Genomic DNA, 57,671 nt, shown 5'->3' on the forward strand with positions numbered 1-57,671 from the left:
ATCAGCTCTTGGGGAATCGAGGGCAACTCCCTCGCTGTTGCATTGGCGGACTTCTTTTTGGTCGGCATACATGCACCTCTAGCTACATGTTATGACCGAACACAAAATTTCTGACAGTCTCGAACAACAACCCGGATCGCGTTGCCGAGGAATGGGCTTACACAGCCGAAGTCCTGCATCTGACTCCACCGCCGCCGGTGAACAAGACAGGTAATGCTCCAACACCTGCACCTGCTGCACAGCCAGCGAAAAGCAATCCAGCCAGTGACATGGCGCTCTAAGGCTTTCACAGCTTGAAGCAAAGCCCCGCCAGACAATGTCTGGCGGGGCTTTTTTGTAATTGGCGCCTTCTGGCCGAAAAAACAGTTAAAGCCACGCGTCCTCTTGGCACCTGTTATGGTGGCACACCTCCTTCACTCTCTGGCTTGCATCAGCAGAGCTGTATTATCCAGGTCTCCACGCCGCACCTTCGCGGCAACCTCGCATTTTCTTGCGCTGTCCATCCGGGCTGTTGGTCGCTCAAAGTTTTGTCGCGGCTGACAAAAACTATCCGAATCGCTCTTTGTGCTTAACGACTGCATGTCGTACCAAGGCAGCGGCAGGCTGTTTCCGGTTGAAATACCCTATGGAGTTCACGCAAATGATCGAGCCCATGCTCGCTGCAGGCCCAGATGCAGCGCTTGAAGCCGCGCTTGCCGAGTGTGCCCGTGAACCGATTCGGGTGCCCGACGCAATCCAGCCTCATGGCGTGTTGCTCAGCGTTGCAGGCAACCCGCTGTGTATCGAACAAGTCAGCGCCAATTGCGCAAATGAGCTTGGGCTGGACAGCGACGCGTTGCTGGGCAGGCCCCTGTCATTGCTGTTATCGCCCGAGCAGGCGACGATTATCGAAAATGCGTACCACCACCCTGCTGCTCCACACATTGATCCGATACGACTGACGCTGGGAAGCGCTCACTACAGTGCTTCGCTGCACCGTACCGATGACGTGCTGATTATCGAACTGGAACCCTTCGTCGAAGCCGACCACGAACAGTCCAGAATCATTACCCGTGTGTTGCGCAACCTGCAGGCAGCGACCACGCTGGAAACGCTGTTCGATATCAGTGTTCACGAGATTCAGGCACTTACCGGCTACGACCGGGTGATGATTTACCGGTTCGAGCCCGAGGGGCATGGCAAAGCCGTTGCCCAGGCGTTGACCGGGCTATTACCCAGTTACAGTGGTTTGAACTTCCCAGGCTCGGATATTCCTGCCCAGGCGCGAGAGCTGTATCGTTTGAACTGGATTCGGGTGATTCCGGACGCAACCTACGTTCCCGTCCCCCTGATACCGACACTGCGACCTGCAACAGGCCAGCCACTCGATCTGGGCTTCTCGACGCTGCGTAGCGTGTCCCCTGTTCACTGCGAATACCTCAAGAACATGGGCGTGCGCTCATCGATGAGCATCTCGCTGCTGGACGGCGGCGAACTTTGGGGTCTTATCGCCTGTGGGCATCCTGAACCGCTGCTGGTGTCCAGAGAGCTGCGCGATGCCTGTGCAATGATCGGGCAACTGTTGTCGGTGAAAATTTCCGCAATTGTTGCAACTGATATCCAGCGCGAACGGGAAGAGAAAGTTGTCCTGCTCGGGCAACTGGCAGACGCAATGAGTCGTGCCGACCATGAAATCCTCGACGGCCTGGTGAGCCGACCCGAACTGCTTCAGTCCTTGACACTGGCGGACGGCGTCGCGGTTCTGATTGACGACCGGGTTCACCTGTTCGGCGTATGCCCTACGACCGAGCAGGTGCAAGCGCTGTACCTCTGGATTCGGGACACAGGGCTGGCACGCCAGCGGTCGACGCAGCGAACGACAGGCTTGCAGGGTCTGGGTGTTTTTCATACCCACTCCATGCACAAGGAGTATCCCGAAAGCGCGGCCTACAGAGATGTCGCGAGCGGCGTGATTGCCTTTACATTGCCCAAGCCTATTGATAACGCGGTCATGTGGTTTCGTGCTCAGCTCACCTCGACAATGAACTGGAGCGGAAACCCGGCCCACCATGTGAGTACCAGCCCGGAAGGCTCCGCACGCCACCGCTTGCGCCCGAGACAGTCTTTCGACGCGTGGGAACAGCAGGTCACAGGCATCGCCAGCCCCTGGTCGCGGGGCGATCTTTATGGTGCTGAAGACATACGCCGCTCAGCGCTGGAGAACGACCTGGAGCGCCAGGTTCAGCGCGAGCAGGAGGCGGTGCGTTTGCGCGATGAGCTGGTCGCGGTGGTGTCCCATGACCTGCGCAACCCGATGTCGATCATCATCATGCAGTGCGGCATGATGCAGCGATGGGCAATCGGCGATACACACTCTGAAAACCGCAACATCCGGCGCGCACTGGGCACCATCGAGAAAGCGACAACCCGCATGAACAGTCTTCTTGAAGACTTGCTCGATACCGCACAGATTGAAGCAGGCCGTTATCAGCTCTCACGCTTGCCGCTGGGTGTCACCAGTCTGCTTGAAGAGGCATGCAGCCTTCTGGTCATGCTGACTACTGAAAAGAATATCGAACTCAATTGCACCGCCGCGCAGGGTCTGGTCATCAATGCGGATCCGGAGCGAATCTTTCAGGTGCTTTCCAACCTGGTGGGTAACGCCATCAAGTTCACCCCCAAAGGTGGCCGAATCAACATCGATGCGGTCGCCAGTGAAAATGAAGTCCTGTTCAAGGTCAGTGATGACGGGATAGGTATCCCGGCGGAACACTTGCCCTATATTTTCCAGCGTTATTGGTCTGTCAAGGAAGGCAACCCACGAGGCAACGGCCTGGGTCTTTATATATGCCAGGGTATTATCACCGCCCACGGTGGACGCTTGTGGGCCGAAAGCTCACTCGATTCGGGAAGTGTATTTTCCTTCACGCTGCCTATGCATGAGGGGCAGGATGTCATTGGCGAGGCGACGTTTTTAAAACAGAGCGACACGACTCATCGACTGGCGCAATCGATCTCCAGCAAACTGGAGCGCCAGCAACTGGAAGATCGCCTGACCCGCGCGGGGCTGCTGAACGAACTGAACCATCGGGTCAAAAACACCCTGGCAACCGTTCAGGCCATCGCCTCTCTCACGGTCAACAGCTCTGCCTCACTGGAGTCCTTTCGCAAAAGCTTCGATGCACGTCTGTTTGCACTGAGCCAGGCGCATGATGCGCTGGCCCGGGCAGAGTGGATATCCACTGAACTGGTCGACCTGATCGAGCAGCTTCAAGCGGTAAACGCGGGGGCGCACAAGATCAGCTTCACAGGCAATCCGGTAACTCTGGAGCCGCGCGTGTCATTGACGCTCTCAATGGTTCTGCACGAACTGATGGCTAACGCGGTGCAGCATGGTGCACTTTCATCAGCAGCAGGCCAGGTGACGGTGATCTCCACCCTGGATGCCGGACACAATCCTCCCACGCTGAAGATCGAATGGAGTGAAACAGGCGGCCCGCCGATTGCCGCAAGCACGGTAAAAGGCTTTGGCTTTCGCTTGATACGCCGCAGTATCGAACGAGAACTCAAAGGCAAGGTCGACATTCAGTTCGCCAGCACAGGCATTATCTGGTCGATGCTGATCCCTTGGCCAGACAAACCGGAAGGCAGCTTATGAGTTCAGAATCAGACGACCATACCTCGCTCCCCAAAGTGCTGCTGGTCGAGGACGAGACAATGCTCGCAATGCTGATGGAAATGATGCTTGAGGACCTGGGGTTCGCTACCGCCTACCACGCCAGTTCGCTTGGCGAAGGCATTGAATACGCGCGCAACGGCGACTATGACCTGGCCATTCTGGATATCAATATCATCGGCGGTAACTCGTTCCCGATAGCAGCGGCCATTGCCCATCGCGGCATACCCTTCATGTTTTGCTCCGGGTATGGGCGACTGGGCATCCCCGAGGTATGGGTTGACCGGCGCTGCGTCGCCAAACCGTTCAGTGCAGAGCAGTTGAATGAGGCCTTGAGCGAACTGCTTCAGGCCTGACCGGGTCAGCTCTCAATCAGCCTGTTATCGGCTGGCGAAGGTTTACGCTCACGGTAAGTCGCCACCACCACCAGCACCAGCAACACCGCGAGCAACACGGCGGACGACCCTATCGTGCCGAAATCCAGCCCGCCCTTCTCGTAGGGCTTGGTCAGCACATCGCCCAACGTCGCCCCGAATGGCCTCGTCAGCACAAAGGCGATCCAGAAAAGCATGATCGAGGACAGTCTGGTGGTGAAATGCAGGACAACGACCAACGCTATCGCAGAACCGATCAGCACCGCACCTCCGGCAAAGCCGAGCCCCGAGTCGTCGGCCAGGTAATCGCCGAGCGCTGTGCCCAGCGTGTTGGAGATGAGAATCGCGAACCAGTAAAAAAGCTCACCTTTCAGCGTCGATACTCTGTCTACCGACAACGATTTCTCGCTGACATACCACGCGCAAAAAATGGCCATCAGCAGGGTAATCAGGATTGCAGAACCCGTTGCGTATCCAAGCCCGAGTGTTCGGTCCATGAAGTCCGACATCGTGGTGCCTGCGGTACTGGTGGAAAGAATGACCAACCAGTAAAGCATCGGGTGATAACGTTTTGCGGCAAGCTGTGTCACGAGCGCGGCTACAAACAGGCTTATCAGTATCAGAGAGCTGATCGCATACCCGACATCAAGCGTCATCGACAATAAGTCGCCCGCTGTTTCGCCAAGTGTGGTCGCGCAGATCTTCATGATCCAGAACGCCAGGGTTATCTGGGGCAGTTTGTTCATTGTGTCTACCTGGATGATCAATGGAGGCGTGTTTCGCAGAGCGCGAATGTCGCCATGATCAGGCTCCAGATGTTTGAAATGTGTGAGGCCGAAATGAAAAACTGATTGAAGCAGGCAGGGACTCGCATAAAAAACAGGCCGGGTTGCCCCAGCCTGTTCACATCACGAAGCGATCGTGGTTTCCTCTGGGCCCGGCCACTCGCTGTCCGGCACATCATAGATGTCGCCGTTCTCGACGCCGTCGATCTCGTACTGGGTCAGGTAGTCCCTGAGGTGATCGGAGAAGCGGTCAACGCGCGTTTCCTGCTTGCCTTCCTCGATCAGACCGGGAATCAGCAACGCCAGAGCTCCCACGCCGGCTGCGGCAATACCAAGGCTGCCAGCGAGCAGCGGCAAGGCACGGACCACGCTGCCCGTCAGTTGCAGAACGCCCGCAGCGCCTTCAGCTGCAGATGCCAGACCTGCCATAGCGCCGAGAGATCCGGCAGTGATGCTCATGCCACCGGCAACCAGCTCGCCTCTTCTGATCGACTTCACTCCATCAAAGATGCCGTAAGCACCCGCAGCCACACCGGCAAGTCCACCGAGCCCCTTCGCGGCGTTTTCCAGTTTCGACAGGTTAGTCGTGATTCCTTGTAAACGTCCGGCTCCAGTACGTCCTTGATATCCTTGAACATGGTCGTGACGTTCTTGATGCCGCCCTCGACCAGCAACGTTGCGCTTTGTACCGAACCGGTAGTGATGTCGACGATTTGCCGATCAGTCAGGGCCCCCGCGCCATTTGCGCCTTTGGCGATGGTGATACCGGCCATGAACAGGCCGCTGACGCCATGCATGACTCCGGCACCGGAAGCGGCCTTTATCGACGAGTTATCGCTGAACAGGCCCAGCTCGGAAATGGACTTGGTGCCCTGACGCAGCAAATCCCAATTGCCCCTGAAAACGCCAAGAATCTGGTCAGACGTAGCGGGTTTGCCATCGGCATTCATCAGCAGTTCGGGATTGCTCTTACTGATCTCGTCGATCAGTGCCTTGAACTTCTCCTCATCCAGCGCTTCACTGCCTTCCTTGCCGAACGCTTTTTTCAGGTCCTCGAAGCTGGCATCGTTAAAGACGTTCTCCTGAGCAATCGCGGTGTAGTTCTCTGTCAGCTTGTCGTCGTATTTACCCGTGAACTCTGGGTTCAGCGCGGCGTTGTACATCGCCACTTCCATGCTGAACTGGCTGGTCGCCACTTCAAAGCTTTCAGTTTTCAACAGCTCTTTGAGGCGCTCACCGGACACCAGAGATTTTTCATAGAAGGCCTCGAAATCCTTGTTATGCGAGGATTTCTGCACTGCTTCCTGAATTTCGCCCGGTTTGCTGAAACCCAGCGCGCCCTGAACGCTTTGCGCCGAGCTGTAGAACTGAGCAAGCGCTGTCTGCTGGTCGGTCTTGCCATCCTTGGTATTGGCGTCCCACAGCTTGTCCAGCGCAGCACCGGTCTTGATATCGTTGTCGTAAGTACTTTGCAGCGCGCGCTTGAGCCCGTCGCTGCCCTCCAGCACCTTGCTTGCCTCGCTGGTGGCATTCTCGTTATAGAACTTGACTACTGCGGCATCCTTTTCAAGCATCGCTACATGTTTGTTGACATCATCGAGCAGCTTCTGCGCATCGGGATGACTGCGTACATTGTTGGCGATCTGGACCTTGGATTTGTCGTCCTTCCACATCCCGGCACCGCTGCCCTGCACGATCAGACTCTGTGCAGCCTTGAGTTCCTGAAGTACCGCAGCCTTCTGCTCTGCGCTGTAATTTTGCGGGTTATCGAACACATCCTTGTTGAGCGGGTCGGTGTTGACCTTGTCCAGCAGATTGCCCTCGGCAACGGCTTCCAGCAATGTACCTACCGCCCCGACGTCCTTCGGCGAAGCCGTCTTGATAAAGGCCTGAATGTCACCGCGGCTGGCCTTGCCATCTGTGCCCTGCTCCAGGGGACTCTTCGCATTGTCGAGCAACGCAAAGGCACCGGGTTGCGACCAGAAGTCCAACGCTTCCTTGACCTCATCACTCAACTGAGGGTTTTTCTCTTTGTAGGCTGTCAGTGCTTCAGCGTTAAAATCCGAAGAGCCGGTCTTGCCTTTGATCGCGTCGTAATTTTCGTCGATGATCGCCGCATATCTGGCGATCTGCTTTGAAGCCTCATCGGCGTCAGGGTTGGCCTTGAGAAAATCCTTGTAACTACCGATCTCCTCGCTCTTTTTCAGCTCGGGCAGCGCGGCGAAGCCCAGCTTGCCAAAATCCTGTAACCGTCCGGCCTCGGTGCCATGCTTTGCCTCGGCGCCCTTGGTGAAGCCATCAATGCTGCTGTTGAACACCTGGCCACCTGACTGAGCCTCGCCCTTCTCGTTGTACAGGGTCACCCGGTCAAGCACCTGGGCCGCACGAAACGCGGCATTGGCATCTTTTTCGAAATCGCCGACCCGCTCCTTGAGCATGTCCTTGACGCCGCTCTGGTTGCCCAGATTCTTCAACAACGGATTAGCGTCGATGATCTCTTCGGCCGAACGCTTGTCATCCTTGGGCAACTCCCACAAAAAACCGAGTTTCTCGGCCTGTTCACGTGCTTCCTTGTTGTCACCCACTGACGACACATTGGTCATCTCGCCCTTGAGGCTTGCAAACCCGTCCTTGCCAAAGTCCTGCAGGCGACCGGCTTCAGTACCGTTCTTCGCCTCGCCACTCTTGGTGAAACCGTTAATGCCACCGTTCGCTACATCGCTACCGACAATCCGCACGCCGTTGCCATCGAACTGTTCGATGTGAGCCAGCACCTGGGTCGCGCGATAGGCTGCGTCGGCATCGCGCTCGAAATCGCCGACCTGCTCCTTGAGCATGTCCTTGACGTCACTCTGGTTACCCAGATTTTTCAACAACGGGTCACTGTCGATTATGGCCTGCGCGTCGCGCTCGTCACCTTTCGGTCGCTCCCACTGAATGCCCAGTTTCTCGGCCTGCTCACGGATGGCAGGGTCGTCAGCCGGGGATCGCACCTCATGCAGTTTGCCTTTCAGACTGGAAAAACCGAACTTGCCGAAATCCTTCAAACGACCCGCTTCGCTGCCATGCTTCGCGTCGCTGCTGCTGGTATACCCGTCGATGCGATTATTGCCGATGTCGTTACTGGCCAGACGGTTACCATTGGCGTCAAAGGTCTCAATGTGTTCAAGCAATTGCACAGCCCGGAATGCGGCGCTCGAATCCTTGGTGTAATCGCCCACCTGAGCGATCAGGTTCTGTTTGGCTTCGCCACGGTCGCCTCGTCCGCCCAGACTTTTGAGCAACGGGTTGTCATCAATGATTTCCTGTGCAGAGCGCTTGTCATCTGAAGGTAACTCCCACTGGATACCGGCATCCCTGGACTGCTGCACGGCCTGCTCCCAGGCCTTGGCGTCTACCGGGTCTTTTGGTTTTTCAGTGGTGATTTTGCTGACGGAGGTCATTGTCTTTATCCTTCCATTGGTCACCAGAAAAATCACAGCGACAACTGCTGCCCGCGCAAAAGAACGAGCTGCGCCATGAGTCAGACTGGTGCGAGCTGGGCCTGACTAAAAGGCAGAGGCACGGGACCTGATCAAAGACCAGGCATCCGCTATCACACGCGATTAAATCGGACTTGCGTTAAGAAGGGATGACACAGACCGGAAAGTTACCTCGAACAGTTATCTCAGCGCCCTCATTAAGCAACGCGTTACGGGTAACAAGACGATTTACTTCTGATGACACCCTGACAAGTCATACAGCCTTGAAGGCACGGTCAATACAGCACATTTCCGGTTTTTCACATGAATATCTCAACAGTCCAGGGCCCGAAGTCGTCGAACTCACCGAGACGCTTTATGAGGGTTGTAGAAAATTATCGCTCAGTCGACAGACGGTACTCGGGTTGACCGGCAAATGGTGTCCATTACTACGGGCGTGGTTTATGCATGGCTAACTAAACGGTCACATCAGCTAATTAAGATTCAGCGTCCCACCCGAGCAGACGCGTCAAGCTCATCGAGCTGACGTTACGGGATGTAAGCAGATCAAAAAAACCGTTTACAGATCAATACCTCATGCTCCTGCAAGGTGCGGTAGCACAGCTGTTACTTCTGATACAGGTCTAAGCATGGATTTTGAAACAGGCGGCCCGGGTAAAACGGTCGATATCAGAACACGTGACGCTCTCAAGGGGCAGGAAGCTATCCGCTTCGGCTCTTTTGTGCTGCACCCGCAGCAGCAGCTGTTGTTCAGGCACTCGCAGCCGGTACCGCTGGGCAGTCGCGCCATGTCTCTGCTGGTGGCATTCGCAACACGCCCCGGCGAACTGCTGGAAAAGGCCGAATTGCTGACACTGGCCTGGCCAAAGGCAGTGGTGGAAGAATGCAACCTGCGCGCGCAGATCGTGACGTTACGCAGAACGCTGGAAGAGCAGGACGATTTCACCTATATCGTCACCGTGCCAGGCAGGGGTTATCGATTCAGCGCCCCGGTGAGCGTTCAACCAGCAACCGCTCCTGCGCTACCTGCACCTGCACCTGCAAAAGACACATTTGCTGCGGCACCGGCGATAAAGCGCCAGGTGCTGGGCCGTGATGCGCTGATCCGTCAGTTGCATGAACTGACGCTGGAGCGTCGCTTGCTGACCTTGACCGGACCTGGCGGCGTGGGCAAGACCACCGTGGCGCTGGCGCTGGCGCTGGCAGATAGCCTGGCTGCACATGCCTCGTTGAGCACCGCATTCGTCGACCTGACGCCGGTCAGCTGCGCTCAGCCTGTCGTGGGCAGGATTGCCTTCGCCCTGGGTTTAAGCACTGAAAACGAACAGCCGCTGCGTGACATCCCGCCCTCACTGGCAAAGCGGCAGCAATTGCTGGTACTGGACAACTGCGAGCATGTACTTGATGAAACCGCCTCTGCCGTAGAAGCATTATTGGCCAATGCCCCACTGTGCTGCGTAGTGGTCACCAGCCGTGAGCCCTTACGCGTACAAGGCGAATGGGTGCATGAACTCAGCCCCCTGCAAGTACCGGACGAAAACCAGACTATCAGCGCCGAGACTGCCATTGCCTACTCGGGTGTGGAACTGTTTGTCACACGTGCCCGAGAGCAGGACCCCGCATTTGTGTTGACTGACAGCGATACCGAAGCGGTCGCAGCCATCTGCCGCAAACTGGACGGCAATCCGTTGGCAATCGAGCTGGCCGCTGCACGCGTCAGGACATTCGGCATTGCCGATCTGGTCGGGCTGCTGGACGGCAGTTTTCGCTTGCAGATGACCGGACTGCGCACCGCGTTACCGCGTCAGCGTTCGCTAAGCGCTACGCTGGACTGGACCTACGGCATGCTCACCGAACACGAGCAGGCACTCCTGCGCCAACTGTCCATTTTCAATGGCTCATTCACGCTTGATGGCGTCATGGCAATCGTCAATATCGGTTTGCCGGATGTACGCATGACGCTACCGATGCTGGAAAGCCTGCTCGAAAAATCCCTGCTCGGAACCTTTGACCACAGCCAGGGCAAGCGCTTTCGACTGTTGGAAACCACGCGCCTATATGCTCATGACAAGCTCGTTCAGCTCGATGATGTGCCGCGTTTGTGCCGCGCCCACGCCCAGTGGGCACTGCGCCTGCTCAACCAGGCCAGACTCGATCTCGATCAGCTGACACAAGACGTCTGGACTCAGCGCTACGCCGCAGAGATCGACACCATTCGCGCAGCACTGACCTGGGCCTTTTCAGCCGCGGGTGATCGACAACTTGGTGTAGAACTGACCCTGAGCAGCTCACCCCTGTGGCTCAGGCTGTCGCTGGTGCGCGAGTACCAGGACTGGGTCAGCCTCGGTACACCGCGTCACGTCGAAGAAAAGGCGCAGATGGATCGTCGTCAGCGTATGCGCTTGTTGACCATGTCTGGCAGTATTTTGATGCTTACCTACGGTGCCGGGCAGGAAATGCGCGAGGTCTGGCAACAGGTCAGTGAGGATGCCGAAGTGCTCAACGACTCCGAGTATCGCCTGCGCGCTTTGTGGGGCCAATGGAACGACCACACCTGTAGCAACAGGCACCGCGAGGCTCAAGAGGTAGCCTTGCGATTCCTCGCGCTGGGCAAGGATTACAGAATCGCCGACTGCCAGTTGCTGGGCAGGCGAATGCGCGCCACCAGCGCGTTTTACATGGGCGATATGAAAACCGCCGGGCAGGCGATCGAAGAAGCTCTGGGCGCTTCAAGGTCTGCTTCGTCACATATCATCGACATGCATTTCGACCAGCGAATTGCCGCACAATCATTGCGTGCCCAGGTACAGTTGCTGGTTGGCAATACCGGCCAGGCGATGGTTGCCCTGGACACCAACGTGAAGCAGGCCATTGCCCTAAGTCACCCCGCGACGCTCTGGTATACCCTGGCCATCAGTGCGATACCCGCAACGCTGATTGCAGGTACGTTGCACAAGACACGTCACTTTCTGGATGTGCTTAAAAAAAGCAGCGAACGGCAACCGCTGCATATCTGGCGTCAGTTGACCAGTTGCTACGAGAGTATCCTGCTGATCCGTGAGGGCAACCCGGCAGCAGGCGTGCCATTGCTGGGAGAAGCCCTTCAACAGCTGCGCAACCATGTGGAAACGCCGCTGTGTTCGATGCTGCACACCGAGTACGTATCAGGTCTGGCCGCGCTGCGGCTTGAACCCCTTGCGCTGGAAACGCTGGATGAAATTCACATCAACGCTGTTGAACACCATGATCGTTGGTATTTGCCGGAGATCATGAGAGTCAAGGCACAGCTGATGCTCAGTCAGCCACACACTCATGCGCTGGAAGAGGTACGCAAGATGCTGACCCAGGCGTTGGACATCGCTCGGCAGGACGGTACACATTTCTGGGCCTGGCGCATCAACGCCGACCTCAACCGCCTGAAAATCGCGCCCGGTACACCAGCCCCTCGTCATTGCCCGGCGGTACATTGAAACACGGCGTCAGGCGTCAGATCAGCCGCTGCGCCACCAGCGCATCGGCCACTGCCTGAAACGTATTTTCCGGCACCGGATCACCAGCTACGCTGCGCCGGGCGATCATTTCGGCGAGACTTGCGTCGGGCCAGCGGGCAATGCCCAGCGACAAGGCCTCTGCCAGCAAGGTGCTCGAATCCTGTGACGAGGCACGACAGACCACTATCGGCACCGGTGTCTCACCGCGCACATAGCGTACGCCCACCACCCAACCTCCGCTGTCGCCAATAATCAAGGAGGCGCGCCCCAACCCAAGCTTTGTGGCCAGTGCCTGCATTTCGCGACGCTGACGCTGGCGTTCGCGCTTGATCATGGGGTCGCCATCAATGTCCTTGCGTTCGCGTTTCTGCTCGCTATGGCTCATTTTCATTTCACGGCCGAACAGCCAGCGTTGCATCAGCACATCTACCGCGCCGACCAGCAGAAACGCTGCAAGCACGGTGAATACCAGTGGTTTGAGGACCAGATAGAACGTCGACTCGATGCAGCCTTCGCCGCATCGCGATGACTCCATCAGGGCCTGCAGCGCCTGGCGGCCGACGACATAGAATGCCAGCGCCAGTAACACAACCTTGACCAGCCCCTTCAGAAATTCGATCAGGTTGCGCATCGCGAAAATGCGCTTGAATCCCTCGGTAGGGTTGATACGTTTGATATCCGGCTGAATCGGCTCGATCGAAAACACCACGCCGCGCATGGTCACGATGTTGGTCAGGATCACCGCGCTGACAGTCACGGCTACCACTGGCACTGTAATGCCGATGACAATCTGCTCGGCGTGATCGAGCAGCCGTGGCCAGACCTCTGCAAACGGCTCGATATAGATCAGTGCGGTCAGATCTATCAGTGCCTCGACCTGCGCACGTGCCTTGGGCAGCAGCACCGATATGCACAAGGTACACAGCAGGATGACCATGCCCGACACGAGGTCCTGGCTCTTGGCAACCTGCCCCTTCTTGCGTGCATCGCGCAGCTTCTTGTCCGAGGCCGGCTGGCTTTTTTCCTCGCTCGACTCACTCATCCCGGGCCCTCGCTGGCCAGCGTTTTCAGAACCTCGACCGTTCCTCGAAATTGCGCCAGTTGGTCAATCATGACCGGAATCAGAAACCCGATATAAACCACCATCAACACCGCAAAAAACAGGTTCTTGACCGGCAGTGAAAGGTCAAAAATATGCAGGCTGGGTGCCATGCGCGACAGGTACGCGAGCATCAGATCAGTGATCAGCATCGCAATCAGCAAGGGCGCGACCATCAGCACACCAATGCGCATCACCTGGTCGAGAATGGCCAGAATGGAGGTCAGGGCAGCGCTGCTGAACAACGGCGTGAACTCGGTGACTGGCCAGAGCTGATAGCTATGGTAGTAACCGTCGACCATCAGAATAAAGCCGCCCGACATGAAAAACAGTGTAATGAGCATGACGGTCAGCAGCGTGGCCATCACGCTCGCTTCCCCCTGCCCCAAAGGGTCGACCAGCTGCTCCATGGTCGAACCCCGTTGCAGGTCGATCAGTTCGCCAGCCACCTCGGCAGCCCAGAACGGTATGCCGAACAACAGGCCGATCAGCAGCCCGATCAGCAACTCCTTGATCATCAGCCCCGCGAGGAAAAAACCGCTGTGCTCGGGCATAGAAGTGAACGCCGAGAACACCGGCAAGATCATCGGCACCGAGATCGCCACTGCCACGCAGCCACGGATCATACCGGTCAGGCCCAGACGATTGAATGCCGGGGTAATGATCACCACACCCATCGCCCGCGAAGCTGCCAGCGATGCGGAACTGATCACCGGATAAGCGATTTCGATGAACGCATTGGTCAGATCAGCGCCCATGACGACTCATCGGGTCCACAAGGGAAAGTTGTCCAGCACCTGATTGCCCAGCTCTGCCACCTGCCCGGCCAGCAACGGCCCGACAAACACGATCACCAGCAATACCGCTACCAGCTTGACCACTTGCGGCAGTGTCTGGTCCTGGATCTGGGTCAGTGCCTGTAACAGGCCCACACTGAGGCCGACGACAATGGCCACGATCAACGCCGGAGCGGAGAGCAGCAAGACAGTCATCAGCGCCTTGTTCATGAGCGAGAGAAAAACATCCTGGCCCACAGCGTCAGCCTCCGTAGCTCAGGATCAGACCGTGCATCAGTCTTGACCAGCCACTGAGCGCCACAAACAGAAAAATCTTCAACGGGATTGAAATCAAGGTGGGCGAGACCATCGACATGCCCATCGCCATGAGCACATTGGAGACCAACAGATCGACGACCAGAAACGGGATATAGAGCAGAAAACCGATCTCGAAGGCACGGGTCAGTTCAGAGCTGACGAACGCCGGAATCAGCACGACAAGATCGTCATCGCGCAGATCGGCTCGCGCTTCGGGCGACCATATGGTTTCAGTGGCCTGGACGAAAAAACCGCGTTCGCTTTCATTGGCGAACTTCGAAAGGTGCGCCTGTAATGGCGGGCGCAAGGCGCTGCCGAGTTCCTCCAGTTGCTGGACATTCTGCAGGCTCAGATCGCGGCCTTGCACCTCCCGGTACATGTCACCGATCAGCGGCGTAGTCACGTATACCGACAGAATCAGCGCAATGCCGTAAAGCACCAGATTGGGCGGCGTCTGCTGCACGCCCAGCGCATTGCGGATCAGAAACAGCACCACGGATATCTTCATGAATCCCGTCAGCGTCACGACGGCCAGTGGAATCAAACCGATAGTAGCGACGACCAGAATGATTTCGATCAGGTTCGGCTGGTAACCGTTCATGAGGCAGTGAAACCCAGCAGTCGCACACCCAGACCGTCGCCGATACTCACCAACTCGCCACGGCCTATACGGCGGCCATTGACCATCAGGTCCACCTCATCGTGCCTCGAACCGGCCAGCGGCAACAGGCTGCCCGGCGCCATCTCGCGAAGTTGCGCCAGCGTCAGTTCAACGCTGCCCAGTTGGCAGACCAGCGTAAGCGGCAGCTCATCCAGCGAAGTATCCAGATCGGAACCGTCGGTCATTTCACTCATCGAATCGTTCCTGTTGAAAGTGTGGGAGACATAATGGGGACTGACGGTGCGCAGAGGCCCCAGCCATTCGAGGGTTTCACCCTGGTGCCTGGCAACCGTCCGGTAGCGCTTGCCCAGTCGCAGCAGCACCTGCGTGTCGGCCAGGGTGTCGAGCATGACCACATCACCCGGCACCAGACTGTGCAGCTCTGCGGTGGTTAATGGTGCCTGCCCGGCCTCGACACTCAACGTGAGCACCAATGCATCAAGCGGCTGCGGTCTTGTAACGGCGTTACGGTCGAGCAGCGCGATGACGTGCCGGGCGCTGTCAGCATTCAAATGTATTTCCAGCGCCTGTGCCTGCACCTCATCCGGCCGCACTTCCAACGCGAGCCTGAGTGGATTTTCAAGCGGATGTGCAGGCCACGGGAGCACCTGAACAGGCTCGCCCGATAATGTTTCCAGAGGCTCGATCCAGCTCAGCCAGGCCTGCTCCAGTAACAAGGTATCGGTCTGGGTATCGACTGACGCACCTGGTAGCCAGCCCAGCCCTGACAGCTCGAAAAGACGCGACGGAACGACAAGTTCGAGGTAGGCCTGCCCGAACCTGATGGCCACCCTCACCGGTCGGCGACACTCGCCACCTGCGCTGGCCAAGCTCACGTGCATGGGGCGCTGCCCAAGAACGATCCGCCACGGTGCTGTCTGGCGATGCAACAGGTTATGCAAACTCAACAGATCAGCATCGAACCGGGCAAGCCGGCTTCGGACTGAACCAATGCCTGGAGGCGAAGGCATTGGCTGTACGCACACCGTCATCGCTCGTCTCCAGGTGGGGATCCTTTGACGGGCAGGTCTGCCTGATCGGCCTCATCGCGCTGCTCACTGGCCCGCGCATCGTTGCGCATGCGCTGTTCGACGAGGTCCTGCCAGGCTCGGGACTTTTTCAGCTGTTCAAGGTGCGCCTGCCTGAGCCGCTTGCGTGCCTGCTCTTCAGTCTCAAGGTTCAACACCGCATTATCGGCATCGGCCTGCAATGCCTTGCGTTCGTCATGCAGTTGCTTCAAGCGCTCCTGAACGACCTTCCACTCGCTGACCGACAGGCCCTCGCTGAGCTGGCCGACCGCCTGCTCGGCCTCCTGAGCCAGTTGTTCCCGATGCAGGCGTAACTTTTCCCGTGCCTGATCCAGCTCGGTGTGGCTATCACGGCAGCGCTCCCGTTGAGCGCCAAGATGAGCGGCAGCGCGCTGCTCACGCAACAGACGCAAGGCTTGCAGGCTGTACAGGTCGGCCTTCTTCATCGTTTTTTTCCATAGCAAAGACCAATCGGCGTCGAGTCGTAGAGTGAATCAGGAGCCGAATCGAAAAACGGGCTCATGCCAGCACCTTGCGCAGGCGGGCCAGAGTTTGCGCAAGGCTGTCATGTTCGGAGGGCGGCTGACGCAGAAATGCCTCGATCGGCGAATGGCGGGCAATTGCCTCGTCGGCTATCGGGTCACTGCCAACCGCGTACTCACCCACCTGAATCAACAGTTCGATTTCCTGACGGCGGGCAATCAACTCACGCAGCCGTGATGCCAGTTGCCTGTGTTCGGCAGTCGCAATGTGGTCCATCAAGCGGCTGCGACTGCGTAAAACATCGATTGCCGGAAAGTGATCGCGCTGCGCCAGTTCGGCGCTCAGCACGATATGGCCATCAAGGATTGAGCGAGTCTCCTCGGCCACCGGGTCCATGGCCGCATCACCTTCGGTCAATACGGTGTAAAGCGCCGTGATGCTGCCCTGCGGGCCAGGGCCGGCGCGCTCCAGCAGGCGCGGCAATGCCGAGAAAAAAGAAGGCGGATAACCACGCCGGGTCGGCGGCTCCCCCACTGCCAGACCAATTTCGCGCTGGGCACGGGCAAAACGGGTCAGGCTGTCCATCAACAAGAGCACATTGCGCCCCTGATCACGATGATACTCAGCCAGAGTGGTCGCTACGTAAGCCGCCCTGACCCGCTCGGCGGCGGGGCGGTCAGAGGTGGCAACCACCGCCACGGTACGTACCCGGGCCGTGGCGTCGAGTTGCCCTTCAAGCAGTTCGCGTACTTCACGGCCACGCTCGCCGATAAGCCCGATGACGATCACGTCGGCATCGCTATTGCGAACGATACTCGCCAACAAGGAAGACTTACCCACACCCGGCTCGCCGAAAATACCCATGCGTTGCCCCTGGCCGAGGGTCAACAGGCTGTCGATAGCTCGTATGCCCAATGACAGTGGCTTGACGATTCGCTGGCGGCTGAAGGGCGCCGGAGGTTCTGCATGCAATGGATAATGCTGCATCCCGAGCGTGGCAGTCGGCGCAGGTCCGTCGAGAAACTCGCCCATAGGGCTGATCACACGACCCAGCAAGGCATCGCCAACCTGCACGCCGAGCGCCTGGCCTGTGGCGATGATCTGGGTACGCGTCGAAAGGCCCTCCATCGAGCCGATAGGCGACAGGATCGCGTCATCTTCATCGAAGCCGATAACTTCCGCCGACAGCTCTCGGCCGTTACCCGGATCGCGCAGCACACATAACTCTCCGATGCCTACGCCGGCGACGCTGGCGCGCAGCAACACGCCACGAATACTGCGCAGCGTCCCACGCATGGGCCTGGGCTGGGCGAATTGCAAGCGCAAACCGAGGTTGGGCAGCAGCGTCGTCAGGGCCTCAGTCATCGCGAATCACCTTCTGCCAGCGGTAACAACGCACGGCGCAGATTATCCAGCTGGGCCTCCAGCCCGAGTTCCACGGACCCCGCCGGGCCACCCAACCGCGCCTGCCCTGCTTCGAGCTGGTCATCGCCTTCGATACTCAGCGAATGCAAGGGCAGCGGCGCGTGGGCCAGGTGCTGGCGCAGACCTTCAACTTCAGTGCCGGGTACATGCAGAGTCAACGCCTGATCCTGACGAAACGCTGCCAACGCCTGCGCAGTACAGCGCAACAACCGCTCGCGCTCGTCAATCTCTCCCAGTACCTGTCGGGCGATGCCCAGTGCCAGTTCAGCCAGCGAAGTTTCCAGCCCGGCCAGGTAGCGGTCGACCTCGGCGCTGGTCTGTGCCAGCAATGCAGCGGCCCGTTCGGCGCCCTCCTGTCTGGCATGCTCGAAGCCTTCGGCGCGAGCCTGTTCAAGCCATTGCGCGCTGTTTTCACGCACGCAACGTGCCTCTTCATGCGCGGCTTTGATGAAGGCAAATCCGTCGATCCAGCGAGCGGCGTCGGCAGCACGCAACACCCGGGAGCCTGATCGTGTTGGCAGATCACTCATGGCTGCTGATCTCCGTCAGGTGTCGAGCAACGGTTTGCACCACAGTCATCTGTTTCGCATCATCCGGTGCAGCGTGCACAGGTTCAGCCAGACGCAGCCGCAGCCAGGCCTGCAGCTGTGCAGGACAGGACTGTAGCCAGGCGGCCACACAGGCAGCACCATCGCGATCGATGGCCTGGAGCAACTCGGCAGGTGTACGCAATAGATCGGCCGCACCGGCCAGATGCCGATGAGTGAGGGCCAGCGAGAATGTGTCGTTACCCAGCAGGCGACGGTACTCACTGACCACTTCGCCACGAATTTCCCGACTCAGCGTTGCCGCGTGCCAGACCGCACCACACAGGCGTGTCAAATGCGAAAAATCGCTTTCGCTCAGCAGCAGTACAGCCAGATCCTGTTCCGCAGGCAGGTCCAGCTGCGCCAGCGGCTGTAGCTTGAAATGTCCGGTCAGCAGTTGTTCAAGGCGTGCGGTAAAGCGCGGTGAATCGCGTAACGCTGCAAGTCGGGCCGCATCAACGTCACGTTCAAGGCATTCGGCCAGACAGCGCTCGCGGACAAAGGCCAAGGGACGTTCGGCCAGTGCATGCCACTGGCTGGTCAGCGCCGTATTCATGACGCTTCACTCAACACGTATGAGCCCTCGCCCCGGCGTCGCTTCCAGAACTGTCGGCCCAGCAGTCCGGCAAGCACCAGCGCAACCAGCAGCAGAGTGCCAAACAGCCAGCGTGCCGCTGGCAGGTCATCTTCAAGCATCCACAGGCCCAGGAAACTGCCCAACTGCGGCTGGGCACTGGCCTTGTCGGGAATGACTGCCTTGATCGCCGTGACTGAAACACCGTCGTAGCCCAGCCCGGAGATGCCGTTGGCAACCAGCGTCTTGATCTGCGGGATCAGCACATTGATGTCGGTTCGCGGGTCAAAACGGACCAGCACCGATGCCGAGGACGGCGAAATCACCCGTTTGAGTAAATCATTGTCAGGCAGCACCACATGCACCCGCGCGGACAGAATGCCATCTATCTGCGAAACGGTATGGGACAGCTCCTCACTCAGCGCATACACCATCTGCGCGCGCTCCTGCACTGGCGAGGACACCAGGCCATTGCCTTTGAAAATCTCTCCCATATTGGAAAAGCTCTGCCCTGGCAGGCCTGCGTCATCCAGCGCCGCCATCGCCTGGGCAAAGCGCTTTTCGTCGACCATCACCTTGAGCTGACCGTTGTCCTGAACCTTGCGTGACGCCGGGATGCCATCACGCAACAGCACCGCCAGCATGGCGTTGGCCTCACGCTCGCCGAGGTTGGTGTAAAGATCGATATCGCAGGCCTGCAACAGGCTTGCAAGCGTCGCCACTATCAACAGGCGCAAGACACGGCGGCGTTTGGGCATGGTTCATTGACCTTTTAGAAGGGTATTGGCAGAGCCGGATATCTGGGTTGCCCCGCGTACCACCATCTGGGTTTCGATGGAGTAATCGAACATCCGTCCAAGCGACTGGACGATGCGATCGACCTGCGGCTCACCTACCTTGCCCGGCGCCTGGACAGCGCTGGTGGCTGGGCTCGGAGCATGATTGGCGGACTGCAATGCATTACCCTGAGTCAGCGCATCGGCCCGCTCTGAGAACTGCCGCGAGCGGTCAATAAAACCATCCAGTCGCTCCATCAGGTTGCTACCGATCTGATGCGGGCTGGCACCCTGCGGCATGCCTTTGGAAGTCTCGGCCATGTGTTCGAAGAGGTTCTGGGAAGCCTGCGGAACCCCGCCTCCTCCCGGCGAAGGCAAGGCAGCCGCCGCCGGTGATGCAGCTGGATTGACGGTCATGGTCGGAACCTATTCAGAGTCGTCGTCAGATTGGGCTTCGTTGAGCATTTCCTGAGCGCGCGGCATGATAATGAACTGCCCGCCAATGGTGACCGCCTGGGTAATCAGGGCATCGTTGAACTCACTGTCGCTGGCAGCCTGCTCGGCGTTTTCGACGGCGGCGTTGAAGCGCGATTCCTGACTGGAAACATTGATGTCTACATTGCTGTCTACGGCGTTGATGGACATGGGTAGTGCTCCTTCTTCGGTTTACTGACGGTCGGTAGCGACTTGAGTGACGACACCGCCACGAAACACCCGCACGCCGCGCTCACGCACTACAGGCGCGACCTCGGCGGCAGGTTGACGATCCACATGGTGCTGAATCTGCGCCAGCCAGGCTGGCGGCCCTGAAACAAAAAGGCTGTCGCTGTCGGGGCTGACGCGGCTGGACATCGGCTGGCCGGACACTTCCAGCCGCGCCATATAACGCTGCAACTCTTCAAGCTGCGGCCCTTGCAGGTCGAACACACGGGTGGCGACCTCATCGGCACCGGCGATGTGCAGCACGTTGCCGTCGAAGTACCAGCTCAGTTGATTCGCATCGCACAAGCGGGTGAGAAACTCACCGGCATCCTCGCCACGTACCGTGCCTCGTGCGTTGCCCCGGACCTTCTCGGAAAACACCACGATCAGGCCAAGGTGTTGACCGAACTCAGTCAGCGCACCGCGAATATCCTGATCAACCAACACGTAGGCGTAAGGCTCTGAGAACCAGTCGGGCTGGCGCTCCGAGGCGGCCTTAAGCACGCCGGATAACAGGCACAGCAGGATCAGCATCAGCAATTTTGAAACTGGCGGGTCAGCCCTGAAGTGCTTCATGGCGCCCTCCGTGACAATGCGACGGCCGCTGGCAGACAGGCTTCAGAAAACGGTCGCTATTCAGCGCAGGGGCTATAAAATGGCGCTCGCCCTCAAAGGCTGTCGACGGCTGATACGCCTCGCCCCGCCCCCTTTCACAAGAGCCTTGCCCATGCCACCTCGTTCCGTCCCCACGTTGTTGTTGCTCGGCTGCCTGAGTCTGGCGGCGTGTTCGACTCAGCCCAAATCCGACGCCAGCTACGAGCGCTTCATGCAACTGGCCGCCGACCTGGAGAAACGCGGCGACTCGACGACGGCAGCGTCGTTCTACCAGCGCGCCACGCAGCAGCCCGAAGCGGGTGTCGAGGCGTGGCGCAAACTCGGTGCAGCCCTGCTCGTCAGCAACGACACGCGTGGCGCAGAGCGCGCTTATCAGCGGGCGCTTGAGCTGAAAGCCGACGACCCGGATGCGCTGCTGGGCCTGGGTACTGCGCAGTTGCGTCAGGGTAAGCTGGAACGCGCCATCACTGCGCTGACCCAGGCCGCCGAAACGTTGCAGCAGCCACAGGCCTGGAACCGTCTGGGCATCGCGCACATTCTGATTGGCCAGGCCGACGCTGCCCAAAGCGCCTTCGGCACCAGCCTGCGACTGGCCCCGAACGACCTCGACACCCGATGCAATCTGGCCTTGGCATACGCCCTGGGCGATGACGACCAGAAGGCCCTGGAGACCATCCGCAGCGTCAGCCAGTCGCCCCTTGCGCAACCGCGGCATCAACGCAACCAGCTGCTGGTCATGGTCCTGGCCGGAAAAGAGAAAGATCTCAAAAACATGACCTTCGACGATATCACCAAGGCCGAACGCGGCAAGCTGATCGCCGAAGCCCGGCGTGTCAAGGCCATACCGGACCGCGCCGAGCAGGCTCGTGAAATGGGGCTGATTGACGCTAACTGAGGTCATCGGGCCTCCTGCGTGTCAGTACTGGCCTGTTGCTCTGCCTGACGCCGACGCAGCTCTTCGCGGTCATAGCCGTCGATGTAAACCTGCGCGGCGCGCCCGACCGGTGCAGCCATAACAGGCCCGGTGTCACGGCCGTGCATGACATCTACGCGCTGCTCGACCATTTGCAGCAGAATCAGGTTGCTGGCACAGCCCGGCGGCAACAATGGCTGAAAATCCTCACCTACACCGATCTCGTCCTGTGCAGCTGGTTGCACACAGGCCTGGGGCACCAGCTCCACACGGCCATCGGCACGGGTGATCGCCGCATAATCCGGTGAATAGCTCACTGGGTCGAGGTGGGTCTTGCAGCCTGCCAGTAGACATAAAAGCATCAGAACCGGCGGGCGTGACATAGCGCAGATGAGGTTCATGGCCATTCCCTTTCAGTTCATGTAAAAGCCGAAGGCACCGCCACTGCGCGGACCTGCCGACGCGGTACTGGCGGCGCGCTGTTTGTCCAGCGGCGTCGCCACCACGCGATCCTTGACCGGCTCGACCAGATACGGAGTGATCAGAATCACCAGTTCGGTTTCGTTGCGCTGAAAGCGCTTGGAGCGGAACAGATTGCCCAGAATCGGCATGTCGCCCAGCATCGGCACCTTGTCCATGTCCTGGCTGCTTTCACGCTGGAACAGCCCGGCAATGGCAAACGTCTGACCACTGCCGACTTCCACACGAGTGTCGGCACGTCGCACCCTGAACGACGGCACCTGATAGCCGTTAACGTCCAGTGTGGTGGTACTCATCAGGCTGCTGACCTCGGGACGCACCTGCAACGCAATGCGCCCGTTGGGCAGCAGCGTCGGGCTGAACAGCAACGACACGCCGTAAGGCTTGTATTCGATACCGACGACTTCGCGGTTGACCGGCACCGGCACCGCCACTTCACCGCCAGCCAGAAAGCTCGCAGTCTGCCCGGTCATGGCGGTAATGTTCGGCTCGGCCAGAACTTCGAGCACACCGTTGCTTTGCAGCGCCTCCAGCATCGCGTCGATGTTGACATTGCCCGACGCAAGCCCGGCGCTGATTACGTTCGATGCGCCGCCCGCTGCATCGGCGGCCAAAGCGCCCCCCGTCAGCAAGCCGAATGAAAAAGTGCCGTTATTGAACAAGGCATTCCAGTTCACGCCATAGCGCAACAGCTCGGAGCGCGAGACTTCGGCGAAACGCACGCGGATATTCACCTGCGCCGACCCTGCGTAAGTGGCACTGTTTACCGTCGACTGAAAGTTCTGCCCCTCGGTGCTCAGCAAGGCATTAAGATCGGTTGCTTCACCGACATCCTGCACGGAGCCACTGGCAATCACCCGGCTGCCGGAGGCATTGATCCGCGCCTGACTCTGCGGGTGCAACGCCTTGAGCGGGCGTGTCACAGCAGCAGTGCCGCTGCTTACCGCCAGACTCAACGCAGCGGTCTCACGGCCCTCGCTGTCCAGGGCAATCAGACTGGTCTGCCCTGCGGCCTTGCCGAACACGTAGATCACGCCGGGTGACACCACCTGCAAGTCGGCAATACCCGGCTCGGCCACCATCACCGAGTCCACGGGGGCTGAAAAATGCAGAACGCGGCCTTCACCGATGGCCAGATCGACTGTGCCTTTGGCCCCTTTGGCAATGTTTTCGGCAAATGAAACTGTGCCAATGAGCAACGCGCCCACACCCACGAGAAACATCCGTATTACGCTTACTGAGGTCATGAGGCAGTCGCCAGAGGAGTGACAGCACCGGCCCTGGATGCCGGGCGTGCAAGGACATCGGTCAGGCTGACAGTGCCGACCGCTTGAAGGTTGTATTCACTGGCCAGTTCACGAAAGGACAGAACCGCCAGTTGCAGCTCGCCGCGCACGATGAGACGGCGCATACACCGACGCAGCTCCGAATGCACAAGCAACACCGTCAAATCATGTTCCGGCAGCATGTCGCACAGGCGACGCAGCTGTACCAGTACGGTCCGGCCGATGTCATCGGGCAGCGAATCACGGCTCTTTTCCTGGCGAGCCAGCGTGGCGCGCAGTTGTTCTTCGAGCGCGGGTGCCAGTACAAAGGCGCTGATCACCCGGTTGCGATCGGCATACTGATGACTGATCTGCCGCGCAAGTCCTGCGCGCAGATGCTCGGTCAGTCTGCCCGCGTCAGATTCAATACTGCCCCACTCCACCATCGACTCCAGCAGGCCGCGACGATTGCGTATCGATACCCCTTCAGAGACCAGCAAACGCAAGGCCTCTGCGATACGCTGCAGCGGCAGAATGCGCAGCACTTCCTTGATCAGCTCACCGTACTTACCCTCAAGCTGTTCCAGCATCAGGCGGGTTTCCTGAATACCCAGAAAGTCGGCGGCATAACGGCGCAACGTACGGTCCAGTACTTCGCGCAACACTTCATCGGCGAACAGAAAACCAATACCGGCATCCTGCAAACGTTCCGCATGCTCGCGCCCTGCCCAGCGGCCGGGACGGGAACCGATCGGCGAAGGCGCTTCAAAGGTTTCGACAGAAACCAGTTGTGCATGCACCGGATCGTCCTGCAGCAAAAGCGCCATGCCGCTGAATTCGCCCTCACTGACGGGTACACCTTCAAGCTCGACCTGGAAACGATCGGCTGGCAGGCTGCGGTCCAGATAAACCTCGGGCAGCGGCACCTCGACACCCAGATCGATGCGAATGTCGTGACACAACGCTTCGATACGCTGACGCAGGGGCTGCAATGGGGCGGCCTCGGCCAATCCGGTTCCGATACTCAGCAGCACCTGGCTGTCGCGTGGCCGCTCGGCGCTTTCCAAGGCATCTTCCGCGGCATCGTTCGAAGCCCCGGAAGCGCCAGAGGAAGCCCCGGGCTCGGCCATCGTTTCATGCTCTGGCAGCTCGTCCTTGACCAGTGACCGGGCAGCACGACGATCCCGGCGCCAGAGCACAAGCGCACTGCCGCCCAGCACGGCGGCCAGACCGACAAACACCAGCAACGGAAACCCCGGCAGCATGCCTACGCCCAGCAGGATCAGCGCAGTCAGACCCAGCGCACGATGGCTGGCGCTCAGTTGCCTGACAATCTCGGTGCCCAGGTCACGCTCTTCGCCGTCGCTGTTGACGCGGGTCACCACGGTCCCTGCGGCTACGGAAATCAACAGTGCCGGGATCTGCGCAATGAGGCCGTCACCGACGGTCAGTAACGAATAGACATGCGCGGCTTCGGCGAACGGCATACCGCGCTGGACCATGCCGATCATCATGCCGCCCAGCAAGTTGACGAACAGAATCACCAACCCGGCAATGGCATCACCCTTGACGAACTTCATGGCGCCGTCCATGGCTCCGAACATCTGGCTTTCACGCTCCAGGCGTGAACGACGACGTCTGGCCTCGAACTGGTCGATGTCACCGTTGCGCAAGTCGTTATCAATGCTCATCTGCTTGCCGGGCATCGCATCCAGGGTGAAACGCGCAGCGACTTCGGCGACCCGCTCAGCGCCCTTGGTAATGACCACGAACTGGGCAACCGTAATTATCAGAAATACGACCAGCCCCACAACGACCTGACCGGCAATCACGAAATCACCGAACGCCTTGACGATATGACCGGCATTGCCGTCCAGCAGAATCAGGCGAGTGGTGGTGATCGAGAGCGACAAACGAAACAGCGTGCTGAGCAGGATCAGCGGCGGCAGCGCGGAAAACTCCACCGAGTGGTTGATGTAGAACGCGACGATGAGAATCAGCAGGCTCAGGGCGATGTTGACTCCGATCAGCGCGTCCACCAGATAGGTCGGCATCGGAATGATCATCATCGCGATAGCCATCAGCATGAACGCAACGATGATCACATCTGTGCGTTTAGACGCAGTTACCGCCAGGCGATTCAGAGCATTCATGAGGGTCATTGCGCAGCCCTCCGGGCTTCCAGGTAGCGTCTGAAGCATTGCCGCGCGTCGTCCTTGCGGCCTGCCTTCCACAACGCGCGGCTACGCAACAGAAGCAGCGCGGCGCTCTCGCCTTGCTGCTCGACCAGCCTGTCCAGTGCCGCAATGGCCCGGTCGGTGTCTCCGCTGTCGGTGAACGCCAGCACCAGGCTGTGCAGCAGCGCGCTGTTCGTCGGTGCCAGCTGTATCGCAATCAGCAACATCACAAGTGCACGTTGTGGCTGGCCACTGCGCCGGTACAGATCACCCATACCGTGGAGCAACTCTATGCATTCGCGATCCTGACTGATGCTCATGACTGCACCTCGGCGCGTTGCTGTTCCAATAGCAGCCGCATGTCGATCTCTTCACGAATCACGTCTTCGGCGAGCTCGCGGATCTCCGGTTCGGCATCCAGCACCGGTAACACTTCGTCCAGCACATAGCGCAGTACTTGTAGCGAACGCGCCGTACCAAAAAGCTGCGCATTGACACCAGAAGCCTGCCCGGTCTGCTCCAGCTCGCCACGCAACGAACGACGAACCTTGCGCTCGCGCTGATCAAGCAGCGCTTCGAAACGGGTTCCCTGACGCGGCTGCGCCGGAGCAACGCGCTCGACTGCGGGCAAAGAATCGGCTGAAGGCGGCGCTACGGGCCGCAGATCGACTTTCATAAAGTGAAGGCAAACCTTTCATCACCGCGTACAAGGCGGACCTGATTGCCCTCAATGCTCTCCAGCCTCCAGTTGTCGGGTAACAGTGCGCCGGGGTAGACACGCTTGCCATGCTCATCGATCACGTAGGGATTGCGACCGAACCACACCGCCTGAAAACGCACGCGAGGTGCCGCAAGCGCCGTGCTTGCCTGCACGTTGGGCGTCAAGACAATATGCTGGCCAAACCGAGTATCAAAGGCCTGTTGAATCTGCAGCCAACTGCTTTTTTGGGCAGCGGGAAAAGCGCCCTCAACACTGAGCTGCCCGCCCTGTTCCTCAACCCGCAATTGCGTGAGCCTGACGTCCTGCAGCGCACCCTCAAGCCAGCTTCGGGCCTGGGTCAGTGTGGGGGCGCTCTTGACGGGCGTTGACGAACCAGGGACGGAATCTGCAATGGAGTGCCGGGCCGACTCGGCAGGTGCACGAAAGGCAAATGCAGTGGCACATGTCACCAGCAACAAAAGTGCAGCCAGTGCTGGCCATTTAAGCAGCACCAGGCGGCGGGACACAGCAGGGATGGCTCGGGCACTTCGTGTGCTGCGCAAGCACAGCCTGCTCTGTCCGACCAGCAACTCGACAGGCAAGGAGATTCGTTGACCGTGGCCGACGTTGACAACCCGACGTTGGCCAAGGCTATCGAAAACCGTCACATCGCCTCCCAAGGCTTCTATTGCGACGTGTTCAACGGAGAATCGCAGACGAACATGTTGCTCGGCCACATCAGCATCGCCCAGCACAAGGTCAGCCGGAGCGGCACTGCCAATCACATAGACAGGATTGTCCAGGAGCAGCGAAACGCCCTGATGCAAACCATGAAGAATTTCGAGCCGGGCTACGCCGCTTTCCTGCACAGAAGCGTCGGGCGTTCCGCTCAATGAGATCAAGGCTGTCATGATCGAGTCACCACCGTGTGATCTACCGGAAACGGCATGTCAAAGCCGGGCAAAACTGTCGATCGGAAGAATTTCGATGCGCTGTGAATGCAGGCAGCTGTAGCGCTGCCTGCATGACAACGTCAGTTCTGTGGACGTTGCTTGGTAGCATCCAGCTCTGCTTTCTTGGCAGTGGAGATTTCAGTGATCTTGGCCGATTTCTCGATAGCCATATCAAAGGTCGCCGACATTTTTTCGATTGCTGCGTCTGAATTGCCGGAGCTTACGGGTGGAGTCGAACTCATGTTGTTTCTCCTTGCTTCGAGTAGGGATCTATCTGCGGATTAACAACCGGCTCAAGAACAGGTCAATGTGCCATTACACAACAGCGATGCAGAGACACTACGCTATTTGCCGCGTTGCCAATTAATAGTAATCAGCGAAACTTGTTCGATGCTGTGAAACGTTGTGAAATCAGATTTCACAACGAATTAATACCGCAAACCAACAGTGATATCAAAGTGATATTTATTTCTGGTTTATTTCTGGTGATATTAATTTTTTATGTACCACGAGTCGGGGCTCCAACGTTTACGGGGTGTTCGCCAGGGCCTTTATTATTTATCGACGCGTGTGAATTGTTGTGAAAAGAGATTAGCGATCCGCCACTTCACTTGTCGGAATGATAGTGTCGGCCCATAAGCCCTGTTCTTTTGATTTGAAAACGAGACGCCGTTCAAACTATTCACGCGAATAAAGAGTTCGTCATTGACACAGGGTTTCGTTCGCCTCGCGGCACTCAATTATTGAGTCGCCTGCTCCACGTCCAGCGGTTAACAACAGGAGTTATGTGCTATGTCGACGTCCACGATCAGCCCGGCGCCTGGCCCTCTTCCGCCCCCCGCACCGGGCGCGAATGCCCGAACGCGATTCAACCAGGTGCTGCAGACCAGCAACCGCAATGGCGGCCAATACCGGCCAGCGGGCGCAGACGAAAAGGCACCTGCGCTGGGCAGTTACGCATCGATAGAAAAGCCCGGCACTGTGGCGGCTGACACCGTGCGCTACGTCACCCAGGAAGGCGATCAGGTACTGGTAAGCAAATCCACCAGCCCGGAGCTCTATCGTCAGGTCGTCGAAGACCAACCCCGAGTGGCAGGCTTCAGGGCCAGTGTGGCTGCTGGCTACTCCCCAGCCAGGGCTGATGCTGCCGCGCCAGCGACGCTGAGCGGCTATGCCCGTATCGGAGCACCGGACGAAATGGGGCCGGGGCTGATTCGCTATGAAGCCGCCGATGGCAGCAAGGTCATCGTTTCGCAGCAACAGAACCCGGAACTCTTCAAACAGGTGGCGTCGGATTTCAAATCGCTATCCGGCGTAGGCAGCAGTCAGCGGGAAGGCTACAGGGTGGCAGGCGCGGACGAAAAGCCGCCGGAAAACATTGCAGGCTTTGCAGTGGTCGGCCCGGTGGATGAAGTCGGGCCGGGCGTGATGCGTTATGTCGACCGTGACGGCAATAAAATCGTCGTGGCCAAGAGCGACAATCCTGAGCTGTACAGTGCGGCCAAAGACGCTTTCAATACCCTGACCGGGCTTAACACGAGCGAAGCGCAAGGTTATCGCAGGGCGGGTGACAACGAAGTATGGCCACCCGTATTCGGCACCACCGTCGGCCCGTTGAATGAGGTCGGCCCGGACACTATCCGTTACGAGCACAACGGAGAGAAGGTCGTGGTCACCCGTGACGACAATCCGAAGTTGTTCGATTATCTGGCAGCGCTGCAAACCATAGTGTCGGACCCGCAAAAAAGAACTGCGATGGAAACCGCAGTCAACGAAGGGCAGATTCTTGCTGACCGCAACACCCCCATTCCCAGCTTGAACGACATTACACAGTTCACTTGGGTGTCTGGCCAGGAAGGAAGCCAGATCAGCTATCAGAATCAGAGCGGTGAGCGGATTGTCGTCACTGAAGCATTGACCCCTGAACTATTTGACAAAGTAACCACCCTCAATGACGCCTGGAACAAGATCAACAGTAGCCGGGAAGAAGGTTACACGTTGGCAGAGCCTCATGACTTTTTGAAGAATCAGGACATAACCATCGGTTCACCGGACGAATTGGGCGCGGGTCTGATTCGTTTCGAGAACGGCGATGGCAAGTTCATCGTCTCCAAGGATTACAGCCCGCAGTTGTACGATGACGTGGTGGAAAAATGGAATGAGCTGGGCACCGGCAATATCGGTGAAACCCGCAGTCGGCATAACTTGCCGCCCGTGGCCGAGCTGGATCTGATGGGGCAGAAAACCGGCGTGAAAGCCGACAAGGATGACGAGAACTCCGAAGAGCTGAACGTCGGCGAACTGGCGACCAAGGAACTGCTCGACCAATACCGCGACGGTGTGAACAAAGGGGATATTGCCAAGGATGACCCTCGCGCAAAACTGGTCAGGGCAATCGAGGCGCAGGCCGCTTATGACAACGGTCGCGGCCTGACCGGTTATGAAGAGGCCAAAGGCGCTTTCGGCGGCACCTGGCGCGAATTCGACAGCAAACAGACCCAACTCAGTTCGGCCGACATGCACGACATCATCGATGGCGGCAAGCTGCAAGAACAACTGACCACACTGTTCTCTGATCCTACCGTGCAGCAGGACTAACAGAGCAAGATGACCGATGCACTGGGCAAAGTGCCCAACAAGGACGAAATCAAGCAGAAGCTGCTCGACCTCACCGCCAATCCCGATTACGTACTTTACCTCAAGGACCTGAAAAAGCAGGGCCTTGGCCAAGAGGCGCAGAAAGACCTGAGCGACACCTTGTCCTCACTTGCACTGGTCGATCCAGAAGGCGCCAGCAAGGCGGCACAGTCTATTCAGGCCGACGGTTTGACCAGCGATCTCAACGATCTGGTCGCCGACCCGTCGAAGATCAGCGACGAGAATAACGCCCTCGCCACCAAGGACCTGTTCGGCCTGCTCAAGGCAGAGCTCAAGGGCTTTCTGGTCGATATGCCGCGCTTCCTGCAGCCCACCTTCGAAAAATTCCTTCAGGAAGGTGTCGTGGGCAACGCCAAGCCCGCAGACATCGCCAAAGCGCTCAAGGAGGTCGGTGATGCCTATCGGAAAAACGGCAAGGTCAGCGAAGCAGACATCAAGACAGCCCTTTCCAAACCCTACATACCGGTAGCTGATCGCGGCAAACTGGGCGAAATCTTCAATACGCTCAATAGCAAAGGCGTCATGGGCTCCGTTGCAGCAGGCGTGTCGCTGTTCTCGGCGATTTATCAACTGGTCGGCAACGGCGGCAAGCTAGGCGAGACACCGATTCAGCGCCTGGGCATTGCCAAGGACTTCCTGAGCTTTGCCGGCGGTGCCAGCCATTTCGTACGCCTGGCTGATCAGGTTGGCGACCTGATGGGCAAAGGCGGCCTGGTGGACATGCTGGGGCTGGACAAGACGTTACCGGAGATCTGGGGCAAGGAAAGCTTTGGCAAGGCCAAGGAAGTCAGGGTCAGTGGCATTTCCGCAAGCAACCTGAGCGAGATCCGCACCGCACTGGATGCGACTGATGAATATCGGCTCAATTCGACGCTGGGCGACATGGCTGGCGGTGCAGAAGCGGAACGCCAGGCCATGGGCGGCATCACCCAGCGGCTGGATGACGCCGTGCAGGCTTCAGGGGCCAAGCTGCCCTCTGGAACTGCCAATAAAATCGCAGGCTCGGTCGTCAAAGTGCTGGGGCCTGCAACGGATCTGGCTGGTGGTTTTGCCGATATCGTACTGGGTGCATTCACCATCAAGGACGGCGTGAAGTCAGGTGACAAGCTGGCTCAGGCCGCAGGCGGCCTGCAAATTGCCGGCGGTGCCTTCGGCGCGTCAGCCGGCGTACTGGGAACCGCGGCACTGGTGGGTGCAGGCGGCGCGGCGGCCACCGCGCTGGCCGGGCCATTCTTCCTCGTCGGCGTTGTGATTGCTGTCGTCGGCGGGATCATTGGCTATTTCGTCGACCATAACAAAAAGCAGAAAGCATCCGAAAAGGAAAACGACTGGTATCGCGATCTGGCGGCAGACGGTTTGCTGCAGTCCGACTGGGGCGACAAGGTCGAATATGCACACTACTCGATCCACCACTATCGCGAACGCGAAGCGCCTGAAGACGACAGCCTGTTCCGCTTCCAGAGTGCCGAGTGGAAGCATTTCGACGAAACGCCGCAGGAAGGCGGCTCTTCCACCAACCGCCTTGATGACACGTTACACGTGGAATACGGCGAGCCACACAAATCGCCGGATCAACAGAAGCGTGACGAATTGAGAGAAGCACCGCGCTGGAGCGGCTCGAAGGTCTGAGCCATTCATGCATGTTCGACAAGCCGCCGTTCAGGCGGCTTTTCGGTTGATCAGGGAGCGCCGAACAGCATGGTCCAGTACACACCGTAATCGGCGTTGGTAGCCGTCGCGTAGGCCGCGCCGACCTCGGTAAACATAGGGTTCATCAGGTTGGCGCAATGTCCCGGGCTGGCCAGCCAGCTGGTCATTGCCTTGCTGACAGTGCTCTGCCCTGCTGCGATGTTTTCACCGATCTGCCGTCCGCCGTAACCCGCTGCACGGGCGCGATCTGCCGGTGAATCGTTATCAAAGCCTCGATGCGTGAAGTAATTCTCGCTGGCCATCGACTGGCTGTGCCCCTGTGCAGCCATTTCCAGGGTCCTGTTCCAGCTCAGCGGTCTGGCCGAAGGAAACGGCTGCTTGCCACACATGCGCGGCTTGGCTCGTGCGGCATTGACCTGCGCCAGAAGTATGCGGCCAGCCGAGCGTGCATCTTCCAGGCTTTCGTCGATCAACGGTTTCGCCAATACCACACGCCAGTCGCCACGCTCGCGAGTAATACCGATGTCAGCGTATTGCGGGTCAAGCAAAGCGCCGCAATAGCGTTTTTCGAGCATGCCGAACGCTTCACCGGCGCTCTGCGCGCCAGCAAGTCGTATGGTCCGGACGGTGACCGCCTGATAACCGGATGCCTTGAGCGCATCACGTGAACTGCCAGCGAAACTGATCGGCAACGCTACGCTGGCGTTGAGCGTCAGCGCTCTGGAGATTTTTGTCGTTCGCGCTTCGCAGCGCTGAGGTTGCCCACGAAAATCGTTGATGGCCTGGACCAGCTGTCGCTCGTCACTGGCACTGGCATGGCTGGCGTACATGGGCAGCAGAGGCACGAAGTACAGGCACATGCGCCAGAAATAACGGTGCGATTCAGGCATGAAGACAGACTCGAAAAGTAAAAGGCATGCCATGAATTTCAAGGCCCGAATAAGACCCTGAAAAAACCTCTTGGTTCATGCTGCATTTTCAAATGCAGGGGTTATTCAAATACCTGTTCCGGCAAAAAACACCGCTGATCCGGGCCTCTCGCGATCACGTTGAATTTACCCGAGCCATGGCGATCTTCCCTTACACACCTCTTGTACCTGCCGAGAAAGGATTCTTTCACCATGGCCACTCCTCCCGAAACTCCATCGCTGCGCCGGGCAATCACGGCGCCGATGCTGACACTGTTCATCCTCGGTGACGTGCTGGGGGCTGGCGTCTATGCGTTGGCAGGCACTATCGCCGGACGTGTCGGCGGAGCCATCTGGGCCCCCCTGCTGATTGCCCTGTGCTTCGCCTTGCTTACCGCTGCGTCCTATGCGGAACTGGTGACCAAATACCCTCGTGCGGGCGGTGCAGCGGTGTATGCCGAAAAAGCCTTCGGCAAACCGCTGTTGTCGTTTCTGGTCGGCTTTTCCATGGTGGCGGCAGGCGTCACCAGTGCTGCAGGGCTGGCAGTCGCGTTTGCCGGCGACTATTTCCAGGCATTGGTGAGCTGGCCCGCGCAGTGGGTATGTGTGGGCTTTCTGGTGATTGTCGCGCTGTTGAATGCGCGTGGCATCAAGGAGTCGTTGTCGGCCAATCTGGTAATGACCCTGATTGAGCTGAGCGGGCTGGCAATGGTGATTGCGGCCGCAGTCTGGTTCGTCAGTCAGGGTAATGGTGTGCCGCAACGTGTGTTTGAACTGGAGACGAACTCACCGGCCACCGCGATTCTTGCCGCATCGCTACTGGCATTTTATTCATTTGTGGGCTTTGAAACGTCTGCCAACCTGGCCGAAGAGATCAAGGATGTGCGCAGGGTGTATCCACGAGCGCTGTTCGGTGCGCTGCTCATTGCAGGCGCGGTTTATATGCTGGTCGGCGTGGGCGCGGCCATGGTGCTGCCCGTCGAACAGTTGAAAGCTTCGCAGGCCCCGCTGATGGATGTCGTCAGTGCTTCAGGGTTGGGGATACCTGCCCCATGGTTCGCGGTGATCGCGCTGATTGCAGTTGCCAATGGCGCACTGCTGACCATGATCATGGCCAGCAGACTGACCTTCGGGATGGCTCGTGAAGGACTGTTGCCCGCGGTGATGGGTTCGGTTCTGCCTCAACGGCGCACACCCGGCGTGGCCATTTTCGCAACCACAGTGGTTGCCATCGCGCTGTCCTTTACCAGCACCCTCACCACGCTCGCTGAAACCGTGGTGTTATTGCTGCTGTTCGTGTTTCTCAGCGTCAATATCGCGGTTCTGGTGCTCAAGCGCGACAAGGTCGAAGCCGGCCATTTTCAGGTTCACTGGGTCATTCCGGTATTGGCGATTCTTTCCTGCCTGCTTTTGCTGACCCAGCAAGGCCCTGAAACCTGGTTGCGTGCCGGCATGATGCTCGCTGTCGGAGCCGCGCTTTATGGACTGACCCGATTAGGCAGTTCAGTGCTGGTTTCACACCCGCGCTGAACGGCATTTGTGATGCATGCCACGCGCGTGAGTCAGGCTTTACTTCAGTGTGTAACGACGATGTCTGAAATCGGATTGCGCCACCGCTCTTCGATTCTTGCATCGTCTGCTCGATAGCCAAGAGCGATAACCAGCGGTATGACGGCACCACTTGGCAGCTGGAGAAGTTCGGCAACTTTCGCGCCTGAAAATCCTTCCATCGGGCACGTATCGATGCCCTTCGCGGCTGCGCCAGGCATGATGGTTTGAGCTGCGAAGATGGCATTGCGTGCCGCCCGTTGCCGACCGCCGATATGGCCGATGGGGAGTAGCGAGAGGGTCGGTCGGATCAGCGCTGCAAGCGCAACAATCGGCGACCACAAGACAGAAGATCCCACTCCGAGAACCTTCTGAAACATACCTATCTGTTTGCGGTAGTAGGCCTTCGAATCTGTTCCCAACACAGACGAACCTTCAACGTGGTCGAGTTGTGCGTTGGCTGTACGCAACCCCAGCGCAGGACTCGCCACGATCACGATGAGCTCGGCCGCTGATGCTGCAGCTTTCTGGCCGTTGCAAGCGACCGCCAAATTCGCTTTGAGCCCAGGATCGCGAACCCAGTGCAGTTGATAAGGCTGCATGTTCCCGCTGGAGGGGCATAGGCTGTGCGCCTGCACCGCCCGGTTCAGGCGCTTGCGCTAGGCATGAAGCAACTCGATCCGGAAAACCTTTCGCAACGCCTGCCAGTGCAATACGACCAGGAAGAACTCAAAGACATTGCCTGCGGTATAAACGCACATCTGGAACGGGTCGAGCAATTCATGGCCCGGGAACGCGCCCTTCTCGATCAGGCCAGTCATGAGTTTCGTACGCCGATCGCGGTGATCAGCGGCGCGCTGGATGTGCTGGCCAGGCAAGCGCTACCCGCGTGTGCAGCGCCACCGATTCAACGCATGCGGGCAACCGTGGATAACCTGACCGAGATCATGGTCGCGCTGCTGTATTTGTCGCGCGAGCCCATGTCCTCAGCGCCGGACGACCCCGTCGAGCTGGACCGCCTGTTGCCCGGCCTGGTCAAGGACCACCAACACCTTCTGGACGGCAAACCCGTGCAGTTTTCGGTGCACATCCACCAGACGCTTTGCCTGCAAGTGCCCGAGGCGATTTTACGCATTGCCATCGGCAACCTGTTGCGTAACGCTGCCGAAAACACCTATGACGGAACAATCACCGTACGCCTCAAGGACGGTGTATTGAGCGTGACCGACTCGGGCGAAGGCTTCGACACTGCGCAGGCGTCCCTCCACTACCTGTCTCTGCTGAGAAACTCGACCAGAGCGGGCACCGGGAAAGGCCTGGGGCTTTTTCTGGTGCGGCGCATCTGCGAACGATTTCGGTGGACGCTGACCCTGGAGTCGATGCCGACGCCAGGCACTAGAGGGGAGCTGGATTTCCGGACTCGGCTAGTGCAGTACCGGTAAATTCGACAGCAAGCCTCTATAACTTCAGCCTCATGAATGGCATGAGAAACATCACGAGATTAACGGTGCGACACTATTAATAAGCACGCTAAGTTAAATTTTTTTCACAGGCCAAAAAAACAGCCTTACCGTCACAAAAAAAATATACATTATTCACGTGGCCAATAACCTGCTATTCAGAAACTTCAATGCAGTTATTTGTAGCCACCCCATCATTAAGCCACGCAGAGAAAACATCATGAACCGAGTAACAGCAAAGTCCGCATTGAAAGCTCTCGTTGTGACAACCATTGCAATCATCGGCCTGCAGGGCACGGCATTTGCCGCCACCGGTATACAAACCGCACCAGCTGTCGATGGCAAACACGCGCTCGTGCAAGAGGCCGGCAAGACTGAAGCCACCCGCACCACATCTGCACCACTGCAAGTAGCGACGAGGCTGAAAAACGGCTTACGTATCAACACCGCCTGCGACGATACCGGCCTCCCTTGCCCGCCTCGCGGCTAAAAGCACCGGTTAAAAAACAGCCGCAAAGTAGTCACTTTGCGGCTGCACTGTTATAGAACAATACCGTTGTTACCTGTCCACTCTGCAAGTGATCAGCCCCTGAACTCAGCCGCTACTTGCATCTCCATCCCTGTCGCTCATGCCCTCGCGACTAAACAGCAATGCCATAACAGCGGCCAACAGGTTCAGCGACGTTTCAGTCGGTCGATGATCACCGCCAGCAACAGAATCGTACCGCGAATCACGTATTGGTAGAACGTATCGATATTCTTCAGGTTCATCGCATTCTCGATGATCGCCAGAATCAGCACACCAGCGATTACATGGCGAATCATGCCGATGCCGCCGCTCAGCGAAACACCGCCCAGTACGCACGCCGAGATGATGGTCAGCTCGAAGCCCTGACCGATCATTGGCTGCCCCGAGGTCATACGCGAAGCCAGCACCACGCCAGCCAGTGCCCCGACAAGCCCGTGAACCGCGAAGATGATGATCTTGGTGCGATCAACATGCACACCCGCCAGCAATGCAGCTTCCTGGTTGCCACCGATGGCCATGGTGTTGCGCCCGTAGGTGGTGTAGTTGAGCAACCAGCCGAAGAATATGAAGCAGGCGATGGTGATCAGGATCGGCACCGGCACGCCATATATCTGGCCATTGCCGAAGATGAAGAAATCCTCGTTGGAGACGCCGACGGCCTTGCCGTTGGAGAAGATATACGCAAGGCCGCGCACGATCTGCATGGTCGCAAGGGTCGTGATCAGGGCATTGATGCGCAGCTTGGCAATCACGATGCCATTGATCAGACCAACCACCAGCCCCAGCGCCAGCGCGGCGGAAACACCGAGAAACACGCTGTCGGTGTCGCGGATAACAATCCCGGCGATGACCCCGGAACAGGCCAGCACCGAACCGACCGAAAGGTCGAAGTGCCCGGACGCCAGACAAAAGAGCATGGTGCAGGCAGCAATGCCCACGGTGGAAATCGCAAGGCCTAGCCCCCGCATGTTCAGCGGTGACATGAAGTTGTCGATGAACACGGCGCACAGCAGGAAGATTCCCACGGCAGCCAGGAGCATCACCCAGTCATCGGCAAAACGACGCAGGTTCATGCCCTGACGGGGAGCCTGCAGGCTGGATTCGGTAGACATATGCACCTCTTTATTGTTGTTCATGGTCAGGGGACCGGTTATCAGCTGCGCGTGCGAGGCAGAGCCAATTGCAGGAGTCGCGATTCATCAGCCTCATCGCGGTTGAATTCACCAGTGATCGCGCCTTCGCTCATCACCAGAATGCGGTCGGAAATACCCATGACTTCCATCAGGTCACTGGACACCACAATGACCGCAATCCCGTCGGCGGCCAGGTTGTGAATGATCTCGTAGATCTCGGACTTGGCACCGACGTCAATCCCGCGGGTGGGCTCGTCCAGCAACAGGACCTTCATCGGCATCGACAGCCAGCGACCGAGAATCGCCTTCTGCTGATTGCCGCCGGAGAGGAACATGATCTGTTGCTCGGGCGATGGTGTCTTGACGTTCATCGACTTGATCTGGCTGCGTGCGTTGTCGCGCTCCCAGCGGCCCTGAATCAGGCAGCCGAGATTCACATGCCGGGGCCGTGCACCGATGTTGATGTTCTCCGCGACGCTGGACAGCGGCACGATACCTTCCTTCTTGCGGTCCTCCGGGCAGAGCAGAATGCCTGCTTCGATCGAATCGCGTGGGGACTTGAGCGTCAATGGCTTGCCGTCCAGCTGCAACGTGCCTGCCGTGCTGCGCGTCAACCCCGACAGCAGACGGAACAGCTCGGTACGCCCGGCGCCCACCAGCCCGAAGAAACCCAGCACTTCACCTTTCTCTACGGCAAAACTCACGGGTTCGTGCAGCCCCGGCCCCAGTAACCCGGTCACTCGCAGGCTAGGCCCTTGATGCTGGCGCGGACGATAATTGTAGATGTCCTGAATATCCCGGCCCACCATGCAGGTCACCAGCCGGTCATGATCCAGATCAGCCATCTGCTCAAAGGTTTTTACAAAACGACCGTCCTTGAACACTGTTACGGCATCACAGACACGGAAGATTTCTTCCATGCGATGAGACACGTAGAGAATCACCCGCCCCTCGTCGCGCAGCCGCACGATAATCGCCATCAACCGGTCAATTTCACGTGCCGACAGGCTGCTGGTGGGTTCGTCAAAGGCGATGACGTGCGCATTGCGTGACATGGCCTTGGCGATCTCCACCAATTGCCGCTGGCCCAGTGAAAGATCACCCAGGCGAGTGCGCGGGTCGATTTCGTCAGCCAGGCCTTTGAGCAGCTCACCTGCCCGACAGTACATCGCACCGCGATTGATCAAACCAAAACGATTGGGCATGTGCCCAAGCAGCAGGTTCTCGGCGACGGTCATTTCCGGCACCAGATGCAATTCCTGGTGAATCACCGCCACACCCGCCGCAATACTCTCGGCGGTGGATTTGAACTGGTAGCTCTGCTCACCGATCTGCAAGGTGCCGCTATTGGGCTGATAAGAGCCGCCGAGGATTTTCAGCAGCGTGGATTTACCGGCACCGTTCTCGCCCATCAAGGCGTGAACACTGCCGGGGCGCGCTTCGAAGCTGATGTCCGAAAGCGCCTTTACGCCGGGGAAGACCTTGCCGATGCCATTGAAGCGCAAGGCACCGTTTATGGATGTTTGCTCGATAGCCTGTTGCATGAAACCAACCTCCTCGCACGTGTGAGGGGCCTGAAAATCAGGCCCCTCAGTCAACTCACTTCCACAGACCGATCTTGGTCAATACTTCCTGGAAGTTGGCGCGGGTGATCAGTGTCACATCGTCCATAGCGGTATATTTAGGCGGTTCAACGCCCTCGGTGACCCACTTATACATATACAGCGCGGTGTTGTAGCCTTCCTTGTCCGGGCTTGGCAGCATGGAGCCAAAGAAGCCACTCTCTTTTTTCTTCAGCTCATCAATGGCATCGGTGCCGTTGATGCCGATCCCGATAACGTTTTTCGCGCTGAAACCATTGCTCGCCGTCGCGCGTACGCCCCCCAGAACAGTGTTGTCGTTCATGCCGCCGATGATCAGGTTTTTCGCATCGCCAGGCAGTTTTGGCAGCGCAGAGTTGGTGGCGTCCATGCTGCCTGGTACATCAAGAGTTTTCTGCGCGGTGAACAGGATGTGGTCTTTCGGCAAACCGGCCTCTTCTAGCGCCTTCACCGAACCGTCAGTGCGTTTCTTACCGGTGTCCAGCTCGTTGTAAGTGTTGATGATCGCGTAGGTGCCTTTCCACCCGCCCTCATCCCACTTGCGGTTCTTCGCTTCGGTGGCCATCGCGGCACCTTGCTTCTGGCCCACTTCAAAGGCTGCCATGCCCAGATATGGCACGTCCTCCATGAAGTTGCCTTTGGCGTCGACAAAACGATCGTCCACGGCCATGACTTTCAAACCGAGCGCCTTGGCCTTGGCCACGATTGCAGGGCCCAGAGAGACATCAGGCGGGCAGATCACAAAGCCCTTGGCACCGTTGGCGGCCAGGCTGTCGATAGCGGAAAGGGTCTTTTCACCATCTGGCACGGCAATCTTGAGCACGGTAAAACCATGCTCCTTGCCTGCCTTTTCAGCAAACGCCCATTCGGTCTGGAACCATGGCTCTTCAGCCTGTTTGACCAGAAAGCCGATTTTGACTTCATCAGCAGCGGAGGTGATGCCACTCATGCCCAGAATGGCGGTGGTGACGGCGGCACAGCACAGGGAACGAATCCCGTGACGACTCAACATAGCTAACTCCTTATTTTTATTGAATAGCTACAGCGTTCAGCGAGGTGGCGGTTGCAAACGCGGAGGCGTCCGAGAACCGATTAAATAGTCATACCATATAATGAATGACCGCTATGTAACCGAATGTCACTCCTGCATTTCCCACCGCGACGCCGCCGCAGAAAAGGCGACGGCGCGGCATTTTTTCAACCGCTGAAGCGCTGACACAGCGTTCCTTTGACGCCGACATGCGCCATCAGCACCGCGCCATCGAACCGTCCATGAGCATCGGCAGGCGCTGCACTGGTGACATACAGTGTCTCAAGGTCAGGACCACCGAACACACAACTGGTGGGATGGCTGACGGGCAGCTCGATGACCCGGTCGACACTGCCGTCGGGGGCAAAGCGGATCAGGCAACTGCCTCCCCAGCGCGCGTTCCATACATAACCTTCGGCATCCATTGCCGAGCCGTCGGGCGAACCCTGGCCCTGCTCGGCCGCCCATACCTGACGTGGTCCCAGCGAGCCATCTTCCTGCACAGGGTATTGGTAGATCACTTCGTCCAGCGTATCGGCGCTGTACAGCACGCTGCCGTCGATATTCCACAGCAGGGTATTGACGATGCCCTGCCCGTCCAGCAAACGCGTCACGCGGGCGTCGGATTCAACCCGGAACAGCCCGCCCGAACGACGGACCAAAGGTACGTCTTCGCCTTCGGCATCGATATTGTTTTGCATGCTGCCCAGCCACAGGCGGCCACGCGCGTCACAACGGGCCTCATTGGCGCGATTGCCAGGGGTCGGGTCTGCGACGCAAAACAACGCCAGTGAAGTTTTTTCGGATGTGAGGTCCAGGCGATACACGCCGCTGGCCAGAGTCACCAGTGCGTCGCCCTGCTCGGTCGGTATAAACGCAGACACCGGCTCGGGCATGCGCCATTGGCGATACTCCCCGGCAACCAGCCGACAAGCCAGAAAACCGGCAATGTCGACCCAGTACAAGGCCTGCTCTGCGGCATCCCAGAAGGAGCCCTCGGCAAGCTTGAAACGGTGCTCGGAAACGGGCAGCCAGTTCATGAAAAATGTCCTTTGTTATTGTTGTAAAGGCACTTTTTGGATGTTTGCGTCGCAGTCTTGTCCAACCTGCGTGCCCAGTCGACCTGTTTCGCAGGCATCCAGCGGATCGACCGGCTTCAGTGAAGCTGGCACTACTAAATAGTATTACAATTTATTTTTCAAGTGGCATTTTATAGGCTATAAATCCATGCATCGGCTTTAATCCGATCAAATAGTCTTACCAATAACAATAAAAGCAGGCAGATCAGATGAAAACACATGCTCTCCTCAGCACCCTTGGACTGTCCTTGATGATCAGCACCTTGACTGCACAGGCCGCGGCACTCTCCAGCGAGCACAGCACTTTCGGCCAACTGCCCGACGGCACTGCCGTCGAGAAATTCACCCTGCGCAACAGTCACGGCGTGCAGGCCAGCATCATCACCTACGGCGCGACGCTGCAATCGCTGCTGGTGCCTGACAAGGCCGGAAAGGTCGAGGATATCGTCCTGGGCTTCGACGATGTTCAGGGCTACCAAGACAACGGCACGGTTTATTTCGGCGCGACCATCGGCCGATTCGGCAACCGCCTGGCAGGCGGAAAGTTCAGCCTGGATGGCAAGACCTACCAGGTCCCGCTCAACGACAAGACCAATGCCCTGCACGGCGGCACTCAGGGTTTTGACAAACGACTCTGGAAGGCAGAAGAAACCAAGACCGGTGATTCGGTCGGCGTGAAGCTGACCTACGTGTCGCCGGATGGCGAGATGGGCTTTCCGGGCACATTGAAAACTGAAGTCACTTACAGCCTGAATGAGAAAAACGAGCTGAAGATTGACTACCGCGCCACCACTGACAAGCCGACAGTGCTGAACCTGACCAACCACAGCTATTTCAACCTGGCGGGTGCAGGCAGTGGTGATGTACTCAAACAGGTCGCCACCCTGCACGCTTCGCACTACACACCGGTCAACGACAAGCTGATCCCGACCGGCGAACTGCCTGCCGTCGCTGGCACGCCGATGGACTTCCTCAAGCCCACCGCGTTCGGCAAGCACATAAAGGATGATCACCAGCAGTTGAAATATGCCGAACCCAAACAAGGCGGTTTTGATTTCAACTGGGTACTCGACACTAAGGGTGATGTGAAGAAACTGGCCGCCGAGGTCAGCGACCCGCAATCAGGCCGCAGGCTGCAGCTGTTCACCACAGAGCCAGGCGTACAGCTGTATACCGGCAACTTCCTGGATGGCAGCATTCATGGCAAGGCGGGCAAGGTCTACCCGCACTGGGGTGCCTTTACCCTGGAGACCCAGCACTATCCTGATGCGCCCAATCAGCCGAAATTCCCCAGCACACGACTGGACCCAGGCAAAGCCTACACCCAGACCACCGTGTTCAAGTTTCTCAATAACTAGGGACGTTGAAGTCGCCCAGCCCCTGAAACCCAGGGGCTGGCGACTCTCGAGGTTACTGATTGCGCTTCATTGCCGCAGTCAAGGTATCGACGTTGTAACGGAACATCTTCGCGTAGGTTGACGCAGGGCCGTCGGCTGGCGACAAGGCTTCGACATACAGCTCACCGCCTGGCTGGGCACCACTGGCTTCGGCAATCTGCTTGACCAGACGCGGGTCGCTGGAGTTTTCGAAGAAGTAGGCACTGACATGCTCGGCCTTGATCTGACGAATCAGTTTCGAGACATCAGCTGCCGACGCTTCCGATTCGGTAGACAAGCCCAACGGTGACAGGAAAGTCACGCCATAAGCATCTCCAAAGTAGCCGAACGCATCATGAGAAGTGAGGATCTTGCGCTTGGCGGCCGGAATCGAATGAATCTGATCGCGGGCGTAAATGTCCAGTTGTTGCAGCTCGACGATGTAGCGATCGCCATTGGCTTGATACTCGCTTGCTCCTTCCGGGTCGGCTTTCTTCAGCGCGGCGATAATGTTACGCACATAAATCACCCCGTTGGCGGCGCTGTTCCAGGCGTGCGGGTCGACAATACGCTTGCCATCTTCGTCCATGCTGCGGGTCTTGATCCCTTCAGAGAGCACTACCGGCTTGCCCTTGTAGCCCGACGCTTTGATGAGACGATCCATCCAGCCTTCCAGATGCAGGCCACTGACAAACGCCAGGTCGGCATTTTTCAATGCCTGAGCATCACTTGGCGTTGGCTCGTAGACATGCGGGTCGCCGTTCGGGCCGATCAGGGACTTTACGTGAACACGGTCGCCGCCGACCGTACTGACCATGTCCGCGATGACCGTGAACGACGCAACGGCTTCCAGCGGTTTGGCCTGGGCCAGACTGGCGAACGCAGACAGCGCCAGTGCAGCTATGGAACTCAATACCATCAATCGTTTCATGACGTACCTTTTCAGTTAGCCAGGTGAGGTTTGGGAAACAGTCGGCGCACGATTCCCGTGCGCCCGAACAACAGGGAAAGACCGTAGAACGCACTGGCGGTAAGCACGATGGCCGGGCCCGAGGCGACGCCAAGGTGGTAGGAAACGATCAGGCCGATCAGGCCTGACAAGGTCGCCAGCAGTGTCGAAATCACCATCAGGCCACTCAGCGAGTTGGTCCAGAAACGTGCCGCGGTTGCCGGCAGCATCATCATGCCCACGGCCATCAAGGTGCCCAGCGCCTGAAAACCTGCGACCAGGTTCAGCACCACCAGCAACAGAAACAACACGTGGTACAGCGAGCCGCGCCCGCCGACCGCACGCAGGAAGCCCGGATCGAAGCATTCCAACACCAGTGGGCGATAGATCACCGCCAACAGAATCAGCGTGAAGGAAGCAATGCTGCCGACCATATAGATAGCCGTGTCATCAATGGCCAGAATGGTGCCGAACAGCACATGCAGCAGGTCGACACTGGAGCCATGCAGCGAAACGATCAGCACCCCGGCCGCCAGAGAGGTCAGGTAAAAGCTGGCAAAACTGGCGTCTTCACGCAGCGAGGTCAGTCGGCTCACCAGCCCTGACAGCAAAGCCACTGCCAGCCCGGCGATCAGCCCGCCGAAGCCCATCGCGGGCAACGACAGACCGGCGACCATGAAGCCCACCGCCGCGCCGGGAAGCACCGCATGGCTCATGGCATCGCCCACCAGACTCATACGGCGCAGCATCAACAGCACGCCCACCGGCCCGGAACCAATCCCCAGTGCCAGACATGCCACCAGCGCGCGGCGCATGAAGCCGAATTCGATAAAGGGCTCGACGACCAGGCTATAGAGCATCATGAGCGCTCGTCCTCGCTATCGCACAGCAAGGCGTCTGGGCTCCAGTACTCGGCCATGTTGCGCGCCTTGCGCAGGTTGGCGGCGCTGAGCACTTGCGAGGTTTCGCCCCAGGCAATGGCTTCACGGGCCATCAGCAGGGTTTGCGGAAAGTGCTGACGAACCTGTTCGATATCGTGCAGGACCGCGATCACTGTGCGCCCCTGCCCATGCCAGGCGCGCACCAGCTCCAGCAGATCACGGGTGGTGCGTGCGTCGATGGCGGTAAATGGCTCGTCGAGCAGAATCACAGAAGCATCCTGCAGCAGCAATCGGGCAAACAGCACCCGCTGGAACTGGCCGGACGACAACGAACCGACGCTGCGCCCTTCAAAACCCTCCAGGCCGACCGTGCTCAGCGCTTCCCCGGTTAATCGCGCATGATTGCGTGTCAGGCTGCGAAACGGCCCGATGCTGTGCCAGGCCCCCATCGAAACGGTATCGGCGACGCTCAGCGGAAAACTGCGATCGATTTCTGCGGCCTGGGGCAGGTAGCCGATCGTGCGGGTCGCCAGGCGGCCACGGTCAACGCGCCCCTGCGCAGGCTTCATGGTGCCGGCGATGGCCTTGATCAAGGTCGATTTACCCGCCCCGTTCGGCCCGACGATGGCCGTCAGGCTGCCCGCCTCGAACCGCCCGCTGATGTGGTGCACCGCCGGGCGGCGCTCATAGGCCACAGTAAGGTTTTCCAGAGCAATGGCTGCACTCATGGAATGGCCACCGACCAGCCGATGGCCAGCCAGAGCAATATCAGCACCGCAAGAGAAAACAGGACCCGCTTCCAGGCCGATTGGGCCAGCACGGAGCCTGCTATCGAGGCAAAAGGAGTTTTCACGCGAAAGTAACCTGCAACTATTTGTTACAGTATTACATACCGATCGCGCAAATGTTATTAAATAACATTCATCATTGAGTGCGCCCGTCCAGACAAGACTTCACTCTCGCTGAAAATCGTTAACCCATAGCGATACGTACAGGCCCGCTGTACGGTACTTGTCGAGCTGCACCCGACCCTATACTGTACATACAAACAGTAAAGGGGTACTTCATGCAGCTTATCGACAAGCTCAGCATTCTGGCGGACGCCGCCAAGTACGATGCGTCGTGCGCCAGCAGTGGAGCACCCAAGCGCAGCTCGCAGGACAAATCCGGTCTGGGTTCCACCAACGGCATGGGCATCTGCCATAGCTATACGCCGGATGGCCGTTGCGTGTCGCTGCTGAAAATCCTGTTGACCAATTTCTGCTTTTACGACTGCCAGTACTGCGTCAACCGCCGCTCCAGCGACGTGCCCCGTGCGCGCTTCACGCCCGAAGAAGTGGTCACCTTGACGCTGGACTTCTATCGTCGCAATTGCGTCAGCGGGCTGTTTTTGAGTTCCGGGATCATTCGCTCTGCGGACTACACCATGGAGCAACTGGTCGAGGTCGCCCGGTTGTTGCGCGAGGTGCACGAGTTTCGCGGTTATATCCACCTCAAGACCATCCCCGACGCCGATCCGGCGCTGATCGAAAAAGCCGGTCGCTATGCCGACCGCCTCAGCGTCAATATCGAGCTGCCGACCGACCTGAGCCTGCAAACCCTTGCACCGGAAAAAGACGTCGCGTCGATCAAACAGGCCATGCAAACCATTTACACCGGCGAGCAAACCGTGCGCAACGAGCCGCGATCGCCGCGCTTTGCCCCGGCCGGGCAAAGCACGCAAATGATCGTCGGTGCCGACGCTACCGACGACAGCACCATCCTGCACAGCGCGCAGTCGCTGTACAGCAACTTCAAACTGCGCCGGGTCTACTATTCAGCGTTCAGCCCAATCCCCAACAGCCCCAACAGTGTGCCACTGGCTGCACCGCCGCTGATGCGCGAGCACCGGCTGTATCAGGCCGACTTCCTTTTGCGCGGCTACGGTTTTACTGCAGGTGAATTGCTCAGCGGCCCCGGTGACCTGGCGCTGGACATTGACCCCAAGCTGGCCTGGGCGCTGGGCAACCGGCAGGTGTTTCCGCTGGACCTGAACAAGGCCGACGCGGCGCTGATTGCCCGGGTGCCAGGCATCGGCATTCGTACCACCCAGCGGCTGGTCGAGCTGCGCGGGCAGCGGCGTATCCGCTACGAAGACCTCACCCGCATGCGCTGCATACTGGCCAAGGCCAAGCCGTTTATCATTACCAGCGATTACCACCCGCCGCATGCGGAAACCACCAGCGAATTTCTGCATCACCAGTTGCGTGACCGGCCGCAGCCTCAGCAAATGGGGCTGTGGGGATGATCTGTCTGGACTGCGACGACCTGTTCGGCACCTGGCGGCAACAGGCACGCTGGCTGCTGAGCCATGAGATCGACCCCAGCCAGGTCAGCTGGAAGTCACCGGACGCCGCCGACCTGTTTGGCAGCGAAGAAGAATACCCGCAGGAACAGGGCCCCTTTCAGGGCCGGGTTCCGCTGAAATTGGTGCAACTGCTGGAAAGCGCCTCGCGCTACCGGGGCGATCAGCGCTGGAGCCTGTTGTACGAAGTGCTGTGGCGCGTCACCCACGGTGATCGCACGGCCATGATGGCCGGCGACAAACTCGGCAGCGAGCTGCACCGTCGTCTCAAGTCGGTCAGACGTGAGGCGCATCATCTGCACGCGTTTCTACGTTTTGTCGCCTTGCCGCCTGTCGCTGATGACGCGGCCATCATGCGCCCGCAGTACGTGGCCTGGCATGAGCCGGCGCACGATATTCTGCTCAGTGCCAGTGAGCATTTCATCGGCCGCATGGGCCAGCACCGCTGGATGATCGCTACCCCTCAGGACGGCGTGTATTACGACGGCAAACAGTTGATCCACGAGCGCCGCTGCCCTGAAACGTGGCAGACCATGGCTCGGCAGGTCGAAGACCCGCATGGCGAGTTGTGGCTCACCTATTACAGCCACATCTTCAATCCTGCACGCCTGAACCCCAAAGTCATGGAGGGCCACTTCCCTTCGCGCTTCTGGAAGAATCTGCCCGAAGGCCCTTTGATTCCAGCGCTCATCACCCAGGCCCGGACTGGCAAACAACGCGACGGCCAGGCCAGCGATATCGCCGCCAGACGTGGCAAAAAGATTGCGCACAGGGATTGAGTCTTTCGCTCTCGGGCTCTTGTTACCCGGTATTCCGTGCTCTAGGTGTTGTCTATGACGACAAGCGCCTAAAGCGAAACGCGCCCTTCAATGCAGGTAACCGTCGAGCCGCCCACCCAGATATCCTCACCTACACGCTGAATAGAGACTCGCCCCTTGCGGCCGAGCACGGTGCCTTGGCTGACGATGTAATTGTCCGGTGCCAGCCCCTCTTCCAGAAACCAGCGAGCGATTCCGGCATTGAGGCTGCCGGTCACCGGGTCTTCCGCCATACCGTCGCCCGGGATAAAGGCACGCACTTCAAATTGCGCCTCATCCCCATCGACTGCCGGGTCCCATGGCGCAACGACGCCGAGTATCAGGCCGCTCAATAGTGTGTAATCCGGCTGCAAGCTCAGAACACTGGCGCGATCTGCCAGCCTGAAGGCGACCCAACCCGGGCCGTTATCCACCCAGCGCGCATCCAGAATCTCACCCGCACCCAGCTTCATACCGATGCGGATCTGCTCGATCAATTCAGGGTCTACCTCGCCCGAACGCAACAAAGGCGGCGCAGTGAATGCCAGCCCGCTGCCCTCGCGACGAATGCGCACCAGACCGATCCCGCACTCCTGGATAATTTCCTCACCCTGCGCCGCGCCACCGCTTTCGAGCCAGGCGTGACAGCTGCCCAAGGTGGGATGCCCAGCGAAAGGCAGCTCTTCAAGTGTGGTGAAGATACGCACACGATAGTCGGCACGCGGGTCTGTCGGTTTGAGCAGAAACGTGGTTTCACTCAGGTTGGTCCAGCGTGCAAAGGCGGCCATCTGTTCATCACTCAGCCCGTCCGCGCCCAGCACCACCGCCAGCGGATTACCGAGCAAAGGCTGATCGCTGAACACATCCAGTTGTTTGAAATGAAACGAGCGCATCTGAGCTTCCTTGGCAAGGTGTTAAAGAACCAAGGTTGCCACGCACGCCACCGGGTAGACAACGGTCTATTGAACCAACGCTCGCCTTGGCCCCTCACAGCTCGCACTCGCCTGCTAATCTGGCAGACACAGGTCCGGATAACATGAGTCATTCGAGGTTTGAAGATGCTGGACACTACAACCTACAGTCAGCTCGAAACACTTTGCGAGACAATGACCGGCAAGTCCTTTCTGGTCGTCACCGGCGCAGGTATCAGCACCGCGTCCGGCATTCCGGACTACCGCGACAAGGACGGCGTCCGGCGTGGCAAACAGCCGATGATGTATCAGGAGTTTGTCGGCAACCCCGCTGCGCGCCAACGTTACTGGGCGCGGGCGATGCTGGGCTGGCCGCGTATTCGCGCGGCGCAGGCCAATGCCGCGCATCGGGCACTGGCTGCATTGCAGGTTGAAAATGCCATCAGCGGACTGATCACCCAGAACGTTGATGCACTGCACAGTCAGGCCGGAAGCCAGGACGTCATCGAGCTGCACGGCAGCCTGCACCGTGTACTGTGCCTGGATTGTCAGCAACGCAGCGAGCGGGCGGATATTCAAGAGCAGATGCTGGAGCAAAACCCCTATCTGCTAGGCGTCGATGCCAAACAGGCACCCGATGGCGATACCCTGCTGGATCCGGCTTTCGAGACCGGTTTCAAGGTGCCCCGCTGCCCGCATTGCGAGGGCGACAGACTCAAGCCGGACGTTGTGTTCTTTGGTGAGAACGTCGCGCCGCAGACCGCTGCCAAGGCAACGTCGAGTGTCGAACAGGCGGAAGGCTTGCTGGTGGTTGGCACGTCATTGATGGCCTGGTCGGCGTTCCGCCTGTGCAAGGCAATGGTCGAACAGGGCAAACCGGTCATCGCCATCAACCACGGCAAGACCCGCGCGGACGAATTGCTTGAAATGAAGATCGAAGCATCATGCGAGCAGGTACTGCCGTGGATCGCCGAGCAGCTCGGCGCGCGTTAGAACAACCCTAATTGCCCGCCGATCAGCGTGCTGAAATCATCGTCGACAAACGGCAGGATCGCATCAGCCAGTGGTTGTAACTGGCGAGTCACGTAATGGTCGTAGTCAATCGGCGCGTGACGAATCTCCAGAGGTTCCGGTCCGGCAGTGGTCATCACGTAGCTGATCCAGCCGCCGCTCTGGTATTGACGCGGACGACCCTGCTGATCGTTGTATTCATCGGCGAGCCTCGCGGCGCGCACGTGGGGCGGCACGTTGCGCTGATAATCATCGAGCTTGCGGCGCAAGCGCTTGCGGTAGATCAACAGGTCATCCAGCTCGCCTGACAGGGTGCGCTGCACGTAGTCACGAACATAATCCTGATACGGCTGGCGCTTGAAGATGCGCAGGTATAGCTCCTGCTGAAACTGCTGAGCCAGCGGCGACCAGTCGGTGCGCACGGTTTCCAGGCCCTTGTAGACCATCTCCTCGGAACCGTCAGCGCGAGTGACCAGTCCGGCGTAGCGTTTCTTGCTGCCCTCCTCCGCGCCGCGCACGGTTGGCATCAGGAAGCGGCGAAAATGCGTTTCGTATTGCAGCTCCAGCGCGCTATGCAAGCCATATTCATTGTGCAGGTGCTCGCGCCACCACTGGTTGACCTGTTGCACCAGCGTCTTGCCGATGCTTGCCGCTTCTTCCTGCCCGTGAGGACGGCCCAGCCAGACAAACGTCGAGTCGGTATCGCCGTAGATTACGGTATAGCCCTGTGCCTGGATGAGGTCGCGGGTCTTGAGCATGATTTCATGCCCGCGCAAGGTGATCGATGAGGCCAGCCGCGGATCGAAGAACCGGCAGCCACTTGACCCCAGCACGCCGTAGAAGGCATTCATGATGATTTTCAGGGCCTGGGACAACGGCGCATTGTGCTCGCGCTTGGCGGTCTCCCGACCTTGCCACACACGTTCCACGATCGCTGGCAGGCTATGACGGGTGCGAGAAAAGCGCGCGCCGCGAAAGCCTGGCACCGACGCGCTGTCCTCGGGATGACGCATGCCTTCGATCAACCCCACCGGGTCGATGAGAAAGGTTCGAATGATCGACGGATAAAGGCTCTTGTAGTCCAGCACCAGCACCGACTCATAGAGCCCCGGCTGGGAATCCATCACAAAACCACCGGGGCTTGCCTCCGGCATGCGCTCGCCCAGATTGGGCGCGACGAAGCCCTGGCGGTGCATCAGCGGAATGTACAGATGGCAGAACGCGGCCACCGAACCACCGCTGCGGTCAGCGGGCAGGCCCGTTACGGTGGCTCGTTCAAGCAGAAAGGTCAGCAACTGGGTCTTGGCGAAAATGCGCGTCACCAGCTCGCAATCCTTGATGTTGTAACGCGCCAGCGCAGGCTTGTCCTCGGCGAACATGCGGTTGATTTCGTCCATGCGCTGGTAAGGCGTATCAATGGCCTTGCCCTCGCCCAGCAGGGTCTGCGCGACATTCTCGAGACTGAACGACGGAAAGCTCCAGGTCGCGGAACGCAAGGCCTCGATCCCGTCGATGATCAGCCGCCCGCTCACCTCAGCAAAAAAATGATTGTTACGGCTGCCATGCTCCCGCCAGCCCATTGCTTCACCGCCACGCCCGAGCCGCAATGGCACTTGCAGGCGCTGGGCATGTTCATGCAAAACCCGCAGGTCGAACTGCACGACGTTCCAGCCGATGATTGCGTCAGGATCGTGCAACGCCAGCCAGCCATTCAGGCACTCCAGCAACTGCGCGCGGGTATCGCAATAATCGAGCTGAAAATTCAGCTCCTCGTCGCCGCCATTGGGTGGCCCCAACATGTACACCTGGCGCTGACCACAGCCCTCCAGCGCGATCGAATACAGCTCGCCACGTGCCGTGGTTTCGATATCGAGCGACGCCAGCTTCAGGCTGGGACGGTAATCGGGTGCCGGCCTGATTTGCGCGTCGCAAAGCACGCCCTCGGCATCCGGCGTACCACTGAATTGCACTGGCGCGGTGATGAAGCGCTCCATCAGATAGCGCTCAGGCGGGCGAATGTCTGCCTCGTAAACATCGACATTGCCTCTACGCAGCAGTTTTTCGATGTTCATCAACTGGCGGTGCTGCTGGCAATACACACCGAGCACAGGTCGATGACGAAAATCGCAAAGTTCCAGCGGACGCAATTCCACCCCGCGCTCGGTACGCAACAGCGACCGCGCACGCTCGCCCTGCTCGGCAGGAATAAAGGCGACAGAGGGCTGGCAAGGCAGGCGAATATGGCGAGGACCCTGATCGGTAGCCAACCAGAAGTCGACCTCGGCCCCGGCGGGCGTATCTTGCCAGTGCCGACTCAGGATGAAGCCCTGCTGTAAATCCAACGCTGCTACCTCGACCGCATGGCGAAACCGTTGATTCTACTTGGCTGTGAGGTCAAGCGCGCGGTCGACAGTCGAATTCAGGCCATTTTCAGGCGCTGTCAATTAATTGCGTCTATGCCCTTTATCCCTATTTATTTGTTGCTCGATTCTGCGCGCTGCACGATTCTGTAGTGCGCCTGAAAATGCACTACAGTCTTACAGGTCCCGATCACGGAGAGCACCATGAAAACCGTCGCCCAACTACTGAAATTGAAAGACCTGCAAAACCAGCAAGTGCATACCATCGGCCCGGACCAAATGGTGCTCGATGCGCTCAGGCTGATGGCGGAAAAGAACATCGGTGCGCTGCCGGTGGTCGAGGGCAACGTGGTGGTCGGCGTCGTCAGTGAGCGCGACTATGCACGCAAGGTGATCCTCAAGGGGCGCTCCTCGGTGGGCACGCCGGTCAGAGAAATCATGAGCAACAAAGTCATTACCGTCGACTCGCAACAGAGCGTCGAAGCGTGCATGGGGATCATGACCGACAGCCATCTGCGCCATCTGCCGGTCGTGGAAGACGGTCAGCTGCTGGGCCTGCTGTCGATCGGCGACCTGGTGAAGGAAGCCATTGCCGAACAGGCCAGTCTCATTCAGCAGCTTGAGCAGTACATTCGCGGCGAGTGAGCCGAACGGCACGCCAGGCGCAGCGCGCGATTACCCCACGCTGCGCCGGTCACTCAGTCATCCAGCGTCTTGCCAGGTGCCCCGCCCTTGACTGGTTTGGCGGGTTTTTCGGCCGGTGCAGGCTTGGCCTCTGGTTCTGGTGGTGGCGCGGATGCCTCTTTCTCGCGCATTGGCATCTGGTCGATGGTGGCGAAGATCTCCTTAAGGTCTACCGATTCTGACTTGCCGATAGTCTTGTCGATCTTTTTCTCGCCGTCCTTGCCCACCAGAATGACCTTGGTACCGACACCCGCGCCCAGCTTCAATTCACGAATCAAGGCCATGGTCGACTGGGGGTCCATGCTCTTGCCGTCACGCTCGCCGATAGTGTTCACCACCGTGAACAGCACCATATTGCGCTCTGTGAAGTCTTTATGATTGGCAGACTCCTTCAGCGCATCCTTCAGGTGGCTCAGCGCCGGATCAGCCGGGCTGGGTGCGATGATGATCAGCGGGCGCGACTTGCCGCGCTCCTGGGCCAAAGGGCCATCGCTGTCAGCGGCAAGTGCTGTACCGGCAGCGACAAGCAGGGTGGCGAGGGTCAGGGACCGGATTAACATGGTGGGCTCCTTTCAAATCCATTGGGTAGCCATCGCGCGCAGACATACGCGATGCTGAACTGTTCTACCGCATATGGGTCATCCCGGTACAGCCCGATGTAGTCCTTTTCCTTAATCCCTTGCTTCAGGCAGAGCGCTCAAGCGATTTGTAAAGGGCGCTGTCGAGGCTCGCCAGCAGGCCTTGAACGATCTGTTCCACCTCGGCAGCGTTCAGCACCAATGGCGGCAGAAGACGGATGACCTTACCGCGCGTGACGTTGATCAACAGGCCGTAGTCCTCGGCCGCGATCCGGGTAAACTCGGGTATGGCCTGCCGCAATTCGATACCGATCATCAGCCCGAGGCCACGAATCTCCAGCACCTGCGGGTGAGCGCCAAGCACGTTGCGCAGCCGCTCCAGCAAGCGGCTGCCTTGCAGGGCGGCGTTCTCCACCAAGGCCTGCTGTTCGATGATGTCGATCACCGTGCAGCCGACCCGACAGGCCAGCGGATTACCACCGAAGGTGCTGCCGTGGCTGCCGGGGGTGAACAATTGCGCCGCCCTGCCCCTTGCCAGACAGGCACCTATCGGCACACCGTTGCCCAAACCCTTGGCCAGGGTCATGACGTCCGGCACGATGCCCTCGTGCTGAAAGGCAAACCACTTGCCGGTCCGCCCCATGCCGGTCTGGATTTCGTCGAGCATCAACAGCCAGTCACGCCGCGTGCAGCGCTCCCTCAGCGCCTTGAGATACCCGGTTGGCGCAACCTGCGCGCCGCCTTCGCCTTGAATCGGCTCCACCAGTACTGCGGCAATGCGGTGCCCGTGAGTCACGCAGACCTTGTCGAACGCCGCCAGATCGCCAAAGGGTACTTTGACGTAACCCCCCGGCAAGGTGCTGAAGCCCAGGCGCACAGCCGGTCCGTCGCTGGCCGACAGTGTGCCCAGCGTGCGGCCGTGAAAGGCGTTTTCCATGACCACCACCAAAGGCCGTTCGATGTACTTGTGCCAGCCGTGCAGGCGCGCCAGCTTCAGCGCAGTCTCGTTGGCCTCGGCACCGGAGTTATTGAAAAACACCCGATCCAGCCCCGACAAACCGGTCAGTTTCTGCGCCAGACGCTGCTGCCAGTCAATGCTGTAAAGATTGGAAGTGTGCAACAGCAACCCCGCCTGATCCCGAATGGCCTCTACCAGCAGCGGATGCGAATGGCCGACATTGGTCACCGCCACGCCCGCCACAGCATCCAGGTATTGGCGCCCGCTCTGGTCCCACAGACGCGTGCCCAGGCCACGGGTGAAGCTCAGGGCCAGAGGTTGGTAAGTGCTCATCAGGCAGGCAGTGGTCATGACGTGAAGCTCCTTGGGTATGTTTCGGTTTTTGCAGTATCGTTAACCACTCCTTATGGATAAACAGTCAAATACTTCAATCATTTTAAAGCAGGGCTTGATAATGGATTTGTTTCAGGCGATGCGTGTGTACGTAAAGGTGGTCGAAGCAGGCAGCCTGACGGCGGCAGCGCAGGCGTGTTCGATTTCTACCACGATGGTTGGCAACCACCTGCGCGCACTGAAACAGCGCCTGGGCGTCAGCCTGTTGCAGCGCACCACTCGCCGTCAGCGCTTGACGGAATTCGGCACGGCGTATTACGAGCGTTGCCTTGAAGTGCTGGGGCTGGTGGCCGAGTCCGAGCAATTGGCCGAGCAGGCCCAGGGCGATCCCAGCGGCACATTGCGCATCACCGCGCCGCTGACGTTCGGTTCGGAAGTGCTGGCCCCGGCCCTTGCCGGGTTCTCGCTACGTTTTCCCGAGGTCAAACTTGATCTGGTGCTTACCAACCAGCGTCTGGACATGATCGACAATGGTTTCGATATCGCCATACGCTTGGGGAACATCCCGCAATCCTCGCCACTGATTGCGCGCCCCATGCAGGACTACACCCTGACCATCTGCGCTGCGCCGAGTTATCTGGCTCGTCATGGAACGCCTGCGCACCCCGAAGACCTTGGTGCGCACAATTGCCTGGCGTTCTCCTACCCGGCAGGAGACGAGTGGCGCACGGCTGGCACCCAATGGCGTATGACCGGCCCTGAAGGTGAAGTGCTGGTGGATGTCGACGGCTCGATGGTTGCCAACACCTCTGCCGGTCTTTATCAGGCTGCGTGTGCTGGAATGGGTGTAGTGATGCTACCGGATGCGCTGGTTCAGCGAGACTTGCAGGAAGGCCGGCTGGTTGCGCTGCTGCCGGGCTATCACTTACCCAGACGACCGATGAACCTGCTGTATGTGCAGGATCGTTATCGGCTGCCTAAAGTGAGAAGTTTTGTAGAGTACGCGATGGGGCTCTGGGGGCGGTAAGCACTTACCGCCCAAATGTCATCCAACCGACGCCGGTGCGCGCGTTGCTGCCGCACCGGAGTTTGCCGGTCAGACCTTGAATCGGCTGACCATGCTCTGCAGATGCACACCCAGGCGCGCCAGCTCGACGCTGGACGCCGCAGTCTCTTCACTGGCGGACGCCGTTTGCTCGGAAATGTCGCGCACGTTCAGAACGCTGCGGTTAATCTCTTCGGCAACCGCACTCTGCTCTTCGGCAGCAGCGGCAATCTGGTGGTTCATCGTCTCGATGGTCGAGATCGCCTGAGTCATGTTATTGATGGAAACGCCAGCGTTGCGTGTCAGCTCGACACTGTTTTCAGTCAGGGCCTGGCTGTTGTCGAGAATCGTAGCCACTTGCGATGTACGGCTGTGCAGGCCACTGATCAACGCAGCAATTTCTTCCGTCGATGTCTGCGTGCGCTGGGCCAGGCTTCTTACTTCGTCAGCCACCACCGCGAAGCCTCGTCCGGCTTCACCTGCACGCGCCGCTTCAATGGCCGCATTGAGCGCCAACAGATTGGTTTGCTCGGCAACGGCCTTGATCACGTCCAGCACGCCGCCAATCTTGTTGCTTTCGCTCTTGAGTTCGTCCATTGCAGATTTGGAGTGTTTGACTTCAGTCGCGAGCTTCTCGATCTGGGCAACCGCCTTGGAAACCACACCTTCGCCATCGCGGGCTTCCTTCGAAGCATTAACCGCCGCATGGGAAGCCTGCTCTGCGTTGCGTGCGACCTCCTGAACAGTCGCAGACATTTCGTGCATTGCAGTGGCAACCTGATCCGTTTCGCTCTTCTGACTGTTCACCCCGGCACTGGTCTGCTCAGTGACAGCCGACAACTGTTCGGCTGCGCTGGCGATTTGTGTCACACCATCGCGCAGGCCGCCAATCAGCTCGCGCAGGTTGCTGGTCATGCGCAGCATGCTGCCTTGCAACAAGCCCAGTTCATCCTTGCGCGTGACCGGCTGGTTGTACGTCAAATCGCCATCCGCTACACGCTCGGCCAGCTTCAGTGTGTCAAGCAACGGGCCGACGATAAGACGAGTGATAACCCAGGCCGCCAAAGCGCTCATGATCAACGCTGCAATCAGCCAGACAGACAGAAGGGTCTTGGCCTCGCCCACGTCTTCTATTCTCAGACTGACCTGATTGGCTGACAGCTTGTCGGCAGAATCAAACAGAATGGCGATAGTTTTATTGATCCCTGCCTGTGCCTGATCGATCTTGTCCTGCGCCGCAGTGAACTGATTCAACGTGTTCTGATAGCCGAGCAGAGCGTCCACAAGGTGCTTGATCGTCGCTGACTGGCTATCGAAGCCTTTCAGATTTTTAACAAAATTAATAACCGTGTTCATCGACGTTTCAGCCGGTGCCCGGTTCTCGGTTTTCAGGGAATAGGTGTAACCACGCAAGTCGAAGCGCATTTTCTGAAACAACGTCATCGCCTGAATAATGTCGTCACGCTGCGAGGCGCTGCCGTCATCTGATCGGGCAATGGCGTTCAGTTTTTGCAAATCGTCAGCGGCTGCGTCAGCGTACTGGCCAAACACTGACCGGGTCGCCTCGCGGGCGGCAGTGGCCTGCATCAGATTATCGTAGTGGACACGATAATCCTTCATCGCTTCAGCAGAAGCATTTACCAGCGGGGTGTTCAGCGGAGAGTCGAAAACTTTCTGCGCATACTTCACATGATTTTCGAGACTATCGATAGCTTTCAGCCAGTTGCTGGCGCGCTCGGCATCGTAGTTGAGCGCATAAGCCAGGCGGGCTATACGGACATCACGGGTCAGCGTGCTCAGCTTGCCGATATCGGCAATCCTCTCGCTTCGTTCGCTCAGCGAACTGATCCCCGTCCAGCCTGTGAGTGCAATCAGCACGGTCAGCACAATGACCAAGGCAAACCCGAGCACAAGCTTGGACCTTACAGAAATATTGTTCAGCATAGCGTTCACCGTAAATTGCTCTTGTCTGGTCATTGTGGGGGTTATAAGCGGCTTGTCCTTGCCATTGATACAACCCGCAGTTGTCGGCGGGGCAGCTTCAAACTTTAAAAGTTGACGTCAAAATTCATGCTCGAAAATAAAAATCGACTCGTCGAATAACCCGTATGGCCTTTCACGCCAGTCGGTTAGCATGGGCCGCTGTACCTACACATCGAGTATTTCGGAGAATTGCATGAGTCTGGAGTTGACAGCTTCTCGAGACGGCCTGACCACAGAGGAACGTTCTGCGATTGCCGAATATAGAGGCAACGACCAACATTTTAAGGCTGGTCACCCGACTGACAGGCATGCGCTTTGCCGGTATCGCAAAGTTCACCGACGCGGACTGGATCGCCTGTTCTGTATACGACCCGACTGACCTGGGCATCGACGATGGGGACGTGTTCAAACTGGAGACCACGCTGTGCAGTGAGTTTTGCGTCAACCCCGAAGCGTTGTTCGTACCGCAGATCAGCAAAAACGGCCGCTACGCGAACCGGCCGGTGGTAAAGCGCTACGCCATCGAGAGTTATGCAGGCGTGCCGG

General features: G+C 58.6%; 48 protein-coding genes and 6 pseudogenes (1 of these 54 running past the window's edge). 16 read left to right on the plus strand and 38 right to left on the minus strand.

The window, feature by feature from the left end; translation table 11 throughout:
* Positions 1-113: 113 nt before the first annotated feature.
* The 3 genes and pseudogenes from AO277_RS29570 to AO277_RS05185 all read left to right on the plus strand — a co-directional run.
* Positions 114-281: pseudogene (locus tag AO277_RS29570) on the plus strand (malate:quinone oxidoreductase); the annotation flags it as partial.
* A gap of 359 nt (positions 282-640) precedes the next feature.
* Positions 641-3,637, plus strand: coding sequence for an ATP-binding protein (locus tag AO277_RS05180; RefSeq protein ID WP_044317913.1), 2,997 nt, complete (start codon positions 641-643; stop codon positions 3,635-3,637).
* The gene (locus tag AO277_RS05185) at positions 3,634-4,011 is read left to right on the plus strand and encodes a response regulator (RefSeq protein ID WP_002553587.1); all 378 of its coding nucleotides are present in this window, start codon (positions 3,634-3,636) and stop codon (positions 4,009-4,011) included. The genes AO277_RS05180 and AO277_RS05185 overlap by 4 nt, the downstream gene beginning before the upstream one ends.
* Positions 4,012-4,016: 5 nt before the next feature.
* Here AO277_RS05185 and AO277_RS05190 read toward each other — a convergent pair whose 3' ends face one another.
* Both AO277_RS05190 and AO277_RS05195 read right to left on the minus strand, forming a co-directional pair.
* On the minus strand, positions 4,017-4,775 hold the full coding sequence (locus AO277_RS05190; RefSeq protein WP_044317908.1) for a COG4705 family protein: 759 nt from the start codon (positions 4,773-4,775) through the stop codon (positions 4,017-4,019).
* 162 nt (positions 4,776-4,937) lie between these two features.
* A pseudogene (locus AO277_RS05195) lies at positions 4,938-8,257 on the minus strand (type III effector HrpK domain-containing protein).
* Between the two features lie 668 nt (positions 8,258-8,925).
* Between AO277_RS05195 and AO277_RS05200 the strand changes: the two are divergent.
* Positions 8,926-11,766, plus strand: a complete 2,841-nt coding sequence (locus AO277_RS05200) for an ATP-binding protein (protein ID WP_044317907.1) — start codon at positions 8,926-8,928, stop codon at positions 11,764-11,766.
* Positions 11,767-11,782: 16 nt separating this feature from the next.
* Here the strand turns inward: AO277_RS05200 and AO277_RS05205 are convergent, their stop codons facing one another.
* The 13 genes from AO277_RS05205 to AO277_RS05265 all read right to left on the minus strand — a co-directional run bounded on the left by AO277_RS05205 (position 11,783) and on the right by AO277_RS05265 (position 20,792).
* The gene (locus AO277_RS05205; RefSeq protein ID WP_044317906.1) at positions 11,783-12,829 is read right to left on the minus strand and encodes an EscU/YscU/HrcU family type III secretion system export apparatus switch protein; all 1,047 of its coding nucleotides are present in this window, start codon (positions 12,827-12,829) and stop codon (positions 11,783-11,785) included.
* The gene (gene sctT / locus AO277_RS05210) at positions 12,826-13,644 is read right to left on the minus strand and encodes a type III secretion system export apparatus subunit SctT (RefSeq protein ID WP_004643252.1); all 819 of its coding nucleotides are present in this window, start codon (positions 13,642-13,644) and stop codon (positions 12,826-12,828) included. Before sctT ends, AO277_RS05205 begins: the two co-directional genes overlap by 4 nt.
* A 6-nt stretch (positions 13,645-13,650) precedes the next feature.
* A complete protein-coding gene (gene sctS / locus AO277_RS05215) occupies positions 13,651-13,920 on the minus strand; it encodes a type III secretion system export apparatus subunit SctS (protein ID WP_002553581.1) in 270 nt (89 codons plus the stop codon).
* Positions 13,921-13,924: 4 nt separating this feature from the next.
* Entirely contained in the window at positions 13,925-14,581 is a 657-nt protein-coding gene (gene sctR, locus AO277_RS05220) for a type III secretion system export apparatus subunit SctR (protein ID WP_004658168.1), read from the minus strand.
* Positions 14,578-15,633, minus strand: coding sequence for a type III secretion system cytoplasmic ring protein SctQ (gene sctQ, locus AO277_RS05225; protein WP_044317905.1), 1,056 nt, complete (start codon positions 15,631-15,633; stop codon positions 14,578-14,580). Before sctQ ends, sctR begins: the two co-directional genes overlap by 4 nt.
* Positions 15,630-16,115, minus strand: a complete 486-nt coding sequence (locus AO277_RS05230; RefSeq protein ID WP_005733364.1) for a hypothetical protein — start codon at positions 16,113-16,115, stop codon at positions 15,630-15,632. Before AO277_RS05230 ends, sctQ begins: the two co-directional genes overlap by 4 nt.
* A 73-nt stretch (positions 16,116-16,188) precedes the next feature.
* Complete coding sequence (locus AO277_RS05235; RefSeq protein WP_044317904.1) at positions 16,189-17,517, minus strand: FliI/YscN family ATPase; 1,329 nt, start codon at positions 17,515-17,517, stop codon at positions 16,189-16,191.
* Complete coding sequence (locus AO277_RS05240; protein WP_044317903.1) at positions 17,514-18,107, minus strand: FliH/SctL family protein; 594 nt, start codon at positions 18,105-18,107, stop codon at positions 17,514-17,516. Before AO277_RS05240 ends, AO277_RS05235 begins: the two co-directional genes overlap by 4 nt.
* Positions 18,100-18,720: a hypothetical protein gene (locus AO277_RS05245; RefSeq protein ID WP_044317902.1), complete on the minus strand. Its 621-nt coding sequence runs from the start codon at positions 18,718-18,720 to the stop codon at positions 18,100-18,102. The genes AO277_RS05240 and AO277_RS05245 overlap by 8 nt, the downstream gene beginning before the upstream one ends.
* Complete coding sequence (sctJ, locus tag AO277_RS05250) at positions 18,717-19,496, minus strand: type III secretion system inner membrane ring lipoprotein SctJ (protein ID WP_002553574.1); 780 nt, start codon at positions 19,494-19,496, stop codon at positions 18,717-18,719. The genes AO277_RS05245 and sctJ overlap by 4 nt, the downstream gene beginning before the upstream one ends.
* Positions 19,497-19,499: 3 nt before the next feature.
* Positions 19,500-19,931, minus strand: coding sequence for a hypothetical protein (locus tag AO277_RS05255; RefSeq protein ID WP_002553573.1), 432 nt, complete (start codon positions 19,929-19,931; stop codon positions 19,500-19,502).
* 9 nt (positions 19,932-19,940) lie between these two features.
* Positions 19,941-20,159: a hypothetical protein gene (locus tag AO277_RS05260; RefSeq protein WP_002553572.1), complete on the minus strand. Its 219-nt coding sequence runs from the start codon at positions 20,157-20,159 to the stop codon at positions 19,941-19,943.
* 21 nt (positions 20,160-20,180) lie between these two features.
* Positions 20,181-20,792: a hypothetical protein gene (locus tag AO277_RS05265; RefSeq protein WP_002553571.1), complete on the minus strand. Its 612-nt coding sequence runs from the start codon at positions 20,790-20,792 to the stop codon at positions 20,181-20,183.
* A 151-nt stretch (positions 20,793-20,943) separates the two neighbouring features.
* Between AO277_RS05265 and AO277_RS05270 the strand changes: the two genes are divergently transcribed.
* The gene (locus AO277_RS05270) at positions 20,944-21,726 is read left to right on the plus strand and encodes a tetratricopeptide repeat protein (RefSeq protein ID WP_044317901.1); all 783 of its coding nucleotides are present in this window, start codon (positions 20,944-20,946) and stop codon (positions 21,724-21,726) included.
* Positions 21,727-21,728: 2 nt separating this feature from the next.
* Here the strand turns inward: AO277_RS05270 and AO277_RS05275 are convergent, their stop codons facing one another.
* The 7 genes from AO277_RS05275 to AO277_RS28395 all read right to left on the minus strand — a co-directional run bounded on the left by AO277_RS05275 (position 21,729) and on the right by AO277_RS28395 (position 27,561).
* The gene (locus AO277_RS05275; RefSeq protein ID WP_029241019.1) at positions 21,729-22,145 is read right to left on the minus strand and encodes a hypothetical protein; all 417 of its coding nucleotides are present in this window, start codon (positions 22,143-22,145) and stop codon (positions 21,729-21,731) included.
* A gap of 12 nt (positions 22,146-22,157) precedes the next feature.
* A complete protein-coding gene (locus AO277_RS05280; protein WP_031598660.1) occupies positions 22,158-23,471 on the minus strand; it encodes a type II and III secretion system protein family protein in 1,314 nt (437 codons plus the stop codon).
* Complete coding sequence (gene sctV, locus AO277_RS05285) at positions 23,468-25,651, minus strand: type III secretion system export apparatus subunit SctV (RefSeq protein ID WP_044317900.1); 2,184 nt, start codon at positions 25,649-25,651, stop codon at positions 23,468-23,470. The genes AO277_RS05280 and sctV overlap by 4 nt, the downstream gene beginning before the upstream one ends.
* Entirely contained in the window at positions 25,648-25,986 is a 339-nt protein-coding gene (sctY, locus tag AO277_RS05290) for a type III secretion apparatus assembly chaperone SctY (RefSeq protein WP_002553567.1), read from the minus strand. The genes sctV and sctY overlap by 4 nt, the downstream gene beginning before the upstream one ends.
* Entirely contained in the window at positions 25,983-26,342 is a 360-nt protein-coding gene (locus tag AO277_RS05295) for a hypothetical protein (RefSeq protein ID WP_002553566.1), read from the minus strand. The genes sctY and AO277_RS05295 overlap by 4 nt, the downstream gene beginning before the upstream one ends.
* Complete coding sequence (locus AO277_RS05300) at positions 26,339-27,277, minus strand: SctD/MshK family protein (RefSeq protein WP_002553565.1); 939 nt, start codon at positions 27,275-27,277, stop codon at positions 26,339-26,341. The genes AO277_RS05295 and AO277_RS05300 overlap by 4 nt, the downstream gene beginning before the upstream one ends.
* A 122-nt stretch (positions 27,278-27,399) precedes the next feature.
* The gene (locus AO277_RS28395; protein WP_003377029.1) at positions 27,400-27,561 is read right to left on the minus strand and encodes a hypothetical protein; all 162 of its coding nucleotides are present in this window, start codon (positions 27,559-27,561) and stop codon (positions 27,400-27,402) included.
* Positions 27,562-28,111: 550 nt separating this feature from the next.
* Between AO277_RS28395 and AO277_RS05305 the strand changes: the two are divergent.
* Positions 28,112-31,606, plus strand: a pseudogene (locus AO277_RS05305) (hypothetical protein).
* A gap of 50 nt (positions 31,607-31,656) precedes the next feature.
* On the opposite strand, the gene AO277_RS05310 reads toward AO277_RS05305, so the two are convergent.
* Positions 31,657-32,550, minus strand: coding sequence for a CAP domain-containing protein (locus AO277_RS05310; RefSeq protein WP_080899174.1), 894 nt, complete (start codon positions 32,548-32,550; stop codon positions 31,657-31,659).
* 198 nt (positions 32,551-32,748) lie between these two features.
* On the opposite strand from AO277_RS05310, the gene AO277_RS05315 reads away from it, so the two are divergent.
* Positions 32,749-34,065 carry an APC family permease gene (locus tag AO277_RS05315; RefSeq protein ID WP_031595561.1) on the plus strand — a complete coding sequence of 439 codons (1,317 nt, stop codon included), beginning with the start codon at positions 32,749-32,751 and terminating at the stop codon, positions 34,063-34,065.
* Between the two features lie 44 nt (positions 34,066-34,109).
* On the opposite strand, the gene AO277_RS05320 is transcribed toward AO277_RS05315, so the two are convergent.
* Complete coding sequence (locus AO277_RS05320; protein WP_044317911.1) at positions 34,110-34,685, minus strand: nitroreductase family protein; 576 nt, start codon at positions 34,683-34,685, stop codon at positions 34,110-34,112.
* Between the two features lie 24 nt (positions 34,686-34,709).
* Between AO277_RS05320 and AO277_RS05325 the strand changes: the two are divergent.
* Both AO277_RS05325 and AO277_RS05330 read left to right on the plus strand, forming a co-directional pair.
* Positions 34,710-35,525: pseudogene (locus AO277_RS05325) on the plus strand (sensor histidine kinase); the annotation flags it as partial.
* A 265-nt stretch (positions 35,526-35,790) separates the two neighbouring features.
* Positions 35,791-36,033, plus strand: coding sequence for a hypothetical protein (locus tag AO277_RS05330; RefSeq protein ID WP_005733063.1), 243 nt, complete (start codon positions 35,791-35,793; stop codon positions 36,031-36,033).
* 185 nt (positions 36,034-36,218) lie between these two features.
* Here the strand turns inward: AO277_RS05330 and araH are convergent, their stop codons facing one another.
* The 4 genes from araH to AO277_RS05350 form a co-directional block, all read right to left on the minus strand.
* On the minus strand, positions 36,219-37,184 hold the full coding sequence (gene araH / locus AO277_RS05335; RefSeq protein ID WP_004664988.1) for an L-arabinose ABC transporter permease AraH: 966 nt from the start codon (positions 37,182-37,184) through the stop codon (positions 36,219-36,221).
* A gap of 41 nt (positions 37,185-37,225) precedes the next feature.
* Positions 37,226-38,749, minus strand: a complete 1,524-nt coding sequence (gene araG, locus AO277_RS05340) for an L-arabinose ABC transporter ATP-binding protein AraG (RefSeq protein ID WP_044317898.1) — start codon at positions 38,747-38,749, stop codon at positions 37,226-37,228.
* Between the two features lie 55 nt (positions 38,750-38,804).
* The gene (locus AO277_RS05345; protein ID WP_003410036.1) at positions 38,805-39,818 is read right to left on the minus strand and encodes a substrate-binding domain-containing protein; all 1,014 of its coding nucleotides are present in this window, start codon (positions 39,816-39,818) and stop codon (positions 38,805-38,807) included.
* A gap of 185 nt (positions 39,819-40,003) precedes the next feature.
* Positions 40,004-40,876, minus strand: coding sequence for an SMP-30/gluconolactonase/LRE family protein (locus AO277_RS05350; RefSeq protein WP_044317897.1), 873 nt, complete (start codon positions 40,874-40,876; stop codon positions 40,004-40,006).
* 248 nt (positions 40,877-41,124) lie between these two features.
* Between AO277_RS05350 and AO277_RS05355 the strand changes: the two genes are divergently transcribed.
* Positions 41,125-42,273, plus strand: coding sequence for an aldose epimerase family protein (locus AO277_RS05355; RefSeq protein WP_044317896.1), 1,149 nt, complete (start codon positions 41,125-41,127; stop codon positions 42,271-42,273).
* Positions 42,274-42,325: 52 nt separating this feature from the next.
* On the opposite strand, the gene AO277_RS05360 is transcribed toward AO277_RS05355, so the two are convergent.
* Genes AO277_RS05360 through AO277_RS28940 form a run of 4 tightly spaced genes read right to left on the minus strand, consistent with a single transcriptional unit; the run spans position 42,326 to position 44,974 of the window.
* Positions 42,326-43,222: a metal ABC transporter substrate-binding protein gene (locus AO277_RS05360; RefSeq protein WP_011168621.1), complete on the minus strand. Its 897-nt coding sequence runs from the start codon at positions 43,220-43,222 to the stop codon at positions 42,326-42,328.
* Positions 43,223-43,233: 11 nt separating this feature from the next.
* On the minus strand, positions 43,234-44,103 hold the full coding sequence (locus AO277_RS05365; RefSeq protein ID WP_002553554.1) for a metal ABC transporter permease: 870 nt from the start codon (positions 44,101-44,103) through the stop codon (positions 43,234-43,236).
* Positions 44,100-44,849, minus strand: coding sequence for a zinc ABC transporter ATP-binding protein AztA (aztA, locus tag AO277_RS05370; protein WP_005733071.1), 750 nt, complete (start codon positions 44,847-44,849; stop codon positions 44,100-44,102). Before aztA ends, AO277_RS05365 begins: the two co-directional genes overlap by 4 nt.
* Entirely contained in the window at positions 44,846-44,974 is a 129-nt protein-coding gene (locus tag AO277_RS28940; protein WP_002553552.1) for a hypothetical protein, read from the minus strand. Before AO277_RS28940 ends, aztA begins: the two co-directional genes overlap by 4 nt.
* A gap of 213 nt (positions 44,975-45,187) precedes the next feature.
* Here AO277_RS28940 and AO277_RS05375 point away from each other — a divergent pair, with 213 nt between their 5' ends.
* Positions 45,188-46,408, plus strand: a complete 1,221-nt coding sequence (locus AO277_RS05375) for a putative DNA modification/repair radical SAM protein (RefSeq protein ID WP_044317895.1) — start codon at positions 45,188-45,190, stop codon at positions 46,406-46,408.
* The gene (locus AO277_RS05380) at positions 46,405-47,244 is read left to right on the plus strand and encodes a TIGR03915 family putative DNA repair protein (protein WP_044317894.1); all 840 of its coding nucleotides are present in this window, start codon (positions 46,405-46,407) and stop codon (positions 47,242-47,244) included. The genes AO277_RS05375 and AO277_RS05380 overlap by 4 nt, the downstream gene beginning before the upstream one ends.
* 68 nt (positions 47,245-47,312) lie before the next feature.
* On the opposite strand, the gene AO277_RS05385 is transcribed toward AO277_RS05380, so the two are convergent.
* Positions 47,313-48,155 carry a PhzF family phenazine biosynthesis protein gene (locus AO277_RS05385; protein ID WP_044317893.1) on the minus strand — a complete coding sequence of 281 codons (843 nt, stop codon included), beginning with the start codon at positions 48,153-48,155 and terminating at the stop codon, positions 47,313-47,315.
* Positions 48,156-48,320: 165 nt separating this feature from the next.
* On the opposite strand from AO277_RS05385, the gene AO277_RS05390 reads away from it, so the two are divergent.
* Complete coding sequence (locus AO277_RS05390) at positions 48,321-49,166, plus strand: NAD-dependent protein deacetylase (RefSeq protein WP_044317892.1); 846 nt, start codon at positions 48,321-48,323, stop codon at positions 49,164-49,166.
* Here the strand turns inward: AO277_RS05390 and AO277_RS05395 are convergent.
* The gene (locus tag AO277_RS05395; RefSeq protein ID WP_044317891.1) at positions 49,163-51,526 is read right to left on the minus strand and encodes a DNA polymerase II; all 2,364 of its coding nucleotides are present in this window, start codon (positions 51,524-51,526) and stop codon (positions 49,163-49,165) included. The genes AO277_RS05390 and AO277_RS05395 overlap by 4 nt on opposite strands.
* A 222-nt stretch (positions 51,527-51,748) precedes the next feature.
* Between AO277_RS05395 and AO277_RS05400 the strand changes: the two genes are divergently transcribed.
* Positions 51,749-52,189: a CBS domain-containing protein gene (locus AO277_RS05400; RefSeq protein ID WP_002553546.1), complete on the plus strand. Its 441-nt coding sequence runs from the start codon at positions 51,749-51,751 to the stop codon at positions 52,187-52,189.
* Between the two features lie 53 nt (positions 52,190-52,242).
* Here AO277_RS05400 and AO277_RS05405 read toward each other — a convergent pair whose 3' ends face one another.
* Positions 52,243-52,788 (minus strand): DUF4174 domain-containing protein, encoded by a 546-nt coding sequence (locus AO277_RS05405; RefSeq protein ID WP_005733079.1) that lies wholly within the window; start codon positions 52,786-52,788, stop codon positions 52,243-52,245.
* Between the two features lie 124 nt (positions 52,789-52,912).
* The gene (locus AO277_RS05410) at positions 52,913-54,115 is read right to left on the minus strand and encodes an aspartate aminotransferase family protein (protein ID WP_044317890.1); all 1,203 of its coding nucleotides are present in this window, start codon (positions 54,113-54,115) and stop codon (positions 52,913-52,915) included.
* A gap of 103 nt (positions 54,116-54,218) precedes the next feature.
* Here AO277_RS05410 and AO277_RS05415 point away from each other — a divergent pair, with 103 nt between their 5' ends.
* The gene (locus AO277_RS05415; protein WP_044317889.1) at positions 54,219-55,124 is read left to right on the plus strand and encodes a LysR substrate-binding domain-containing protein; all 906 of its coding nucleotides are present in this window, start codon (positions 54,219-54,221) and stop codon (positions 55,122-55,124) included.
* A gap of 69 nt (positions 55,125-55,193) precedes the next feature.
* Here AO277_RS05415 and AO277_RS29575 read toward each other — a convergent pair whose 3' ends face one another.
* Complete coding sequence (locus tag AO277_RS29575; protein WP_369812059.1) at positions 55,194-56,066, minus strand: methyl-accepting chemotaxis protein; 873 nt, start codon at positions 56,064-56,066, stop codon at positions 55,194-55,196.
* Positions 56,049-57,119: pseudogene (locus AO277_RS29580) on the minus strand (methyl-accepting chemotaxis protein); the annotation flags it as partial. The gene AO277_RS29575 and the pseudogene AO277_RS29580, both read right to left, overlap by 18 nt.
* 199 nt (positions 57,120-57,318) lie before the next feature.
* On the opposite strand from AO277_RS29580, the pseudogene AO277_RS05425 reads away from it, so the two are divergent.
* Positions 57,319-57,671: pseudogene (locus AO277_RS05425) on the plus strand (GAF domain-containing protein); it runs 152 nt beyond the window's last position.

This window comes from Pseudomonas amygdali, from assembly GCF_002699855.1.
In the GTDB taxonomy this organism is placed as follows: Bacteria; Pseudomonadota; Gammaproteobacteria; order Pseudomonadales; family Pseudomonadaceae; genus Aquipseudomonas; species Aquipseudomonas amygdali.

Excerpts from the sequence above, each read along its gene's own strand:
- AO277_RS05180 (WP_044317913.1), top strand. The coding sequence starts at position 641 with ATGATCGAGCCCATGCTCGCTGCAGGCCCAGATGCAGCGCTTGAAGCC.
- AO277_RS05185 (WP_002553587.1), top strand. The coding sequence starts at position 3,634 with ATGAGTTCAGAATCAGACGACCATACCTCGCTCCCCAAAGTGCTGCTG.
- AO277_RS05190 (WP_044317908.1), bottom strand. The coding sequence starts at position 4,775 with ATGAACAAACTGCCCCAGATAACCCTGGCGTTCTGGATCATGAAGATC.
- AO277_RS05200 (WP_044317907.1), top strand. The coding sequence starts at position 8,926 with ATGGATTTTGAAACAGGCGGCCCGGGTAAAACGGTCGATATCAGAACA.
- AO277_RS05205 (WP_044317906.1), bottom strand. The coding sequence starts at position 12,829 with ATGAGTGAGTCGAGCGAGGAAAAAAGCCAGCCGGCCTCGGACAAGAAG.
- sctT (WP_004643252.1), bottom strand. The coding sequence starts at position 13,644 with ATGGGCGCTGATCTGACCAATGCGTTCATCGAAATCGCTTATCCGGTG.
- sctR (WP_004658168.1), bottom strand. The coding sequence starts at position 14,581 with ATGAACGGTTACCAGCCGAACCTGATCGAAATCATTCTGGTCGTCGCT.
- sctQ (WP_044317905.1), bottom strand. The coding sequence starts at position 15,633 with ATGACGGTGTGCGTACAGCCAATGCCTTCGCCTCCAGGCATTGGTTCA.
- AO277_RS05230 (WP_005733364.1), bottom strand. The coding sequence starts at position 16,115 with ATGAAGAAGGCCGACCTGTACAGCCTGCAAGCCTTGCGTCTGTTGCGT.
- AO277_RS05235 (WP_044317904.1), bottom strand. The coding sequence starts at position 17,517 with ATGACTGAGGCCCTGACGACGCTGCTGCCCAACCTCGGTTTGCGCTTG.
- AO277_RS05240 (WP_044317903.1), bottom strand. The coding sequence starts at position 18,107 with ATGAGTGATCTGCCAACACGATCAGGCTCCCGGGTGTTGCGTGCTGCC.
- AO277_RS05245 (WP_044317902.1), bottom strand. The coding sequence starts at position 18,720 with ATGAATACGGCGCTGACCAGCCAGTGGCATGCACTGGCCGAACGTCCC.
- sctJ (WP_002553574.1), bottom strand. The coding sequence starts at position 19,496 with ATGCCCAAACGCCGCCGTGTCTTGCGCCTGTTGATAGTGGCGACGCTT.
- AO277_RS05255 (WP_002553573.1), bottom strand. The coding sequence starts at position 19,931 with ATGACCGTCAATCCAGCTGCATCACCGGCGGCGGCTGCCTTGCCTTCG.
- AO277_RS05260 (WP_002553572.1), bottom strand. The coding sequence starts at position 20,159 with ATGTCCATCAACGCCGTAGACAGCAATGTAGACATCAATGTTTCCAGT.
- AO277_RS05265 (WP_002553571.1), bottom strand. The coding sequence starts at position 20,792 with ATGAAGCACTTCAGGGCTGACCCGCCAGTTTCAAAATTGCTGATGCTG.
- AO277_RS05270 (WP_044317901.1), top strand. The coding sequence starts at position 20,944 with ATGCCACCTCGTTCCGTCCCCACGTTGTTGTTGCTCGGCTGCCTGAGT.
- AO277_RS05275 (WP_029241019.1), bottom strand. The coding sequence starts at position 22,145 with ATGAACCTCATCTGCGCTATGTCACGCCCGCCGGTTCTGATGCTTTTA.
- AO277_RS05280 (WP_031598660.1), bottom strand. The coding sequence starts at position 23,471 with ATGACCTCAGTAAGCGTAATACGGATGTTTCTCGTGGGTGTGGGCGCG.
- sctV (WP_044317900.1), bottom strand. The coding sequence starts at position 25,651 with ATGACCCTCATGAATGCTCTGAATCGCCTGGCGGTAACTGCGTCTAAA.
- sctY (WP_002553567.1), bottom strand. The coding sequence starts at position 25,986 with ATGAGCATCAGTCAGGATCGCGAATGCATAGAGTTGCTCCACGGTATG.
- AO277_RS05295 (WP_002553566.1), bottom strand. The coding sequence starts at position 26,342 with ATGAAAGTCGATCTGCGGCCCGTAGCGCCGCCTTCAGCCGATTCTTTG.
- AO277_RS05300 (WP_002553565.1), bottom strand. The coding sequence starts at position 27,277 with ATGACAGCCTTGATCTCATTGAGCGGAACGCCCGACGCTTCTGTGCAG.
- AO277_RS28395 (WP_003377029.1), bottom strand. The coding sequence starts at position 27,561 with ATGAGTTCGACTCCACCCGTAAGCTCCGGCAATTCAGACGCAGCAATC.
- AO277_RS05310 (WP_080899174.1), bottom strand. The coding sequence starts at position 32,550 with ATGGCATGCCTTTTACTTTTCGAGTCTGTCTTCATGCCTGAATCGCAC.
- AO277_RS05315 (WP_031595561.1), top strand. The coding sequence starts at position 32,749 with ATGGCCACTCCTCCCGAAACTCCATCGCTGCGCCGGGCAATCACGGCG.
- AO277_RS05320 (WP_044317911.1), bottom strand. The coding sequence starts at position 34,685 with ATGCAGCCTTATCAACTGCACTGGGTTCGCGATCCTGGGCTCAAAGCG.
- araH (WP_004664988.1), bottom strand. The coding sequence starts at position 37,184 with ATGTCTACCGAATCCAGCCTGCAGGCTCCCCGTCAGGGCATGAACCTG.
- araG (WP_044317898.1), bottom strand. The coding sequence starts at position 38,749 with ATGCAACAGGCTATCGAGCAAACATCCATAAACGGTGCCTTGCGCTTC.
- AO277_RS05345 (WP_003410036.1), bottom strand. The coding sequence starts at position 39,818 with ATGTTGAGTCGTCACGGGATTCGTTCCCTGTGCTGTGCCGCCGTCACC.
- AO277_RS05350 (WP_044317897.1), bottom strand. The coding sequence starts at position 40,876 with ATGAACTGGCTGCCCGTTTCCGAGCACCGTTTCAAGCTTGCCGAGGGC.
- AO277_RS05355 (WP_044317896.1), top strand. The coding sequence starts at position 41,125 with ATGAAAACACATGCTCTCCTCAGCACCCTTGGACTGTCCTTGATGATC.
- AO277_RS05360 (WP_011168621.1), bottom strand. The coding sequence starts at position 43,222 with ATGAAACGATTGATGGTATTGAGTTCCATAGCTGCACTGGCGCTGTCT.
- AO277_RS05365 (WP_002553554.1), bottom strand. The coding sequence starts at position 44,103 with ATGATGCTCTATAGCCTGGTCGTCGAGCCCTTTATCGAATTCGGCTTC.
- aztA (WP_005733071.1), bottom strand. The coding sequence starts at position 44,849 with ATGAGTGCAGCCATTGCTCTGGAAAACCTTACTGTGGCCTATGAGCGC.
- AO277_RS05375 (WP_044317895.1), top strand. The coding sequence starts at position 45,188 with ATGCAGCTTATCGACAAGCTCAGCATTCTGGCGGACGCCGCCAAGTAC.
- AO277_RS05380 (WP_044317894.1), top strand. The coding sequence starts at position 46,405 with ATGATCTGTCTGGACTGCGACGACCTGTTCGGCACCTGGCGGCAACAG.
- AO277_RS05385 (WP_044317893.1), bottom strand. The coding sequence starts at position 48,155 with ATGCGCTCGTTTCATTTCAAACAACTGGATGTGTTCAGCGATCAGCCT.
- AO277_RS05390 (WP_044317892.1), top strand. The coding sequence starts at position 48,321 with ATGCTGGACACTACAACCTACAGTCAGCTCGAAACACTTTGCGAGACA.
- AO277_RS05400 (WP_002553546.1), top strand. The coding sequence starts at position 51,749 with ATGAAAACCGTCGCCCAACTACTGAAATTGAAAGACCTGCAAAACCAG.
- AO277_RS05405 (WP_005733079.1), bottom strand. The coding sequence starts at position 52,788 with ATGTTAATCCGGTCCCTGACCCTCGCCACCCTGCTTGTCGCTGCCGGT.
- AO277_RS05410 (WP_044317890.1), bottom strand. The coding sequence starts at position 54,115 with ATGACCACTGCCTGCCTGATGAGCACTTACCAACCTCTGGCCCTGAGC.
- AO277_RS05415 (WP_044317889.1), top strand. The coding sequence starts at position 54,219 with ATGGATTTGTTTCAGGCGATGCGTGTGTACGTAAAGGTGGTCGAAGCA.
- AO277_RS29575 (WP_369812059.1), bottom strand. The coding sequence starts at position 56,066 with ATGCTGCGCATGACCAGCAACCTGCGCGAGCTGATTGGCGGCCTGCGC.